At 44.6% G+C, this 46,615-nt stretch carries 44 protein-coding genes, 2 tRNA genes, 1 pseudogene and 1 riboswitch; of the genes and pseudogenes, 23 read left to right on the top strand and 24 right to left on the bottom strand.

Annotated elements, in window-relative coordinates:
* The first annotated feature begins 56 nt into the window (after nucleotides 1-56).
* The 7 genes and pseudogenes from R2Q26_RS11845 to lipA all read left to right on the top strand — a co-directional run bounded on the left by R2Q26_RS11845 (nucleotide 57) and on the right by lipA (nucleotide 7,065).
* Nucleotides 57-1,268, top strand: a complete 1,212-nt coding sequence (locus R2Q26_RS11845) for a hypothetical protein (protein ID WP_317536462.1) — start codon at nucleotides 57-59, stop codon at nucleotides 1,266-1,268.
* A 438-nt stretch (nucleotides 1,269-1,706) separates the two neighbouring features.
* Nucleotides 1,707-2,729: pseudogene (locus tag R2Q26_RS11840) on the top strand (class I SAM-dependent DNA methyltransferase); the annotation flags it as partial.
* Nucleotides 2,730-3,140: 411 nt separating this feature from the next.
* The gene (locus tag R2Q26_RS11835; RefSeq protein ID WP_317536461.1) at nucleotides 3,141-4,259 is read left to right on the top strand and encodes a D-alanyl-D-alanine carboxypeptidase family protein; all 1,119 of its coding nucleotides are present in this window, start codon (nucleotides 3,141-3,143) and stop codon (nucleotides 4,257-4,259) included.
* A gap of 14 nt (nucleotides 4,260-4,273) precedes the next feature.
* The gene (locus R2Q26_RS11830) at nucleotides 4,274-5,146 is read left to right on the top strand and encodes a D-amino acid aminotransferase (protein ID WP_317536460.1); all 873 of its coding nucleotides are present in this window, start codon (nucleotides 4,274-4,276) and stop codon (nucleotides 5,144-5,146) included.
* 34 nt (nucleotides 5,147-5,180) lie between these two features.
* A complete protein-coding gene (locus R2Q26_RS11825; RefSeq protein ID WP_317536467.1) occupies nucleotides 5,181-5,447 on the top strand; it encodes a DUF493 domain-containing protein in 267 nt (88 codons plus the stop codon).
* A 42-nt stretch (nucleotides 5,448-5,489) separates the two neighbouring features.
* On the top strand, nucleotides 5,490-6,116 hold the full coding sequence (gene lipB / locus R2Q26_RS11820; RefSeq protein WP_411182341.1) for a lipoyl(octanoyl) transferase LipB: 627 nt from the start codon (nucleotides 5,490-5,492) through the stop codon (nucleotides 6,114-6,116).
* Nucleotides 6,117-6,120: 4 nt separating this feature from the next.
* Nucleotides 6,121-7,065 (top strand): lipoyl synthase, encoded by a 945-nt coding sequence (gene lipA / locus R2Q26_RS11815; protein ID WP_317536459.1) that lies wholly within the window; start codon nucleotides 6,121-6,123, stop codon nucleotides 7,063-7,065.
* A gap of 79 nt (nucleotides 7,066-7,144) precedes the next feature.
* Here lipA and R2Q26_RS11810 read toward each other — a convergent pair whose 3' ends face one another.
* Nucleotides 7,145-7,342 carry a hypothetical protein gene (locus R2Q26_RS11810; protein ID WP_317536458.1) on the bottom strand — a complete coding sequence of 66 codons (198 nt, stop codon included), beginning with the start codon at nucleotides 7,340-7,342 and terminating at the stop codon, nucleotides 7,145-7,147.
* A 606-nt stretch (nucleotides 7,343-7,948) separates the two neighbouring features.
* Here R2Q26_RS11810 and ald point away from each other — a divergent pair.
* The 4 genes from ald (at nucleotide 7,949) to R2Q26_RS11790 (ending at nucleotide 13,008) form a co-directional block, all read left to right on the top strand.
* The gene (gene ald / locus R2Q26_RS11805; protein ID WP_317536457.1) at nucleotides 7,949-9,070 is read left to right on the top strand and encodes an alanine dehydrogenase; all 1,122 of its coding nucleotides are present in this window, start codon (nucleotides 7,949-7,951) and stop codon (nucleotides 9,068-9,070) included.
* 138 nt (nucleotides 9,071-9,208) lie between these two features.
* Nucleotides 9,209-10,225, top strand: a complete 1,017-nt coding sequence (locus R2Q26_RS11800) for a Fe(3+) ABC transporter substrate-binding protein (protein ID WP_411182340.1) — start codon at nucleotides 9,209-9,211, stop codon at nucleotides 10,223-10,225.
* Between the two features lie 173 nt (nucleotides 10,226-10,398).
* Nucleotides 10,399-11,916: an iron ABC transporter permease gene (locus R2Q26_RS11795; RefSeq protein WP_317536464.1), complete on the top strand. Its 1,518-nt coding sequence runs from the start codon at nucleotides 10,399-10,401 to the stop codon at nucleotides 11,914-11,916.
* A gap of 15 nt (nucleotides 11,917-11,931) precedes the next feature.
* Nucleotides 11,932-13,008 carry an ABC transporter ATP-binding protein gene (locus R2Q26_RS11790; protein ID WP_411182339.1) on the top strand — a complete coding sequence of 359 codons (1,077 nt, stop codon included), beginning with the start codon at nucleotides 11,932-11,934 and terminating at the stop codon, nucleotides 13,006-13,008.
* 173 nt (nucleotides 13,009-13,181) lie between these two features.
* Here the strand turns inward: R2Q26_RS11790 and mltB are convergent, their stop codons facing one another.
* A complete protein-coding gene (gene mltB / locus R2Q26_RS11785; RefSeq protein ID WP_317536455.1) occupies nucleotides 13,182-14,198 on the bottom strand; it encodes a lytic murein transglycosylase B in 1,017 nt (338 codons plus the stop codon).
* Between the two features lie 345 nt (nucleotides 14,199-14,543).
* Between mltB and trxA the strand changes: the two genes are divergently transcribed.
* The 3 genes from trxA (at nucleotide 14,544) to rpmE (ending at nucleotide 16,658) form a co-directional block, all read left to right on the top strand.
* Nucleotides 14,544-14,870: a thioredoxin TrxA gene (gene trxA / locus R2Q26_RS11780; RefSeq protein WP_090571782.1), complete on the top strand. Its 327-nt coding sequence runs from the start codon at nucleotides 14,544-14,546 to the stop codon at nucleotides 14,868-14,870.
* A gap of 149 nt (nucleotides 14,871-15,019) precedes the next feature.
* Complete coding sequence (gene rho, locus R2Q26_RS11775) at nucleotides 15,020-16,279, top strand: transcription termination factor Rho (protein ID WP_317536454.1); 1,260 nt, start codon at nucleotides 15,020-15,022, stop codon at nucleotides 16,277-16,279.
* Between the two features lie 166 nt (nucleotides 16,280-16,445).
* Entirely contained in the window at nucleotides 16,446-16,658 is a 213-nt protein-coding gene (rpmE, locus tag R2Q26_RS11770) for a 50S ribosomal protein L31 (RefSeq protein ID WP_090571786.1), read from the top strand.
* Nucleotides 16,659-16,870: 212 nt separating this feature from the next.
* Here rpmE and R2Q26_RS11765 read toward each other — a convergent pair whose 3' ends face one another.
* The 5 genes from R2Q26_RS11765 to ycaC form a co-directional block, all read right to left on the bottom strand.
* Complete coding sequence (locus R2Q26_RS11765; protein ID WP_317536453.1) at nucleotides 16,871-17,737, bottom strand: YicC/YloC family endoribonuclease; 867 nt, start codon at nucleotides 17,735-17,737, stop codon at nucleotides 16,871-16,873.
* Nucleotides 17,738-17,990: 253 nt separating this feature from the next.
* Nucleotides 17,991-18,368, bottom strand: a complete 378-nt coding sequence (locus R2Q26_RS11760) for an alginate export family protein (RefSeq protein ID WP_411182342.1) — start codon at nucleotides 18,366-18,368, stop codon at nucleotides 17,991-17,993.
* Nucleotides 18,290-18,697 carry a hypothetical protein gene (locus tag R2Q26_RS11755; RefSeq protein WP_317536452.1) on the bottom strand — a complete coding sequence of 136 codons (408 nt, stop codon included), beginning with the start codon at nucleotides 18,695-18,697 and terminating at the stop codon, nucleotides 18,290-18,292. The genes R2Q26_RS11760 and R2Q26_RS11755 overlap by 79 nt, the downstream gene beginning before the upstream one ends.
* 34 nt (nucleotides 18,698-18,731) lie before the next feature.
* Nucleotides 18,732-20,606, bottom strand: a complete 1,875-nt coding sequence (locus R2Q26_RS11750) for an amidohydrolase (RefSeq protein WP_317536451.1) — start codon at nucleotides 20,604-20,606, stop codon at nucleotides 18,732-18,734.
* Between the two features lie 141 nt (nucleotides 20,607-20,747).
* A complete protein-coding gene (gene ycaC, locus R2Q26_RS11745) occupies nucleotides 20,748-21,377 on the bottom strand; it encodes an isochorismate family cysteine hydrolase YcaC (RefSeq protein ID WP_317536450.1) in 630 nt (209 codons plus the stop codon).
* 202 nt (nucleotides 21,378-21,579) lie between these two features.
* On the opposite strand from ycaC, the gene R2Q26_RS11740 reads away from it, so the two are divergent.
* Nucleotides 21,580-21,729: a hypothetical protein gene (locus R2Q26_RS11740; RefSeq protein ID WP_317536449.1), complete on the top strand. Its 150-nt coding sequence runs from the start codon at nucleotides 21,580-21,582 to the stop codon at nucleotides 21,727-21,729.
* Between the two features lie 34 nt (nucleotides 21,730-21,763).
* Here R2Q26_RS11740 and R2Q26_RS11735 read toward each other — a convergent pair whose 3' ends face one another.
* Nucleotides 21,764-22,657, bottom strand: a complete 894-nt coding sequence (locus R2Q26_RS11735) for a pirin family protein (RefSeq protein ID WP_317536448.1) — start codon at nucleotides 22,655-22,657, stop codon at nucleotides 21,764-21,766.
* Nucleotides 22,658-22,764: 107 nt separating this feature from the next.
* Here R2Q26_RS11735 and R2Q26_RS11730 point away from each other — a divergent pair, with 107 nt between their 5' ends.
* Both R2Q26_RS11730 and R2Q26_RS11725 read left to right on the top strand, forming a co-directional pair.
* The gene (locus R2Q26_RS11730; RefSeq protein WP_317536447.1) at nucleotides 22,765-23,019 is read left to right on the top strand and encodes a helix-turn-helix domain-containing protein; all 255 of its coding nucleotides are present in this window, start codon (nucleotides 22,765-22,767) and stop codon (nucleotides 23,017-23,019) included.
* A 113-nt stretch (nucleotides 23,020-23,132) separates the two neighbouring features.
* Entirely contained in the window at nucleotides 23,133-23,702 is a 570-nt protein-coding gene (locus tag R2Q26_RS11725) for an NADPH-dependent FMN reductase (RefSeq protein WP_317536446.1), read from the top strand.
* Between the two features lie 345 nt (nucleotides 23,703-24,047).
* Here R2Q26_RS11725 and atzF read toward each other — a convergent pair whose 3' ends face one another.
* The 6 genes from atzF to pyrE form a co-directional block, all read right to left on the bottom strand.
* Nucleotides 24,048-25,865, bottom strand: a complete 1,818-nt coding sequence (atzF, locus tag R2Q26_RS11720) for an allophanate hydrolase (protein ID WP_317536445.1) — start codon at nucleotides 25,863-25,865, stop codon at nucleotides 24,048-24,050.
* Nucleotides 25,866-25,867: 2 nt separating this feature from the next.
* Nucleotides 25,868-29,494: an urea carboxylase gene (uca, locus tag R2Q26_RS11715; RefSeq protein WP_317536444.1), complete on the bottom strand. Its 3,627-nt coding sequence runs from the start codon at nucleotides 29,492-29,494 to the stop codon at nucleotides 25,868-25,870.
* 25 nt (nucleotides 29,495-29,519) lie between these two features.
* The gene (locus R2Q26_RS11710) at nucleotides 29,520-30,188 is read right to left on the bottom strand and encodes an urea amidolyase associated protein UAAP2 (protein WP_317536443.1); all 669 of its coding nucleotides are present in this window, start codon (nucleotides 30,186-30,188) and stop codon (nucleotides 29,520-29,522) included.
* Nucleotides 30,185-30,916: an urea amidolyase associated protein UAAP1 gene (locus R2Q26_RS11705; RefSeq protein ID WP_317536442.1), complete on the bottom strand. Its 732-nt coding sequence runs from the start codon at nucleotides 30,914-30,916 to the stop codon at nucleotides 30,185-30,187. Before R2Q26_RS11705 ends, R2Q26_RS11710 begins: the two co-directional genes overlap by 4 nt.
* Nucleotides 30,913-32,343, bottom strand: coding sequence for an APC family permease (locus R2Q26_RS11700; RefSeq protein ID WP_317536441.1), 1,431 nt, complete (start codon nucleotides 32,341-32,343; stop codon nucleotides 30,913-30,915). The genes R2Q26_RS11705 and R2Q26_RS11700 overlap by 4 nt, the downstream gene beginning before the upstream one ends.
* Before the next feature lie 350 nt (nucleotides 32,344-32,693).
* Nucleotides 32,694-32,801, bottom strand: a riboswitch (guanidine-I (ykkC/yxkD leader).
* A 358-nt stretch (nucleotides 32,802-33,159) separates the two neighbouring features.
* Nucleotides 33,160-33,801: an orotate phosphoribosyltransferase gene (gene pyrE, locus R2Q26_RS11695; protein WP_317536440.1), complete on the bottom strand. Its 642-nt coding sequence runs from the start codon at nucleotides 33,799-33,801 to the stop codon at nucleotides 33,160-33,162.
* Nucleotides 33,802-33,821: 20 nt separating this feature from the next.
* On the opposite strand from pyrE, the gene R2Q26_RS11690 reads away from it, so the two are divergent.
* On the top strand, nucleotides 33,822-34,595 hold the full coding sequence (locus R2Q26_RS11690; RefSeq protein WP_090571363.1) for an exodeoxyribonuclease III: 774 nt from the start codon (nucleotides 33,822-33,824) through the stop codon (nucleotides 34,593-34,595).
* The gene (locus R2Q26_RS11685) at nucleotides 34,592-35,992 is read left to right on the top strand and encodes an AmpG family muropeptide MFS transporter (protein ID WP_317536439.1); all 1,401 of its coding nucleotides are present in this window, start codon (nucleotides 34,592-34,594) and stop codon (nucleotides 35,990-35,992) included. The genes R2Q26_RS11690 and R2Q26_RS11685 overlap by 4 nt, the downstream gene beginning before the upstream one ends.
* Nucleotides 35,993-35,997: 5 nt before the next feature.
* Here the strand turns inward: R2Q26_RS11685 and metW are convergent, their stop codons facing one another.
* From metW to R2Q26_RS11660, 5 genes are all read right to left on the bottom strand, one after another.
* Nucleotides 35,998-36,609: a methionine biosynthesis protein MetW gene (gene metW / locus R2Q26_RS11680; RefSeq protein ID WP_317536438.1), complete on the bottom strand. Its 612-nt coding sequence runs from the start codon at nucleotides 36,607-36,609 to the stop codon at nucleotides 35,998-36,000.
* An 18-nt stretch (nucleotides 36,610-36,627) separates the two neighbouring features.
* A complete protein-coding gene (locus R2Q26_RS11675) occupies nucleotides 36,628-37,755 on the bottom strand; it encodes a homoserine O-succinyltransferase MetX (protein WP_317536437.1) in 1,128 nt (375 codons plus the stop codon).
* Between the two features lie 134 nt (nucleotides 37,756-37,889).
* A complete protein-coding gene (gene ptsP / locus R2Q26_RS11670) occupies nucleotides 37,890-39,617 on the bottom strand; it encodes a phosphoenolpyruvate--protein phosphotransferase (protein ID WP_317536436.1) in 1,728 nt (575 codons plus the stop codon).
* Nucleotides 39,614-39,883 carry an HPr family phosphocarrier protein gene (locus R2Q26_RS11665; RefSeq protein WP_090571382.1) on the bottom strand — a complete coding sequence of 90 codons (270 nt, stop codon included), beginning with the start codon at nucleotides 39,881-39,883 and terminating at the stop codon, nucleotides 39,614-39,616. The genes ptsP and R2Q26_RS11665 overlap by 4 nt, the downstream gene beginning before the upstream one ends.
* A 1-nt stretch (nucleotide 39,884) precedes the next feature.
* On the bottom strand, nucleotides 39,885-40,277 hold the full coding sequence (locus R2Q26_RS11660; protein ID WP_090571372.1) for a PTS sugar transporter subunit IIA: 393 nt from the start codon (nucleotides 40,275-40,277) through the stop codon (nucleotides 39,885-39,887).
* 452 nt (nucleotides 40,278-40,729) lie between these two features.
* Here R2Q26_RS11660 and R2Q26_RS11655 point away from each other — a divergent pair.
* From R2Q26_RS11655 to R2Q26_RS11640, 4 genes are all read left to right on the top strand, one after another.
* Nucleotides 40,730-40,806, top strand: a tRNA-Arg gene (locus R2Q26_RS11655).
* 86 nt (nucleotides 40,807-40,892) lie between these two features.
* Nucleotides 40,893-40,968, top strand: a tRNA-Phe gene (locus tag R2Q26_RS11650).
* A gap of 104 nt (nucleotides 40,969-41,072) precedes the next feature.
* Complete coding sequence (locus R2Q26_RS11645) at nucleotides 41,073-41,477, top strand: hypothetical protein (protein WP_317536435.1); 405 nt, start codon at nucleotides 41,073-41,075, stop codon at nucleotides 41,475-41,477.
* A gap of 10 nt (nucleotides 41,478-41,487) precedes the next feature.
* Nucleotides 41,488-41,730 (top strand): hypothetical protein, encoded by a 243-nt coding sequence (locus R2Q26_RS11640; RefSeq protein ID WP_317536434.1) that lies wholly within the window; start codon nucleotides 41,488-41,490, stop codon nucleotides 41,728-41,730.
* Nucleotides 41,731-42,721: 991 nt separating this feature from the next.
* On the opposite strand, the gene R2Q26_RS11635 is transcribed toward R2Q26_RS11640, so the two are convergent.
* The 5 genes from R2Q26_RS11635 to R2Q26_RS11615 form a co-directional block, all read right to left on the bottom strand.
* Nucleotides 42,722-44,044 (bottom strand): YfjI family protein, encoded by a 1,323-nt coding sequence (locus R2Q26_RS11635; protein WP_317536433.1) that lies wholly within the window; start codon nucleotides 44,042-44,044, stop codon nucleotides 42,722-42,724.
* The gene (locus R2Q26_RS11630; protein ID WP_317536432.1) at nucleotides 43,998-45,179 is read right to left on the bottom strand and encodes a toprim domain-containing protein; all 1,182 of its coding nucleotides are present in this window, start codon (nucleotides 45,177-45,179) and stop codon (nucleotides 43,998-44,000) included. The genes R2Q26_RS11635 and R2Q26_RS11630 overlap by 47 nt, the downstream gene beginning before the upstream one ends.
* Before the next feature lie 3 nt (nucleotides 45,180-45,182).
* Nucleotides 45,183-45,533 (bottom strand): hypothetical protein, encoded by a 351-nt coding sequence (locus R2Q26_RS11625; RefSeq protein WP_317536431.1) that lies wholly within the window; start codon nucleotides 45,531-45,533, stop codon nucleotides 45,183-45,185.
* Nucleotides 45,526-45,750: a hypothetical protein gene (locus R2Q26_RS11620; protein ID WP_317536430.1), complete on the bottom strand. Its 225-nt coding sequence runs from the start codon at nucleotides 45,748-45,750 to the stop codon at nucleotides 45,526-45,528. The genes R2Q26_RS11625 and R2Q26_RS11620 overlap by 8 nt, the downstream gene beginning before the upstream one ends.
* Nucleotides 45,751-45,812: 62 nt before the next feature.
* On the bottom strand, nucleotides 45,813-46,052 hold the full coding sequence (locus tag R2Q26_RS11615; RefSeq protein ID WP_317536429.1) for a DNA-binding protein: 240 nt from the start codon (nucleotides 46,050-46,052) through the stop codon (nucleotides 45,813-45,815).
* Between the last annotated feature and the right edge of the window lie 563 nt (nucleotides 46,053-46,615).

Below are 46,615 nucleotides of genomic sequence, written 5' to 3'. Positions count from 1 at the left end.
AAGAGAAATTATGAAAGTATGGTTGCCATGGCATGCGGGTATCTGTGGCTACCCGTGTGAAATGTCAACAGACCCTAACTTCTCGAATCGAAATTGGTAGCTTAAACAATAACTATCTTGTTCGCGCCTTCGAATTCCTGGAAAAGCACGGCGACAAGCTCTCCCAACTAGGTGCCATTGAAGTTGGTTTGCGCATTCTTCCTTATCGGCCTGATCTTGAATCGCATGTTATTCGTCTCATTGAACAAGTTTGTGACGACGACGTCGATGGCTCTGTTAAGGGATTGAAGCTTTTCTCGGCATTATTCATTCTTGTTGAGGGGGAGCTATCCAGAACCCGATTGATGGCCACGGTACCACCTTTCTACAGAAGATTGGCATCTCTAGCCCAAGCAGCACTTATTCATCGTCAGTTTGTAGACACCGGTGTTGATGGCACGTTTTGTGAGTGGGCTCTCAATAATCGTGGTGAACGGTTTTACTGGCAATCGCTTGCAGATATGCGTTTGGAGCCCAGATGGAATCCTGACTTCGCTGCCGCGCTCCAGATGAAAGCTGATTTTCTCGGCCGAATTATGATCGCGGCAGCAAACTACGTGAAGAATCTCGAGGATCACGAACTTCATACTCTTACCCTAGGAACTGAGTCCAATAGCCTTCTCTCACTATGTCAATTACCGCAAGCCTACTTGCCGGGACCACTCGAAGGAGCAGAAGGTAGTGCGCATGCTTTACCGGATGATTTATCCAAGGCAATAGAGGAACAGCTTAAAACCGATGAGATCAGCCCGTTTTCGTTTATCGCTCTTGTAAATTCCGCGCCAATCTTCCGCGTCGACTCAAAACAAGTGGAGTTGGCGATTAAGAATCTGAAGCTGGGAAACCACCGACTCTCAAGAGTTGAAGACAAGTTGCAGTTGTTAAGTATATTGAATGGATTAGCTACTGTTGCCGCCGCTACCAGAAGTACCGCGCTCGCCGATGAATTGCGAATTCTTATACGAAGATATAGACACGATACTCAATATGTTTTTTCAATCGAAATGGCTATGAAAATATGCCTCATTGCTTCGGCAAGTCGAAAAGATCTTATGCAATGGTGTGAATTTACAGGAGAATGGTTGACTGAACTTGCATTTGATGAATTGAAAGGTGATGACGGAAAGATTCTCCTTTCGCACCTAAATTGTCTGCTTCATGCAGTTCCGGAGTTATGGGTTTATTGCGGAAAAGCCGATGCTGCACTAAAGGCGTTTTGTTTTCGTTGACTACTACTGTATCGTGGATATGAATACTGCAGTTAGAGTCCAATAGCTCTTGAACTACTCCATGCTTTTTTCCAAAATACTCGGTGAGTACATCAAGGCGCCATATCTTCAGTCGAGTTCAGTCCCAATGGAGCATAGTTGTGGTATTTTGCTTGATAAAGATTGCAACAATTTGTTCGATCGCTACCTCCACAACTTTGCAATAGTATGTAGTCAGAAGGATTTATTTGGGTAGATTTTCAATAAGCCGTAAAATAACTTTGACTCTGTTCATTGATTAGGTTTTGGCACCACTTTCCAACAGGTTTCAATTGATCGCATAAAAGATTCAATTAATTGATTTGCAAGTGTTTTCATAGATGCTGCGATCAAAGCAATTTAGAGAACAACGAGGCTTAATTAAACACTGGTGCAGCAAAACCTAGTTGGGGCGACTGCTTTGATTTGGTACTGACCAATCCGCCCTTCGGCAAGAAAAGCAGCACCACAATTATAGGCGAGGAGGGCAAAGCCAGCCGTGAGCGCGACATCGTCGAGCGCGGTGATTTCTGGACCACCACCTCGAACAAACAGCTCAACTTCGTCCAGCACGTCAAAACCCTGCTCAAGCAAAACGGCCGCGCCGCCGTGGTGGTGCCCGATAACGTGTTGTTTGAGGGTAGTGCGGGTGAAACCATCCGCCGTAAACTGCTGCATGAGTGCGATGTGCATACCTTGTTGCGTTTGCCGACCGGTTTGTTCTACGCGCAGGGGGTGAAGGCAAATGTGCTGTTCTTCGATAAGAAGCCTGCTTCTGAGACGCCATGGACTAAGAAACTGTGGATTTACGATTTGCGTACCAACATGCACTTTACCCTGAAGACAAATCCTCTGAAACGGGAAGATCTGGATGAGTTTGTGAAATGCTATAACCCCGAGAACAGGCACGATCGGCAGCCCACTTGGAGTGAAGATACTGTTCACCCTTCGACAGGCTCAGGGCGAACGGGAAATGCTGTTGCCTCAGGGCGAACGTGGGATGCTGCTGGCTCAGGGCGAACGGAGGAAGCTACTTGCTCAGAACCAACGGTGGAAGCTGTTTGCTCAGAACGAGCGGAGGAGGTTGCTGGCTCAGGACGAACGGAGGAAGCTACTTGCTCAGAGCAAACGAAGGAAGCTGCTTGCTCAGGGCGAACGGGAGAAAATGCTTCCCTCACCCCGGCTACCTCCCTCAGAGAGAGGGAGGTATATGGCCGTTGGCGTGCCTATGATTATGAGGAATTGATCAAGCGCGACAAGATCAGTCTGGATATTTTTTGGTTGAAGGATGAATCTTTATCAGATTCCGATAATCTGCCAGCGCCAGATGTGATCGCGCAGGAGATCGTGGATGATCTGGAAGCAGCATTGGCGCAGTTTCGTGAGATTCTCAGTGATGTCGAAGGTTTTTCGGAAAGTATTTCGAAGAGCAAAGTGCAATGAAGTAGTTGCCACGTATGCCGTTGCCTGGTTTTAACCAGTGGGAAAGATTAGGAAACAGTTAAGGATGTTCGTGCTGCTTGCTGTTTACACCATTCAGGTCTTGTTAATCTTCGTTGCTTTATAATTCGTACATCGGCATCATAGGATTTGAAATGGCAGCCAACTTAATTTCTTATTTGCTATCATACACGTTTTGTATTTCAATACTGCAATCATGGATAATGGAATCCAAGCCACGTTTGCTAATGGTTTTCAGGCTATTTTAAGCAAGTTGCCCCGACTCTCTAATTATTTATATCAAGAAATTTTACCTCTTTCCTTATCGGATAAATTAAATGAAGATCATTTATATGATGTGGTTAGTTTATGAATTTTGATGAGTGAGCTATAATGAGATTTTTCTGTTTTTTTATGAGAAGCTTTCTTTGGTTAGCGTTATGCTTGGCAGTACTTCCTGTTTTTGCACAACAGCCTACTTTGTCTGTAGCAGCAAAATCTTACACACTCGTTGATTTTCACACTGGTAAGACACTGATCAATCAAAATGAGCATGAGCGTCTTGAGCCAGCATCGCTTACTAAGTTGATGACTGCTTATGTTGTTTTTAATGCGATAAAGCAGAACAAAATCAAGCTGGATCAAGTTGTTCCCGTCTCTAAAACAGCCTGGAAAATGGTTGGCTCTCGCATGTTTATCGAACCGAATAAACCGGTGACAGTGGGTGAATTGATTCGTGGCATGATCGTGCAATCCGGGAATGATGCCTGTGTTGCGCTGGCTGAGCTGGTTGCCGGTTCGGAAGATATGTTTGCCCATAAGATGAATGAGGAAGCGGCGCGTTTGAAAATGACCAATACGAATTTCACCAATTCGACTGGACTATCCCACCCAAAGCATTACAGCTCTGCACACGATCTTGCACTTTTGGCATCTGCCATTATTCGTGAATTCCCAGAGTATTATCCTCTCTATTCATTGCGTGAGTATACTTACAATGGCATTACTCAACCCAATCGTAATCGATTGCTATGGTTGGATCCCCATGTAGATGGCATGAAAACAGGGTGGACTGTGGCTGCTGGTTATTGTTTAATTACTTCCTCTAAGCGCGATGATCGCAGATTGATTTCGGTCGTCATGGGGACTGCATCACCTAATGCACGTTCTAAGGAAAGTCAACGTTTATTGAATTACGGTTATCAGTTCTTTGATACGGCGCATCCATATAAAAAGAATCAGGAAATTACTACTCTCCAAATTTGGAAAGGCGCACAAAATACCCTCAAGGTAGGATTTGATCAGGATATCTATTTTACCCTTCCGAAAGGGCAGGCTGAAAAATTAAAGGCTAAAATGGAATACAGGCTGCCAGTAATTGCCCCAATCAATCCAGGGCAAGAAGTGGGTACTGTTAAATTTAGCCTTGGTGATCAGGAAATCGCGACTTATCCACTCGTTTCCCTGGAAACAGTAGATGAAGCTAGTATTTTTGGGCGCGCGTGGGATAGTATTCATTTGCTCTTTAATTAATTCTTGAGAAAAATATGATTTACCTCAATGGTAAGTTTATGCCGATTGAAGAGGCATATGTGCCAGTACTGGATCGTGGGTTTATTTTTGGTGATGGCGTCTATGAAGTCATACCGGTTTATTCCCGCAAGCCATTTCGTCTCACAGAGCACTTACGCCGCTTGCAATATAGCCTGAATGGCATTCGACTTAAAAACCCTCACACTGATGAACAATGGCGTGCTCTGCTAGAGCAGATCATTTCCCATAATGCAGCTGATGATCAATATCTCTACTTACACATAACGCGCGGTGTAGCCAAGCGTGATCACGCATTCCCAATAAATATTCCTCCCACTGTGTTCATTATGAGCAATCCATTGCTCATTCCACCACAAGAGCTGTTGCTGACTGGCATTCCGGCCATTACTGCATCAGATAATCGGTGGGGGCGATGTGATATCAAGGCTATATCATTGCTGCCGAATGTCTTGCTACGTCAGCTGGCGATTGATTCAGGGGCTATGGAAACGGTTTTACTGCGCGACGGCTTCTTGACCGAAGGTGCAGCCAGTAATATTTTTATCGCAAAAAACAATGTATTGTTAACACCACCCAAAAGCCATTTGATGTTGCCAGGGATTACTTATGATGTCGTTCTGGAATTAGCGCAAGCTCACGCTATTCCCTATGAAGTAAGAGAAATAACTGAAGAGGAACTCCGTACAGCAGATGAAGTGCTGCTTACTTCTTCCACCAAGGAAGTCATGCCAATTGTATCGCTTGATGGGAAATCTATTGGGGGTGGTAAACCAGGGCCTATGTTCAAGCAACTCAACCAGCTTTATCAGCAATATAAGGCAGTTACTATGCGTGCTGGGAATTCTGCTCTATTATCAGCAGAATAATTAGTTTTGGAGGATAAGTGATTTGTCACAGATTATGACAGAGCAACCTTCACTTATTGAATATCCTTGCGAGTTTCCAATCAAGATTATGGGTCGAGCACAGAAGGGGTTTATTCAAACAGTACTGAATATTGTCAGAAATCATGCACCAGATTTTGAGGAGACTGCACTTGAAGTCAAAACTAGCAAGAACGGTAACTATTTAAGTGTGACCTGTACTATTTGTGCGATTTCACGTGCGCAACTGGATGCACTCTATCAGGAGCTTCATGATCACCCGATGATAATGCTGGTGTTTTGAAGTTTCAATAAGGTGGAAAATTTACGGCTTAGGCCAGAAAGCGTGCCTCTGGTCACTAAAACGAGGTATCTGGGTATGGTAGATTATCTCGTAACCTGGCAAGCCATGAAGGATTTTACCGCTCATCGTACCAACCATACACCTGACGAAATCTGGCTGCTGCAGCATCCGTCCGTCTATACTCAAGGTATTGCCGGTAAACCGGAGCATTTGCTCTATCGGAATGATATTCCGGTTATCAAAACAGACCGCGGCGGGCAAATTACTTTCCATGGTCCAGGACAGCTGATCGCTTATTTATTACTCGATCTGCGCCGTTTGAAGTTTAATGTACGGGAATTGGTCAGGAAGATGGAAGGTGCTGTGATAGACTTACTAGGAGAATATCGAGTAGATGCAGAAAGGCGCATAGATGCGCCGGGTGTGTATGTGAGCAATGCAAAGATTGCCTCATTGGGATTAAAAATTAAAAATGGTTGTTGCTACCATGGTATTGCACTGAATGTAGACATGGATTTAACATCTTTTTCTGCGATCAATCCATGTGGTTATGCAGGTCTGCGGGTTACACAAACAAAAGATCTGGGCATTGACGATGAAATTGAAGTGCTAGGCCAGAAAATGATAGAAAAACTACAAATAAAATTTGCTGAAGGGAGAAACATTTAACGTCATGACCACTGATAGGCACGAAAGAGGGATCGCTAAAACAGCGCGCAATCCAATCAAAATAGATGTTCAACAGCCCGGCGAGATATTGCGCAAGCCGTCATGGATACGGGTACGCTCGCCTAACAGTCAGACTTACAACGAAGTCAAGCGCTTGCTGCGGGAGCATAAGCTACATACGGTTTGTGAAGAAGCTTCCTGTCCCAATATTGGCGAATGTTTTGGTAAAGGAACTGCCACTTTCATGATTTTGGGAGATCTTTGCACCCGACGCTGCCCCTTCTGTGATGTGGCGCATGGCAGACCCTTACCGCCTGATCCTGAGGAGCCGTTACATCTGGCAAAATCGATTGCTGCCTTGAAACTTAAGTATGTCGTGATCACGAGCGTGGATCGCGATGATTTGCGCGATGGTGGTGCACAACACTTTGTTGATTGCATTCGTGAGATCCGTGCTCATTCTCCACTAACTAAAATTGAAATTCTGGTGCCGGATTTTCGTGGAAGATTGTCTGTTGCTTTGGAAAGATTATCTGCCTGTACACCCGATGTGCTTAATCATAATCTTGAAACAGTGCCACGTTTATATAAGCAATGCCGACCGGGTGCAGATTATGCGCATTCTCTGAAATTGCTGAAAGACTTTAAAGCTGCTTTTCCAGCTATTCCTACTAAATCTGGCTTAATGCTCGGGCTTGGAGAAACCGATGATGAAATTATCGAAGTGTTACGAGATTTGCGTGAACACAATGTCGATATGCTCACTATCGGTCAATACCTCCAACCCAGTATCGGACACTTACCGGTTATGCGGTATGTATCACCAGATGGCTTTAAAGAGTTTGAGCGTATTGCAATTGAAATGGGTTTCAGCAACGCTGCATGTGGTCCAATGGTACGTTCCAGTTACCATGCTGATCAACAAGCTCATGAAGCAGGAGTGAAATAGCTTTTAACCTGGATCCTTTAGGCCAGCTATTTCGCCAGGCTGGCTATCTACTTGATATGATGGCGCCGCACATCATCGATCATCCTAAAAACCGTAGTTGGACGAGGTGGAGCGTGTGGTGATCCAGGTGCGAGGCAAGGCGCGATGAGGCCGCAGGGCCGCCCCCTGCAACGAAGAGCAACGCCGCATTCGCGCCTGGAGCGGCATACGATACACCTCGTAGCGGCTTCACCATTCTGGTGAATGAAAAAATTTCGGAAATGCTTCTATATGTCATGCGCTTAGCTTTCCAATTAAGCGGTCAACTACGGTTTTTAGGATCATGCTAATTTCCTGAAGCAGCGTCCAGAATTTACTAGGAAACTGCAGTTTCAGCCATAGTCAACTATTTTGTTCAGTTATGATATGACGTTGAGGAATGAGAGGTATTCAGTGAGTTACCTCTTTTTTCGAATTAGGCAAAAAAATGCTAACCAGGGACTTTCTGGTTAGCAAGATGTTATGGCTATAAAGTTTTCTAATTTTTATATCTGATATCTAATTCTTTTTCTATTGAATTAGTTTACGCTGACTATCCGATATTCCTGCGCTCCATTATCAGCTGATTGGAGAACTTGCTGGCGATATGAGAGTGTAATGACTACCACTCTTTCTGGTACTAAAGTTCATCTCTAAATACGATTATAGTGGATTATATTTATTTTGTCGGGAAAATGCGACAACTTATTGCATATAAAATATGTATTTTTTAATGATGTAAAAAAAATACCGACAAATAAAAATTTTTAAAGTGCATCATTCGATAATTAAACAATAACGCTATGAAAGAGGACAAAAAAAGAGTAAAAGAATCATCCTGACTAACAAAACCAGGATTCAACTGATGATTATCGGATTACCCAAGGAAACTAAAGATAATGAATATCGAGTCGGGATGTCGCCCGGTACTGTACATACGTTAGTAGAACACGGACATCAGGTTCGGGTACAAAGTGGGGCAGGGGAAGGAAGTTTTTTTACTGATGGGGATTACCAGTCGGCTGGAGCTGATATTGTTCCTTATGCCGAAGATGCTTGGTCTGCTCAAATGGTGGTCAAGGTAAAAGAACCAACTGAGCAGGAATATCGCTATTTGCGACAAGATTTAATTCTTTTCACTTACCTGCATCTGGCTTCGAATAAAGTGCTGACTGATACATTGCTGGCTGTAGGAACGACTGGAATCGCCTATGAAACTGTGCAAACTGAATTAGGTGAGTTACCTTTGTTAGCACCAATGAGCGAAGTAGCCGGAAGAATGGCTGTGCAAATTGGAGCCACTTACTTGCTTAAAACATTAGGTGGCCGGGGAATCCTGATGGGAGGGGTTCCTGGGGTGGCACCTGCCAATATTACTATTCTGGGAGCAGGTATTGTAGGTGCCAATGCTGCCAGGGTTGCGGTTGGTATGGGAGCTCAGGTGACCGTGCTGGACGTGAATCATACGCGGTTGAAATACCTGGATGATATTTTCCGTGGTCAATTATTGACGCGTATGAGTGATCGACTCAATATCAAAGAACTTGTTTATCAAGCCGATCTTGTTATTGGTGCAGTGCTCATCCCGGGTGGACGTGCACCTTGGCTGATTACGAAGGAGATGGTGTCAAATATGCGCCGAGGGTCAGTCATTATTGATGTGGCGGTTGATCAGGGTGGGTGCGTTGAAACCACTCATCCTACTACCCATAGCCATCCAGTTTATGAAGTCGAGGGTGTCTTGCATTATTGCGTTACCAATATGCCGGGTGCTGTTCCTCGTACGAGTACCTTTGCACTGAATAATCAAACGGCAGCTTATGTAGTGCGCTTGGCAAATGATGGTTTAGATGCTGTGCGTCATAATCGCACTTTGCAACATGGTCTCAATGTACATCGTGGTTTCGTGACACATCCAGCCGTAGCAGAAGCATATGGACTGACATATACCGCGCCATTGGAGGCAATTAATACTGTATCTTGCTGATTCGGATAAGTATTATTCTTTGAAGAAGGTATAACTGATAACAATTCTTACTTATATTTTTACTCATAGTATAATCGTTCATAATTTTGTAAGATTCAGAGCTAACTTCCTGTCATTTTCATGCTTCATATTTAAATAATGTTCAAACTATTTTCTATTAAGCGCTTTTATATAATTACATGTTGTTTTATTTCCCTGCTGACTGTCAATGTAGTCCAGGCGGAACAGGTCGTAGTGTACTCAGCAAGAATTGAAGAGCTTATCAAGCCGATGTTCGATGCTTTTACCCGCGAAACAGGTATTCAAGTTAAATTTACGACAGACAAGGAAGGTGCTCTTTTAGCCAGACTCAAAGCTGAAGGAAAAAAAACACCGGCTGATGTTCTCATTACTGCAGATGCGGGTAATTTATGGGAAGCCGCGCGGGAGGGACTATTAAAATCTGTTTCTTCCCCTATACTGGAAGCGAATATTCCTGCTCATTTACGAGATCCGCAAGGACAGTGGTTTGGTCTCTCGGTTCGGGCGCGCACTATCATTTACAACACGCAAAAAGTAAAACCATCAGAGCTTTCTACCTATGAGGATCTGGCTGATCCGAAATGGAAAGGAAGATTATGCTTGCGCACATCGAAAAAAGTTTACAATCAATCGCTTGTTGCCATGATGATTGCCGAGCATGGTGAAGCTGAAGCTGAAAGAATAGTGAAAGGTTGGGTCGACAACCTTGCAACTGAGCCTTTGTCTGATGATACGAGAGCCTTGGAATTTGTGGCAGCAGGGCGGTGCGATGTGACCCTGGTCAATACTTATTATTATGGTAGATTGATAGTAAGTAATCCCAATTTGCCTTTAGCTGTCTTCTGGCCAAATCAGAATAATAGTGGCGTACACGTCAATATTTCCGGAGCTGGCGTTACCCAATTCAGCAAAAATGAGCATTCAGCTATCAAATTACTGGAATTTCTATCTTCACAGAAAGCACAAAATTTGTTTGCTGATGTCAATATGGAATATCCAGCCAATCCTCAGATTAAACCCAGTAATGTTGTCGCAGCTTGGGGAGAGTTTAAACAAAATCCAATGAACTTAGTCAAAGCTGGGGAGTTGCAAACAGCAGCAATAAAGTTAATGGATCGAGCTGGCTATCGATAAACCAGTAGATGCATGTGAATAATGAAAAGTATGCTGCAGTAGAAGAGAAAAATACAAAAATTAGCCGCTCTCTGCTTTTCTTAAACCGCAAAGCAAATTTTTGGCGGCTAACTCCTTTTCTTGTTGCAGCACTGATACTCATTCCAGTCGTCGTCCTATTTTCTTCATTTTTAATGCCAGCAGACGATGTCTGGCGGCATCTCGTTGAAACTACGCTTTCCAGTTTACTAATTAATACATTCTGGCTCTCAGTGGGAGTTGTTGCTGGGACGTCATTATTTGGTGTCAGCCTTGCGTGGCTTACCGCAATATATGAGTTTCCAGGCAGCAGATTTTTTTCCTGGGCTTTATTGCTGCCATTAGCCATTCCAGCCTATGTGACGGCATTTGTTGTGCTCGGTTTATTTGATTATACCGGCCCAGTTCAGACGGCTCTGCGCGCTTGGCTAGGATCAGAATTAACCTGGTTTCCCGATTTATATGGAAGAGGGGGTGTGACGATTGTCATGATCCTGGCTTTCTATCCTTATGTCTATTTAATGGCACGCAATGCCTTTCTAACACAAGGAAAGCGTTTGCTGGAAGTGGCTCAATCACTGGGCCTTAACCGTAAACAGGGATTCTTCAAAGTAGCACTGCCGATGGCGCGTCCATGGATTGCAGGGGGTATCATGCTGACGCTCATGGAAACCCTTGCAGATTTTGGAACAGTCGTTGTATTTAATTACGATACATTTACCACGGCGATCTATAAAGCTTGGTTTGGTATGTTTTCTTTACCTGCAGCTTCTCAACTTGCATCGTTACTGATCATCTTGGTTTTTGCGCTCATTATTATTGAACAACAATTCCGAGCGCGGATGCGTTTTGCTGAAATGAAGAGAAGTTCGCGCGCTGATCGTATTGTACTTACAGGCTGGAAAGCCAGAGCGGCTACCTGCTTCCCTGCAAGTGTTTTATTTTTTGCATTTGTGCTGCCCGTCTTCCAACTGAGTAGCTGGGCTGCTAATTCTTTAATGCAGAGCCTGGATCAACGCTATCTTGAATTCCTTTTGCATTCAGTTCTGCTATCAGCCATAGCTACATTGATTACCTGTTTTGTTGCAATATTATTGGTTTATGCAGTTCGCCTTTATTCGGATACTTTCACACGAATTGCAGTACGTATTGCAACTATAGGTTATGCTCTGCCAGGTGCTGTATTAGCAGTGGGTATTTTTATTCCACTTGCCTGGTTAGATAATCAGTTGAATGAATGGATGTTAATGCTGTTTCAAATTGAAACTGGTTTATTGATTCAAGGCACAATCGGTGTGATGCTGATTGCTTATATGATACGCTTTCTTGCTGTCGGTCACTATCCTGTAGACAGTTCTATGCAACGCATTACACGAAGTATAGATGAGGCGGCGCTGGGTTTTGGTTTGACTGGCTGGGCCATGCTTCGAAGTATTCATTTACCGATGTTGAAAACGGGTATATTTACTGCTGCTACGCTGGTTTTCGTGGATGTAATGAAGGAAATGCCAATCACTTTGATGACTCGGCCTTTTGGTTGGGATACATTGGCTGTGCGTATTTTTTCACTGACTTCAGAAGGTGAATGGCAGCAGGCTGCCTTACCAGCAGTGACGTTAGTTTTGGCAGGATTAATACCCATTATTTTACTTATGCGACAAACAGACAAGTAGCTTGTGGACACCTTATTGAAATTAGATCAAATTCAACATGCTTACGGTAAGCAGACAATCATTAGCCATTTATCGTTTGATTTAAAAAAAGGGGAAATCGGTTGCTTGTTAGGGCCTAGCGGTTGTGGGAAAACAACTGTATTACGCTGTATTGCAGGTTTTGAACCATTGGTGGGGGGGGAAATATTACTTAACGGCGTGGTTGTGAGTCGTGGTAACTTTAGTCTGCCGCCTGGGCAAAGACATATTGGGATGGTATTTCAGGATTATGCATTGTTTCCTCATCTGACAGTAGCAGCAAATATAGGATTTGGATTGCATCACAGTCGTATGGCTGAGCGCACGCAACGTGTAGCTGATATGTTACAAATTGTGGGTCTTGCAGAAGTGGCCAACAAGTATCCTCATGAACTTTCTGGAGGGCAGCAACAACGGGTAGCCTTAGCTCGCGCGCTAGCACCTCATCCTGATTTATTGCTACTAGACGAACCTTTTTCTAATCTGGATATCAGCTTACGGGAGCGTTTAAGTTTAGAAATACGCGATATTCTAAAGAATCTGCATATTACTGCCATATTAGTGACGCATGATCAAGACGAAGCATTCTCGGTGGCAGATGTAATAGGTGTCATGCATCAAGGGAAAATTATGCAATGGGATACAGCCTACAATTTGTATCATCGCCCTGCCAATCGTTTTGTTGCCAATTTTATCGGGCAAGGTGTTTTTCTCCCTGGAAGAGTGCTTTCTCCAGGAAAGATTGAAACAGAACTAGGGATTTTAACGGAAGACATTTATCATCAGTGCGAATTGAATGATGCAATTTATCATCCCGGAAGTGAAGTAGAGGTATTAATTCGACCAGATGATATTGTGTACGATAAAGAGAGTACTTTACAGGCCATGGTCACACATAAAGCATTTCGGGGCGCCGAAATTCTTTATACGTTAAAGTTAGCTAGTGGAAAGATCATATTATCACTCATATCGAGTCGCTATAATCATACGATTGGTGAGAAAATCGGTATCAGACTAGAAGCTGATCATCTTGTAGGATTTAAAAAAGAAAATTATACAGATATTCAAAAATAGCGAACATTTCATCCGTGATTAGGGTAGATAAAGATTAAAACTCACAGGTAGTAATAAAATACATTAATTACCTAAGAGCTCATTTGCTTTCTGAAAATCATCTCCGTAGCCAGTGCGCTAGCCGGGCACAGATGTCATCTTCAAGTTAAACAATTCATAGTTAGATTATTAACTTACCGCAAACCTGAATTTCGTGCTGCACGGATTGCTTCAGCAAGTTGCAGCACTGACATTGCGTAAAAAGTACTGCGATTATATCGTGTAATGACATAGAAATTCTGGAAACCAAGCCAATATTGAAGAGTGTCATTATCCTTTAACTCTATAAGTGCTGCTAACCTTTCATCGCCTGTTTCCCCCAACGGCATAATATTTGCTGCGCGAAGTTTTTTTACTGAATGAATGGGTTCAATGCCTGCAAGCAAGATTTCCTGATAATGATCACTGTCAATAGGTATGTGTGCGCGTGTTACGATTGGTCCTCCTGCTTCCCACCCATATTCCTTGAGATAGTTGGCGACACTACCAATTGCATCAGCGGCATTGCCGGCTAAATCAGTTTTCCCGTCACCGTCAAAATCAATGGCATAACGCCTATAACTTCCCGGCATAAATTGTGGAAAACCAATTGCCCCTGCGTAAGAGCCTTTGATACTGAATAAATCAAAATTCTGCTCTTGCGCAAGTAACAGATATTGCTCTAGCTCACTTTTAAAAAATTCAGCTCGTCTTGGAAAATCAAATGCTAGAGTAGTAAGCGCATCTATAACGCGATGTTTGCCTGTCGTTGCACCATAAGCAGTTTCGACGCCAATGATTGCAACAATAATTTCTTCAGGAACGCCAAACGCTTGACTAGCTTGCTCTAGTTTTTGTGCGTGTTCATTCCAGAAATTGACGCCGCTTTTTATGCGTTGAGGGTTGATAAAACGGGCGCGATATTTATTCCAAGGTATTGACGAAGCTGGTACTGAAATCAAATCTATGATAGAAGGCTGGAATTGCACCTTTTTAAATGCATCCTCAAGTTCGGATTGATTGAATCCATGTTGTGCAACCATTTCATTAATAAAGTGTCGTATTTCTTGACGTAAAGGAGATGCAATAAGCGCCATACTCCAGAAAATCAAGAATAAACCAGTAAGCATGGTAAATACTTGACGTATATAATTACGCTTAATTAAATGCATGATTATTCGCCTTTTGTTCGAGTAGTTAGACGTATAAGTTGGTTTTGCTTCATCTTTCTGTATGTAAAATAAATTTCATTGATAAACTGACTAAAAAGCTAGCATATGATTTAATGTCAGCTTCTTAAGGTATTTTTAGCCTTACGTAGGTGTTTATAGAAGTTTAATTGTAGTGTACGACAACACTTCCCATTTGCAGGAATTTTCTATAGTATAACAATCACAAGCTAGGCATTTCTATTTCAGCTTTGATTCGATTTGCTGTCAGACATGACAGATCTATTCATTAGTGTATTGCACTATTAATCAATAATAATTTAAAAATTAAATTTGAATGAGGATTTCATGAGCCAACACGTTCACTATATTACAGATGCCACTTTTGAAGCAGAAGTACTACAATCAACTATGCCAGTATTAGTCGATTATTGGGCAGAATGGTGTGGGCCATGCAAGATGATTGCCCCAATTCTTGATGAAGTTGCGAATGAGTATAGTGGGCGACTTAAAGTTGCAAAGCTTAATATTGATGAAAATCAAGTTACTCCCCCAAAATATGGAATTCGTGGCATCCCCACCCTTATGTTATTCAAAAATGGTAATATTGAAGCAACCAAGGTTGGCGCTCTTTCAAAGTCTCAATTGACGGCATTTATTGACAGTCATCTGTAAAATCTTAGACTTACCTAATAAAAGCACTCTTTAAGCTTTAAGCTTTAAGAGTTACCACTCCAACTTGACTTTTTCCTTATTAGCGTTACTCCTCTTCCTAATTATTTTAGCTTCTTTTTCTATTCCAATCATTTTTTACGAGTTTCTTCATGCGTTTATCTGATCTTAAAACCCTTCATGTTTCCGAATTGATAAAAATGGCTGTTGCCAATGAAATTGAGGGAGCCAATCGTTTGCGAAAACAGGATCTGATTTTTGCTCTATTAAAAAATCAGGCGCGTAAAAATGAAAGTATCTTTGGAGAAGGAACCCTGGAAATTTTGCAGGATGGATTTGGATTTTTACGCTCACCTGACACTTCCTACCTGGCAGGACCAGATGATATTTATATTTCACCCAGTCAGATTAGGCGCTTTAATTTACATACTGGTGATTCAGTTGACGGTGAAATCCGTCCTCCCAAAGATGGAGAGCGCTATTTTGCCTTAGTTAAAGTTGACAAGGTTAATAATGAGCCACCAGAAAACTCCAAACGAAAAATTCTGTTTGAAAACTTGACTCCATTGTTTCCCACCGAGCGTTTGGTATTAGAACGTGATATCAAATCTGAGGAGAACATTACAGGTCGGATTATTGATCTTATTGCTCCGATCGGGAAGGGGCAGCGTGGCCTATTAGTTGCGAGTCCAAAATCTGGAAAAACAGTGATGTTGCAACATATTGCGCATTCAATTGCAGCTAATCATCCTGATGTCATCTTAATGGTGTTATTAATAGATGAGCGCCCTGAAGAGGTTACAGAAATGATTCGCTCAGTCAGAGGCGAAGTTATTTCATCTACTTTTGATGAGTCTGCCATGCGGCATGTTCAAGTAGCCGATATGGTGATAGAGAGAGCTAAACGTCTTGTGGAGCATAAAAAAGATGTGGTGATATTACTCGACTCTATCACTCGTTTAGCACGCGCTTATAACACGGTTGTACCTGCTTCCGGCAAAGTTTTAACAGGGGGAGTGGACGCCAATGCGTTGCAACGCCCAAAACGCTTCTTTGGTGCTGCACGGAATATAGAGGAAGGAGGTTCTCTTACCATTATTGCTACCGCTCTAGTAGATACTGGTTCGCGCATGGATGATGTCATTTACGAAGAGTTCAAAGGTACTGGCAACATGGAAATTCATCTTGATCGGCGTATGGCAGAGAAACGTATTTATCCTGCCATTAATGTTAACCGTTCGGGTACTCGCCGAGAAGAGCTACTGCTTCCGCAGGATATATTGCAGAAGATATGGATATTGCGAAAACTACTTTACCCAATGGATGATATGGACGCAATGTCATTTCTACTTGACAAAATTAAAGCTACAAAAAGTAATGCTGATTTTTTTGATTCAATGCGGCGTGTATGATTTATTTAGTGCTATTAAACCTTTAAATCAGCTTTACGATGCATTGAGTGATGGTGATATGGGTTTTGCAAAGCTGGACCCCTTCCTTTAATAAAGGATAATATTCAATTTTTTTAATATATTATATAATTTAAAGATTTAGTGTGAGAATTAAGGACTTAAGAATATGAAAGCAGAAATTCATCCGAATTATCAAGAAATAACAGTTACATGTAGTTGTGGTAATGTCTTTAAAACATGTTCTACTTTAAATAAACCTTTACATGTAGAGGTATGCTCGGCTTGTCATCCTTTTTATACAGGAAAACAGAAGATTGTTGATACTGCCGGAAGAGTTGAGAAATTTAATCGTAAGTATGGAAAATCATTGCAAAAATAAACCTCAATCTGGCAATATTTTGATTGGATGATTTGCTCATTTCTTAACTTCCAAAGGATAAAAACTTAGCTTAGAAGCAGCATCAAATATTGAATTTGGGCTGATTTGTTGATGATTAGTGTTGATTTTGGATAAATCGTGTTGCTTAGAATGTAAGGATATAGATAATAGCTTTCTGCTTATATGTTGAAATTAACGTATATCAAAAAATGCTATTCAATATTCTGAACTTGCTCGCGCATTTGTTCGATCAACACTTTTAGTTCTATAGAAATTTTTGAGACTCCCACGTCTACAGATTTTGAGCCAAGAGTATTGGCCTCTCGATTAAGTTCCTGCATCAAAAAGTCGAGTCGCTTGCCAACACATCCTCCCTTTAGCAGCGTGTGTTCCACCTCATCTAGATGAGTTTGCAAGCGTGATAATTCCTCGTCTATATCAATCTTGCTTGCAAATAATGTTAACTCTTGTCGAATACGTTCATCGTTATAATCTATTTTTGCTTCTTGCAAACGTACTATTAATTTTTCCTGGAAATTTGCTAGCAATATTGGAATACGCGGTGAGAGCTCCGTTGTTAATTGGCGTAATTGACGCAAGCGTTCCAGCAATGCATTCTTAAGTTTTTCTCCTTCACGAACACGCGTAGCAGTAAACTCATTCAAAGTGGCTTGAAGTAACTCCATGCAAGCTTCATGCAGTTCTGGAGTAGATAAGATATCGCTTTGCAATATGCCGGGCCAACGCAAAATATCTGCTACACTTAGGCTTTTTGCATCCAAAAGAGTTGATCTAACAGCGTTGTTCAGCTCGAGCAATTTATTGAATAATTGCGCATTGAGCTGTTGGGGTAGATCTATTCTTGCGCGCGGCATGAAGGTTAAACGGCAATCGATCTTTCCTCGTTTTAACTGGGTATTCAAGAGTTCCCGCATTGCGGGTTCCAGCGAGCGGAATTCATCTGGTAAACGGAACTGAATATCGAGATAGCGATTATTGACTGAACGTAGTTCTAGCGTTAGGGAGCCTTGAGCAATCTCCTTAGATATAACGGCATAACCTGTCATACTGGCTATCATGAGTATTTCCTTACCTTAAAAATAATTTTAATATTAGTAAGGAGTATAGAGGGTTGGTCAATTGAAAGCCATGGTTCTTTTGAGGCGTTTTTCAAGTACCTCAGTTATAACTTGACGGAGAATTCGGAAGCCTGCAAGAACGACGGCTGCTGCATAGTCGGGTAGATTCATGAAATTGGCGTAGTAGCCTAGGTTGGTATTGAGACGGATAAGATCTTGCTCAAAGTCAAAGCGCCATCGTCAATAGGCTTATTCACCAGCGGAATGCCAGGCTTGTCATAAAAAAATTTACGCTCTTACCGCCAGCCTGCGTCAAGGCTTCCCCGGTCAGCGATTGCGACTTACTAGTCGCATCATCAAAGGCTTCCGGCTTATTGAGAACCGGACGGAAGGTAAAAACATCAATGCGATGCGGTTCCCGATTCCAACTGGCACGTACACCGTCGAAAGCGAGGCGAATGTTGGGACCTTCTCGCACTGCGATTAGACGTGAGGTACCAAGCGTCATTTCCTGCCGACCCGCACGCACGGAAAACATATTGCCATTCCATGCTAGGAAGCCTTGCTGCAGGTCGGGATCGCTTTGATCGGTGCTGATGGGTCCGCCCCCTGGCGTCCGGCTTCGTCGTATACTCCGAATTGCACAAATGCTTGCACGTGCTTGCCAACGCGCAAATCGCCATGGGCGAGACCTCGAAACAGGATGTAACCATCTTTACCGCTGTCAATACCAAAATTATCAGGCCCATAATACTGAGCACGTATACGCGCATCCGCCCCCAAGGTTAGTGTGGCGGTCTTGCCGATATGCCAGCATTTGGGCGCGATTTTGCTGCAACTTGCTCCCCAGTTCTCCTCGAATCGCAGTGGCAGATATTCAGATGCGGCTGCTGGCAATGATGTGGTGAGCATCACAGCGGCAACCAGGCTGGCCTGGCGATTTTTTGTTGTCTGTTGCATGCAGGTTTGCCGGGTAAGAGAAGCGCTGTATGCCTCATACTGCCCAGCACGAACAGCCGAGCGCACCCCAGAAGCCGCGCTGATCAGCAGCATCTACAGCATCCTGATACGCGCGTCCATGGGCATGGCCATGCACAGAACAACTGATTCCGCAGCCGCAGGCCGCCTGAGCAAATGAGTGTATCGTTGCTGCACCTGCCGCAGGTTTAAAATAGCCGCCAAAGTGCTTCACAGGCGACCAGTCCGGCATAGTTGGCGGCAAAGGCGGAGCAAGCGCGCTGAATTCATCGTCACCGTAAACAATGCGCCCGCCAACGATCGTCAGTACTGAAACAAGATTGCGAATTTCGTCTTCCGGAATGCTGAAGTAATCAGCGGACAGCACGGCGAGATCGGCATATTGACCGGGTTTGATCTGACCTTTGACGCCTTCTTCGTTCGAGAACCAGGTATTCGCCTGCGTGTAGAGGCGTAGGGCGGTCTCGCGATCGACGAGATTTGTCGCCGGATATAGCGAGAGACCACCCAAAGTCTTGCCGGTCGTGAGCCAGTAGAGCGCAGTCCAGGGGTCATAGCTGGCTACACGGGTGGCATCGGTACCCGCGCCGACATTGACACCCATTGCCAGCATGCGTTGATAAGGCGGTGTGCGCTCGGCGGCCTTGCGGCCGTAACGCTGCACGAAAAACTCGCCCTGGTAGGCCATGCGGTGCTGAATGGCGATGCCGCCGCCAAGTTTGGCGATGCGCTCAAGGTTAGCGTCAGTCACGGTTTCGGCGTGATCAAAAAACCAGTGTATACCGTCAAAGGGAATATCCCGATTCACCTTCTCGAATACATCCAGCGCACGCGAGATAGTTTCATTGTAAGTGGCATGCAGGCGGAATGGCCAGTGATTGCTGGCGAGGATACGTACCACGGCTTCCAGATCTTTTTCCATGTGCGGCGCCATATCCGGGCGTGGCATGCGGAAATCCTCAAAATCCGCTGCAGAAAAGACCAGCATTTCACCCGCGCCGTTATGGCGGTAGTAGTCATCGCCGTCGCCAGGTTTCAGCATCTTGGTCCATTTGGAAAAATCTGCAATCTCTTCCCCGGCTTTCTGCGTAAACAGGTTGTAGGCAATGCGCAGGGTCAGTTCGCCGGCTTTATGCAGATCCTCAATGATTTTGTAGTCATCCGGGTAGTTCTGAAAACCGCCGCCGGCATCGATGACGCTAGTGATACCCAGGCGGTTCATTTCCCGCATGAAATGGCGCGTGGAATTGAGTTGATACTCGTAAGGCAGCTTGGGACCTTTGGCTAGAGCGGAATAAAGGATCAGCGCATTGGGCTCCGCCAATAGCAGGCCTGTCGGTTCTCCGTTGCTATCCTTGACAATCAGGCCGCCCGGCGGGTTGGGTGTGTCGCGGTCGTAGCCACAGGCACGCAGTGCTGCACGGTTAAGCAGGGCACGATCGTAGAGGTGCAAAATGAAGACAGGTGTATCCGGTGCTGCTGCGTTGATTTCGTCGAGTGTCGGCAAGCGTTTCTCAGCGAACTGCATTTCAGTAAATCCACCGACGATACGAACCCATTGCGGCACGGGCGTGCGCGCCACCTGCTCCTTCAGGCGATGCATGGCATCAGCCAGCGAGGGGATGCCGTCCCAGCGCAGTTCCATGTTGTAATTGAGTCCGCCGCGGATAAAATGCAAGTGCGAATCGATCAGACCAGGAATGACGCAGCGGCGATTGAGGTCTATCACCTGCTTATTGCTATCGGCCAAGCGCATGACCTCACTGTCATCTCCGACGGCGGTGAAGCGGCCATCGGAGATAGCGACAGCCGTGGCTTGCGGATGCTGGCGATCAAGTGTCGTGAATTGGCCGTTGCGGAGGATCAGTTGGGTTTTAGGGTTGTTCATCATTTTCTCCTTAAGACGACGTGATTAGTGCGACTGTTTGCGGAAAGCCTCACGCTGCTGAAGCCGAGTTCCTCCTCAGTGACGAGACAATAAAATGCCGGACGGAACGCGGTAGCTATCCGCTTTCTCGCATTCCGTACTGTCTTATTTCTTGGTGATGGCGAAGTAACTGGTCATCAGATTCCGGTAGTTAGGAATGTAACTGGAGAATAGGGCGCCCAGACCTTCGACATCGTTACGCCAGTCGCGGTGCAATTCGCAGGCCACACCAAACCAGCTCATCAACTGTACACCGGCTGATTGCATGCGTGCCCAAGCAGCATCGCGAGTTACTTCATTGAAGGTGCCGGAAGCGTCAGTGACTACGAATACTTCATAACCTTCCTCGATTGCAGATAATGCCGGAAAGGCTACGCAGACTTCGGTGACTACGCCGGCGATGATAAGCTGTTTGCGGCCGGTCTTTTTGATCGCCTTGACGAAATCTTCGTTGTCCCAGGCGTTGATATTGCCGGGACGTGCAATGTAGGGCGCATCAGGGAACATTTCTTTGATTTCCGGTACCAACGGCCCATTCGGACCATCTTCGAAACTGGTTGTCAGAATGGTTGGCAGCTTAAAATATTTGCCACAAGCTGTCAGGGCCAGCACGTTGTTCTTAAACTCATTCGGTGAAAAATCCTGCACCAGCGAGATTAGGCCTGCCTGGTGATCTACCAGGAGTAAAACTGCATCTTCCTTGGAAAGCCGGTTGTATTTAAAAGTCTTGCTCATTTCTTTACTCCTTATGGTTATTAATAATGAGACATCTAAAAAATAGATTCAGCTAACTCCTAAGCAAAATATTTGAATCGTTGAATTTCTCTTGCAGATTCTGTTAAGAGTTGCAAGCAAAGCCAAACTCAATTCTTCGCTTTCTGGATTGCCTGTGCCTTGTCATAGTTCTCGATCAGCAACCGGTAATGCAGCATCTCGGATGATCCGCATAAAGATTGGCAAATATGTCCTTGACCAATTGGAACAGGCCGCTCTGGTGATCGATAAGAAGCATGAGGGTTTCGTCGGGATTGATGTGACTTATGGTGTCTTCCTATGGTTTGGATGCGATAAAAGGATCGCGGCTTAACAACAAGATTGACTGATTGCCAATCACTATGTTGTCAATGTGCTTGTATTTTTCCCATTTTGCCGCTCTGATAATCTGCCATCGCCTGGCGTATTTCCTCCGCCGTGTTCATCACAAATGGACCGCTTCCTGCGATGGGTTCATCGATCGGTTCACCGCAAAGCAGCAGTGCCGTTGTATTGTGTGCGCTGTCGATACGAATATAATCACCTGCCCGATCAAACAGACCAACTTCTGCTGCACTAATGGTTTCAGATCCATTGACGTGCGCCGACCCCTTGAGTACTGCCAGCAATGTGTTGTAGCCATCGGGTACGGCGAGGTTGATGGGCTGTTTGCTTGTTAAGTACAAATCCCATACGTTAATGGGGGTAAAAGTGTGTGCTGGTCCTGCAATTCCTTCGAATTCACCCGCAATGACGCGCACCCTTCCTTGACTCTCCGGCAGATTGACGGCGGGAATCTGACTATCCAGAATACTTTGATAATGGGGTGGTGACATCTTATCCTTGGCAGGCAAGTTTACCCATAGTTGCACCATCTCAAGCACACCACCATGTCGAGCAAAATCCCGGCCATGAAACTCTTCGTGAACCAGACCGGAAGCTGCTGTCATCCATTGCACATCGCCTGGGCCAATTTTGCCGCCGCCTGAGCTATCACGATGCTCCACTTCACCGCTATACACAATGGTGACTGTTTCGAAACCGCGATGTGGATGTTCACCCACGCCATGGCGTTGTTCAGTCGGTGAGAATTCCATGGGTCCTGCATAATCAAACAGCAAAAAAGGACTGATCATGGGGCTCAGTGCTGAATAGGAAAACAGTGTGCGCACAGGAAAACCATCACCAATCCAGTGCTGATCTGGATTTCGCTGGATGCGTAACAACTTCTTAACGGATGCATCAGATTTTATTATCTGCATGGCTTATTATCCTCCAACAAGATTTTGTATTTACGTGGTAGATTAATGCCATCAGGATAAATTGCAAGTACGCACAAAAAGGATACTGTCAGAGATAGGAAAGCCAAATGCCAAAAAAAGAAGTTTGCTGTCCCGTAGAAGTGACGCTGAAAGTGATTGGAGGACGCTGGAAGGTTTTGATTATCTACTATCTATTAAACGGTACGATGCGGTTTAACGAGCTCCAAAGGCACTTAACAGGAATTACTCACCGTACCCTAAGCAGGCAATTAAATATAGTATTGAGGACAAATAAAAGTGAGTACTTTATTGTATCCGACATAAGCTTTCACCTTAAACATGAGCCGCTTATCCATAGATAATTTTAAATCTATACGTATTACGAAACACATCGGCTACACTCAGCACACTTGCGCTATACAGTGACATTGCAAATAGCCTATTTTCAGGTTTATCAACATCACAGAAAGGCATTATGATAAAAATCATCGGAATTACAGGAAGTCTGCGTAGTGGTTCGTACAATACGGCACTGCTGCGTATGGCTGCAGGACTAATGCCGAACGGAGCCATGCTGGAGATCGCGACACTCAAAGGCATTCCGCTCTATGATGGAGACATCGAGGTCAACGAAGGTATTCCTCAAACAGTTATTGCGCTGCAAGAACAAATTGCTGCTGCGGATGGATTATTGCTAGCTACTCCAGAGTACAATAATTCTATCCCGGGCGTATTCAAAAATGCGATCGACTGGCTATCGCGGCCACCAAGCAGCATTGTGCGGGTTTTTGGTAATTGTCCGGTTGCGGTGATGGGTGCGACACCTGGCGGATTTGGCACAGTCCTGTCCCAAAATGCCTGGCTCCCTGTGTTGCGGACATTGGGCATGCGCCCATGGTTTGGGGGACGACTACTCGTATCACGGGCGAATCACGTCTTCAACGAATCGGGTGAGATGGTGGATGAAGCAGCGCGTGAGCAACTTCGGGATTTTCTCGCTGGGTTTGCCGAGTTCGTCCAAACTACTAATAAGCTGCGGCGCTGAAATTGTTAATCCCTGATATTGAATAATGCAGGAAGCCGGAGAAGCAGCGGCAAATGCCAGCGATGACTTACTCCGGATGCACTTGGAGCAAATACTCGATCAATACCATGTTCTGTAACGGCTGAAGATTAAACACCAAGCTAATCTTTCATATTAATATAATTCTGGACAGACTATATTAATAAACTCAGTATTTAACTGGATAATTCATAGTCTTAGATGTGCTCATCAGCACCTCTGCAACTAAAGGAGTTACTCCATCGACACTACCTCTTACACCAAAACACCAAATTTGAGAGCATGCGCTACAGTGTCGAATTGGAGGGTAACTTCAATCAGTACTGACTATGGATTATCCAACTGCCGCAAGTAGTTGCGCCATCCACCAAAATGGCTGATATCTTTTGCATTGTCGATGGCGTAACGCTCACAGAGAAAACCTTGTGCTGTTTCACCGCTGGCCAAGGTAAGGGTACCGATTCCCAATGGTGCCGGAATATTGGCGACAAAACTGCCGAATTCGCGTGCCGGCAACTCCCAGATCTCCACTTCGATGGAAGCGCCTTGCTCATTTTTATTGACTCGAATTAACCCGGGGCGTTGCGGTGGCTTACCTGGCAACGCATAGAGCCTGTAGTCGGGTGAAGTGGTGGTGCTGATCACTAATCGACCCTGACGGCTGGTCAATTGCTCATTTAGCGGCAGACCGGATAAATGTGCGCCGCAGACGGCTATGCGCACTTGGCCAGACTGGGATGCGGCAGGGAAGGGCGTATTCTGAGGTAGCGCAATGCCGGTTGCACCCAGAGGAAGTGAATAGGCTTGTTGCAAACGATGCGCCAGATGCAGCAGCGGTTCATCCTGGTGGGCAGGGGCAACCAGCGTGATACCAGAAGGCAGCCCGTCATTCTGAAAGCCAGTAGGAACGGCGACTGCGGCATAGTCGAGCAGATTCATGAAATTGGTGTAGTAACCCAGATGAGTATTGAGGCGGATGGGATCTTGTTGCATGGCCTGGATGGAATAGATCGTGCCGGCAGTTGGTGTCAGAAAACAGTCAACAGTTGTCCAAATCTGGTCCGCTTGTTGTTTGATGCTACGCAGTTGATAGATCCCATTGAAGGCGTCAGCGGCAGAGTATTGTTTCGCAGTCGCGATAACTTCACGTACTGGTGCGACGATCTGATCGCTATGCAGCTCAAAAAATGATTGAATGGCTGCATAACGTTCCGCTACCCAGGGACCTTCGTAAAGAAGGCGGGCAGCTTCGAGAAAGAGTTCAAAATCAATTTCGATTACTTCTCCACCTAGCGCTTGCAGGCGCGCAATCGCTTCATTGAATAACTGTTCACTTTCATAGTTACCAAAAAATTGTAGCTGCTGCTTGCGTGGGATGCCAAAGCGAAAAGGAAGGGCGGTACCAAAATCGAAGCCATGTGCCTCTCTTTGCCTAGAGTAAATATCTTCAACATCATACCCTGCAGAAGCTGCTAGAATGCGCGCTGCATCACCAGCAGTAAGGGTGAAGATCGATACTGTGTCAAGGGAGCGGCACGCTGGAACGACACCGCGTGTCGAGAGCCACCCTTTAGTGGGTTTATAGCCGATCAGGTTATTAAACGCGGCGGGAACCCGGCCCGAACCCGCAGTATCTGTGCCGAGGCTGAAACATACCTGTCCTTTGGCGACAGCAACCGCCGAGCCTGAGCTGGAACCACCGGAAATATAATCAGGATTAAATGCATTCCGACATGCGCCATAAGGCGATCGCGTGCCATTCAGTCCGGTAGCGAACTGATCGAGGTTGGTTTTGCCGATCGGAATAGCACCCGCATCGATCAGTCTTTGTACGACAGTGGCGCTGCGCGGTGGCGTGTAAGCAAAAGCTGGACAAGCTGCCGTGGTCGGTATGTCTGCCAGATCGATATTATCTTTGATGGCGAAGGGTACGCCATACAGCGGCAATGACGTCATGCCTTGTGCTTCCACCTTGCGGGCGTAGCTTCTCAATGACTCCAATGAAAGGGTGGCAATCCAGATATGATCCGGATCATTTTGAATTTCGGCATGGATGATTTCTACCAGCCGGGTAGGGGACAGTTCACCATTCGCATAACGTTGCAGCAGAGAGGGAATGTCACCCAGTGGGCAAAGCTTATCCATGATCACGCCTCCTCCTGAATGATGAGCAACACTTGTCCGGCAGATACGTACCCTCCTTGTTTACAGAATAATTGCCGCACTGTGCCGGTGACAGGCGAATCTACCGGAAATTCCATTTTCATGGATTCAATCAGGATCACCGGTTTGCCTGCTTCCACGCGTTCACCTTCCGTGACGAGTAACTTCCAGACTGTACCGGTTACTTGGGAGCTGACAGCTTGCGTCCCTGCCGGAAGATCGAGTTCGCTCTGGGTGTCCGCTTCATCCAGCGTATCTTCATTAACATAATGAGCTAGATTGTTGGCTTGCCAGCGCTGGCGCTCAGCTTCAAAGGCAGCTTGTTGTTTGATTTTGAATGCATTGATGCTGGCAGCGTATTGTTGCAGGAAAGTGTTGTATTGCCTCAGATTCAGAACTGTTTCTTCCGTGTGTAGCTTGAAACGTCCGGTAATGAAATCCTTGCGCAATCTGAGCAATTCGCTTTCACTGACTGGATAAAAGTAGATTTGATCAAAGAAGCGCAATAACCACGGTTGACCATCTTTGAAATCGGCTGTCTGGCGGTAGCGATTCCACATTTGTACAGTCCGGCCAACGAACTGATAGCCGCCCGGGCCTTCCATGCCATACACGCATAGATAGGCGCCACCGATACCAACCGCATTTTCAGGTGTCCAGGTACGTGCCGGATTGTATTTAGTCGTGACCAGACGATGGCGCGGATCGAGCGGGGTTGCTACGGGCGCACCCAAATAGACATCACCCAGCCCCATGACCAGATAGCTGGCTGCAAATACGATATGCTGAACCTCTTCAATACTTTCCAGCCCGTTAATGCGGCGGATAAATTCAATATTGCTCGGACACCAAGGGGCATCGCTACGCACCGATTGCATGTATTTTTCGATGGCCAATCTTGTGGCCGCATCATCCCAGGATAAAGGCAGATGAATGATGCGACTGGGAACTTCCATGTCATCGATCGCTGGCAACTGGCTTTCACCTGCAATCAAAAGATCCAGTAACGTATCACGCGCCAACCGGCATGAATCAAAATGAATCTGCAGCGAGCGAATGCCGGGCGTCAGATCTAGGATGCCGGAAAGCTCCCCGTCGTCGATGCGCTGCTGCAGCCATGCCATCAATGCATGAGCACGAAACCGCAGATTAAGATCGAGGACGGGCGGCCCATACTCAATCAGCAGGTATTTGTCACCTGCTTGACGGTAGGTCACTTGCACCTGCTCTTTGCTCTCGGGAATATGATGCAAGATAGGATTTTCCAGTCTCTTGCATTGTGAATAGGCCGGTGTGCTCCCATCGGCATGGAGATCCTGGATAAACAGATTTTGCTGCTGTTCCAGTTCAAGCGCCTGATTCATCGAGATCGGATGAAAGCGGACACTATCACCCGGCTTGAGTTGTCCTATTTTCCACAACTCCGCATGTGCAATAGTAGCTGGACAGACGAAGCCGCCCAGACTAGGGCCGTCAGGACCCAGGATGATCGGCATATCCCCGGTAAAATCGATTGTACCGACTGCATAAGCATTATCGTGAATATTGGAGGGATGCAAGCCGGCTTCGCCGCCATCGGTACGCGCCCACTGGGGTTTAGGACCGATCAGGCGCACGCCTGTGCGACTGGAGTTATGATGCACTTTCCATTCAGCGGCAAAAAAATGTTCAATATCAGCTTCGGTAAAGAAATCAGGCGCGCCATGAGGTCCATACAGTACCGCGATTTCCCAACGATCTGTATAATGAGGAATCGACTCCTGCGGTAGATATTGGGATGTTGGGTGCTGGAAAGGCTGCGCAGGCTGAATATGTAATACATCACCAGCGCGCAGTACGCGGCCTGCATGCCCACCGAATTGACCTAATGTAAAAGTGGATTTACTGCCCAAGTAATCCGGTACCTGAAAACCACCGTGCACGGCCAGATAAACTCGGCTGCCGGATTGTTTAACTTTGCCAAACTGCAATAGCGCGCCTGCTTTAACAAAATGGGATTGCCATTGCGGCAACGGCTCACTGTCCAGCAACACCTCGATAGGGGCGCCACAGATTGCAATAATGCTGTCGCAATTAAAACGCAATGTCGGTCCTGCGACAGTGATTTCCAGCCCAGCTTTATCTTCGGTATTGTTCACCAGTCGGTTGGCAAGACGAAAGGCCAGGCTATCCATCGGTCCGGAAGGGGGAACACCTACGTTCCAGTAACCAATTCGCCCGGGATAATCCTGTATCATGGTCTGCACACCCGCGTTCAGGACATCAATACTGTGCGCCTGATAATGAAAGCCATTGAGGAACTGTGTATTCGGTTGCCCACTACGAAATGCGCTGCTTTGCAGAATTTGTTTGAGATAAATCAGGTTAGTTTCAATTCCATGCAGCGAAGTATTATCCAATGCAGTCAGTAGTTTTGTAATGGCTGCTTCCCGATCAGCTGCGTGCACGATGATTTTGGCCAGCATGGGATCATAAAATGCCGAAACCTCGATGCCTCGCTCTACCCAGGTTTCAACGCGGGCTGCCGCAGGAAATTCTGCCGCAGTCAGGATGCCGCTGGAAGGTTGAAAGTCTTTTGCAGGGTTTTCAGCATAAAGGCGTACTTGGATGGAGGCACCCTGTGGTTTGATAGTAAAAGAATCGAGAGGGGGAAGATCGCCTGCCGCCTGCCGCACCATCCATTCCACCAGATCAATACCCGTGACTTCCTCGGTTACCCCATGTTCGACTTGTAGACGGGTATTGACCTCAAGAAAATAAAACTGACCATTAGCGGCATCGAAAATATATTCGACGGTACCAGCTGATTGATAATTGGCCGCTTTGCCAAGGCGCACCGCAGTGTCCAGCAATGCCTGGCGCAGATGGGGAGCAAGGTTGGGGGCGGGTGTTTCCTCGATGACTTTCTGGTTGCGTCGCTGCATGGAGCAGTCGCGTTCGCCCAGTGCGACAACCTGACCTTTACCATCACCGAAAATCTGCACTTCAATATGGCGAGCGCGGTCGACATATTTTTCCAGAAAGAGCCCGGCATCCTTAAAATTGTTTTGTGCAAGCGTTTTGACAGATTCGTAAGCACCGATCAGTTCATCCTGATTCCAGCAGAGACGCATGCCAATACCGCCGCCGCCGGCGGTACTCTTCAACATGACGGGATAACCAATATGCTTGGCCTGATGACAGGCAGCCTCAACATTTTCCAGTAAATCGGTTCCTGGCAGGAGCGGTACCTGATTTTCCAACGCTAACGCCCGTGCCGTATGCTTCAAACCAAAGGCGCGCATTTGCTGTGGAGTAGGGCCGATAAAGCAAATGCCATGCGTAGCGCATTGCTCAGCAAAATCGGCTTTTTCACTGAGAAAACCATAGCCAGGATGAATCGCTTGCGCTCCTGTCTGCTTAGCAATCTCCAGAATTTTGTCGGTGCGGAGATAGCTCTCAGCAGCGAGCCCACTGCCTATACAGTAAGCTTCATCCGCCTCGGTAACATGCCGCGATAAGGCATCAGCTTCAGTGTAAACGGCTACACTCGCTACCTTCAAGCGGCGGAGTGTTCGGATAATACGACAAGCAATTGCGCCACGATTGGCAATGAGAACTTTATTAAACATGGTCTTATCCTTTGTGGATCAGCTATTAACCGGTTTGCGTATCCCAAACCAGTAACCTGATCGGTGTTGGATTGTAGGCATTGCAAGGATTATTCAGTTGCGGGCAATTGGAGATCAATACCAGTACATCCATCTCAGCTTGCATTTCCACATACTTGCCAGGTGCGGAAATGCCATCGATAAATTCCAGATTACCTTCTGCGGTGACAGGAACATTCATAAAGAAATTGATGTTGCTCGGTATATCGCGCTTACTCATACCTAGTTGCTCGCAAGCGGTTTCGTGCGCGAGTGCATGCAGGAAACTATCCCGACAGCTATGCATAGGGTATTTTTCCAGCGCGTAGCGCACTGTGTTGCTTTCTGCTGCACAGGCGCCACCCAGCGTGTCATGGCGGCCACAGGTATCTGCGATAATCGTGAGCATGACATTGCCAAAATTGGAGCAGAGTTTGCTGCCGGTGGTCAGATACAGCTTATTCTGAGCGCGTATCGTATCCGTTACGCTATAGCGTTCTAATGCATCATTTGCATTGAAAAATAACGTATCAACAGCCTGGTTACCTTCCAGATCGACGATACGGAAAATTTGCCCTTGTTTAACAATCTTGACCCAAGGTTCACCCGCTGCGCAAATTTCATTAATGACTGCGAGGTCAGGATCAAGCTTACTTTCTATCAATTGAGTATTCATAACGCACCTCCACAGGGGTGATATAACCGATGAGTATTGTGTAATCCCCGCATATTCTCGGCAATCTGTTTACATGCCGAAGCTGTTGCGCTGGGTGTAGTAAATGCTGCCAGGTGGACAGTGCCAGGTTGATAGGTTGTGCTGGTATCGAGCGGATGAGGAGCAGCGGAGAGGATGACCAAGGTATCCATTTCAAAACTCAGATCAACATAGTCACCCGCTTTACTATGATTATGATGAAACATTAATTCACCCGCGGAGTTTGCAGATATTTTGCTGAAGAAATTAATGTTGGAGACGATATCGCGCATTCCCAACCCCCATTTGCCGAGTTCAATGAGCATGCCATCCAGGCCACTGCGATACATTTGATTGCGATGTTCCTGATAGCGGGCAGTGCCATATTTTTGCTGGATTAATTTGCTGTCGCTCAGGCCGCATACGGTATCATGCCAGCCGACCGTATCAGCTGTAATGCAGCAGAATATCCGCCCCATATCAGAATAACAGGCATGCCCTTTGGTCAAGCGAAAGGTATGCTGCGCCTTCAAGGTATCGGCCATGTTGTAACGCTCCAGTTTTTCTTCCTGGTTGAAAAACAAGACCGCAGCATTAGCGCCACCGCTTACATCAGCTAAGCGTAAGGTTAGGCCACGACGTATGATTCCTGACCAGTGACATCCACCTGGAAGATGTTCTTCCCATAAAAATACATTATTTTGATTCATTTGCTCCTCCTTATCAGAATAATCAATGTAGTGACTCCTAGAATACTTCCCAAAACCAGCGGTACTGCCCAGAGCTGCCACCAGGGGGCATCAGGTGTGACTAAATAGGTACGGGGCCAGGCAATGTTGATCAATTCAAATAATGACCAGAGAAAGGCGAAGATATTGATGATCAGCCCCCATACCCCTAGTCGTAGCTCTCCGAGTGACGGGTCCCATCGACCGGTGAGCCGAGTATATAAACCGACGCCTGTTGTCATGGAAAACATGGCATAGAGCCCTCCGGTGCCAAATGCGATAATGGTCGCGACGGCCTGATCATTGAGTCCAAATAGCAACCCAAGGCTTGCTAGAGATACTGTGCAGAGAATCGCATTTCTCGGCGCTTTGGCAGCAGTTACTTGGCTGAGCGATGCGGGCATGTTGCCTTCGCGCGCCATGGAAAAGACGATGCGAGAGGTATACTTGACGACGGATGCGCCGCAAGCGAGGAAAGCGATGACGACGATCGCCAGAAAGGGTTTCTCAAACCAATCTCCAATATGTGTTGTAATCAGCGGCGTAATGGGATCAAACGTAGCGCTGGTTTTTGCCAGGGTGTCGTGATCAAACGATAACGTTAATGCAGCAGAATTGAAAACGACAACGGCACCTACCGCGCATAACGAGAAAAAAATCGCGCGGGGCACCATGCGCTTGGGTTGATGGGTTTCCTCTGAAGTCGTTGAACAGGCGTCAAATCCGATGAATGCCCAGCCGGCGATGGCGAGTGCAGCTAAAAAGGCAGAGAGTTTGTCAGGTGCTGTACCGCTACCGAGGTGCTGGAATAATTCGGAAAAGGGATGTTCTCTGAAGAATAAGAAAAGTAACAGAGCGATACCGAACGATCCTATGATTTCAGCATATACCCCGAGCGCAATGACCGACTTGAATACATTTGCATGAGCGAGATTGAGCAGCATGCAAATGAGCAGAAAAACCATACCCCAGAATACCATCATAGTGCCGGTTCCGCTTGGAGAATCAAATAGAATAGCGAGCCAGATTCCTCCTGTATAGGCGGTTGTGGTTAGCATAGCAATGGTTGAGCTGACATAAATTGCACCAGCGTACTGGCCTGTAATGGTTCCACCGAGTTGGCGTGCCCATTTGTAAGCGCCGCCAGCAATCGGAAATTGGGAAGATAGTTCGGCATAAACGGTGGCAACCAATAACTGCATGATTAAACAGATCACGAGTGCTGTGAACCAGCCTCCACCAGTCACATTGGTTTGTACGCCTACAATGGCATAAAGCCCAACGACAGGAGAAACCACAGCGAAGCCAAGTGTAAAGCTGTTCCAGATACCCATGCTGCGATTAAGTGTATCGGGGTCAGTTGATTTCATTTCAGATGAAAAGCTTTTGGGACTGCGAACGGTTGACATGGTATGCCTCGTAAAAGTAATGAGAAATTATTCAATCCGAGTCAAAACTCACAATTAATTGAGAATCTGAAGATCGCTAAACGGCTTAGCTTGAGCTACAGCTGTTTTTTAACATGGGAATAGCTGGAAAAAATGATCGGTCAGGCATTGCGTATTTTTGCCTGACCAACTCCAGTTACTCACGTTGGCCTGTATAAATGAATCAGGTGTAGGAAACGTTAGATTTTTTCCAGTGATATCGCTGGAAAAACAGGGATGAAATGAATATAAGATTGGTGTGTACATAACGAAGCCTCCTTTAAGCGATCAGGTCAAATACCGAGAGTCGTAATGTGTCAAAACATTACGTAATCTCCCGGGCTTTTATCCCTCCGTGGAGCTTCGTTACTACCGAAGCCAGAAACTCTTGGACCAGACGCTTCTTAAAACAAGAAGCCGGAACCCTAGTTTACTATTACATCAGTTGTATAAATTTATACAACTCAGTGACGCCTCTCAATAGTTAATGAATACTAAGAAACGATTTCAAATATAAACTAGTGTTTAATTGCATTAATTCATTATAAGCTTTCTGAGGTTTATATCTATAAAAAACAACTGGTTAACTAAGATAATAAAATAACTTATTTTTGCAATTAAACACTAGCATATCTTTTTTAGAAAAACAAATTTATCTTTACGGTAAATTTTTATAGTTAAGAAGGCAGTTTATCTATTTGACTTTGAAGTAGCGATCGCTATTTGTATTAAAACTAACTTCCTTGATAATCATTTAATCATTTCGTGAATTAAATACGCGAACCAGCAGAATCTGGTTTAAGCAATACCATACTGTGCACGATAGCGCTTAATTGCTTGCAAATTTTGCGCCATATCGTTCCTGGTGGCTAAATAATCCATAATATTATCCAGATTGATAATGCTGATGACCGGGATGCCATGCGTCTGTTCAACTTCTTGGATGGCAGATATTTGATGGTGACCTCGCTCCATACGATCAAGTGCAACTACGACACCACAAGGTGTTGCTTCGGCAGTACGGATGAGATTGACGGATTCTCGTATTGATGTGCCAGCAGAGATGACATCATCGATAATCAACACGCGGCCTGCGAGTGGTGCACCCACAATATGGCCGCCTTCGCCATGATCCTTGACTTCCTTACGGTTAAAGCAAAAGGGGAAATTATGGCCAGCTTCAGCTAGCGCAATAGCGGTAGCACTGACGAGTGGAATACCCTTGTAAGCTGAGCCAAACAACATATCGAACGGAAGCTGGGCAGCTAAGATAGCTTTCGCGTAAAATTGTCCCTGTTTATGTAATGAATTGCCATCATTAAATAATCCCGCATTAAAAAAATAAGGTGACAGACGTCCTGCTTTGGTTTTGAATTCACCAAAGCGGAGCACGTTACATTCGATGGCAAATTCAATAAAGGCATGTTTAAAATCTGACATAATTCTAGAAACTTATAAAAATGCGAATTATAACAATTAACTTGAACGGATTACGTTCTGCAACCAATAAGGGCTTTTTCCAATGGATGCCCAGGCAACAGGCTGATATTGTGTGTGTTCAAGAATTGAAAGCACAACTTGATGATATGACGAGTGAAATGAAAATTCCGGACGGCTATCAAGGTTATTTTCATTGTGCAGATAAAAAAGGCTACAGTGGAGTAGGGATGTATTCTCGCCATGCGCCTGACAAAATCATTGAGGGCGTAGGCATTCCGGAAATCGATTCTGAAGGACGATATTTACGTGCAGATTTTGGCAATTTGAGCATCATATCGATTTACCTTCCTTCAGGATCGAGTGGTGAACACCGACAAGCAATCAAGTTCTTTTTTATGGAGCGATTCTTCCCGATTTTACGAGAACTGGCTCACAGTGGTAGAGAATTCATTTTGTGCGGGGACTGGAATATCGCTCATAAGGAAATTGATCTAAAAAACTGGCGCGGTAATCAAAAAAATTCAGGCTTTCTCCCGGAAGAGCGCGCCTGGTTGACAGCAGTTTTTGAGGAATTAAATTTCATTGATGTGTTCCGTAAAATTGAGCCATCACCAGAACAATACACTTGGTGGTCAAATCGGGGGCAGGCGTGGGCTAAAAATGTAGGATGGCGTATCGACTATCAAATTGCGACCCCTGCGATCGCCGATAAAGTGACCAACGTATCCATTTACAAGCAGGAACGCTTCTCGGATCATGCGCCGCTGATCATCGATTACGATCATCACTTATGATCAATACTACCGTTGCTGGCTGGCTGAGTGTTTGTCGTATTTACATGCATCCCAGGGTGATGGGAATGCTGGCGTTGGGTTTTTCAGCTGGCCTGCCTTTGTTACTGATACTGGGTACCTTATCCTTCTGGTTACGAGAAGCGGGAATTGATCGTGCCACCATAGGCTATTTGAGTTGGATTGGTCTTGCATATGGTTTTAAATGGATGTGGTCTCCCTTGGTAGATCGTTTGCCTTTGCCGCTCCTAACGCGGTTACTAGGGCGACGCCGTGCTTGGCTATTGCTTTCACAGATCACGATTACGATCGCTTTGGTAGGTATGGCTAGCACCGATCCACTTGAAAATCTTTCCCATATGATTTTTTTTGCATTGGCAGTGGCCTTCGCTTCAGCTACCCAAGACATTGCACTAGATGCTTATCGAATCGAGGCAGTTGAGTTAAGACTGCAAGGTGCAATGGCAGCTACTTATCAAGCGGGCTATCGCTTAGCAATGATACTGACTTCTGCAGGGGTGCTATGGATTGCAGCATCACTAGATACTTCTCCAACCGATTATAACTATCAGTCATGGCGAATAGCCTATCTGATCATGGCTGCTTGCATGGCGACTGGCATCATCACTACGTTCATTATTCAAGAGCCTAAAGCTTCGATCAATCAGCTAGCTGCACAAAATGAAATACAAGCAAGTCAGATAATTGCAAATTGGAATTTTAATGCTCGCCTTACCCAATTATTGACCTGGCTATACGGTGCCATGATTGCACCTTTCCAGGATTTTATCGTGCGGTATGGCTATCATGCCATCTTGATACTGACCTTGATCGCTATTTACCGGATCTCGGATGTTGTGATGGGCGTGATGAGCAACCCCTTCTACGTTGACATGGGCTATACCAAGGATGAAGTAGCAACTGTTTCAAAAGTATACGGTGTCATCATGACAATTTTAGGTGCGGCAGTAGGGGGACTATTGATAGTCAAATTCGGAGTAATTAGAACTTTATTCCTTGGTGCAGTTTTATCTGCCGCGACTAATTTATTATTTGTCTGGCTATCCGTAAAAGGACACGATATCATTGGATTAATAATCACTATTTCCGCAGATAATCTTTCTGCTGGAATCGCTTCTTCAGCTTTTGTTGCTTATCTTTCAGGATTGACTAATTCTGCCTACTCAGCTACCCAGTACGCATTATTTAGTTCAGTCATGCTGCTGATTCCAAAATTTATTGCCGGATTTAGCGGGCAATTCGTAGATGAGTATGGGTATGCATTATTTTTTATGGGAACTACGCTACTTGGCTTACCTGTTCTCATTTTGGTATGGATGGTCGGGCGAGTCGAATTGAAAACGCTTATCTCTTCAGAAGACCTGGGGCATCGTTCCTAAATAAGTTATTTGCTTCGAGTGAAGCGGTAAAATGCAAGCATCCCGAAAAAATTAGGAGCAAGAGTGATTCGACGGTTACCACTCATGACTCGCCGTTCTAAGATATGCACCTCATGCTGATGGCAAAATTGCTCAAAATCACTGAGTGTACATAAGTGAATATTGGGAGTATTAAACCATTCATAAGGCAAGGTTTGTGATACTGGCATATGACCCAATAAAACTTGCAATCTATTTTTCCAGTAACCAAAATTAGGGAAGGTGACGATACCTTCTTTGCCTGCACGGAGCATTTCTTGAATAATTTTTTCGGTGTGTCTCATCGCTTGCAATGTTTGCGACAGAATGACGTAATCAAACGAATCAGATTCGAAGCCTGATAAACCTGATTCTAAATCACTCTGGACGACGTTGACTCCATTGTTGAGGCAGGCCAGGATATTGGCATCATCAATTTCTACGCCATAACCATGTACGCCGAGCGTATCCTGCAAATACTGCAGCAATGTGCCATCACCGCATCCAAGATCGAGTACCTTCGATTCTGGTCTGATCCAGGCAGCAATGGCAGCAAAATCGGGTCTCAATAAAGTAAGAGAAGAGGGTATTTTAGCCATGAAAACACTGTTGAAAGATTAAGTGTCGATTTTGTTCATATAAGCCCGCACCAATTGGTGATAGTACTCATCTTTCATGAGAAAGGAATCATGGCCATGCCTGGATGGTATTTCTGCATAACTTACATTGAGCTTATTATCCAGTAAAGCTTTGACGATAGCGCGCGAGCGCTCAGGTGAGAAACGCCAATCAGAGCTAAATGAAAGCACAAGAAAATTTGCTTTAGCGCAACGGAAGGCAGTACTCAAATCATCATCATAATCTCGCGCAGGATCAAAATAATCCAGTGCTTTTGTCATAAGTAGATAAGTGTTGGCATCAAACTGATCAGCAAATTTATCTCCTTGATAACGCAAGTAAGACTCGATCTGGAACTCTACATCAAAATTGAAGCTGAGCGATCCTGTCCGCAACTCCCGCCCGAATTTCTCAGCCATGGAATCATTGGATAAATAGGTAATATGCCCCAGCATGCGGGCAAGACGCAAACCTCTACGCGGCAATGTGCCATGAGAATAATAATCACCTCCATGGAAATCCGGATCAGTAATGATGGCCTGGCGCGCAACATCATTGAAAGCGATATTTTGTGCCGTTAATTTGGCTGCAGCAGCAATAATGATAGCATGCTGGACTTTTTCGGGCGCATAAAGTGCCAACTGCATGGCCGACATACCACCAAGACTCCCACCGACAACTGCTGCAAATTGATCAATACCAAGCTTATCAGCTAATCGCACATAAGTTTCGGCCCAATCTATCGTTGTGACCATGGGAAAATCGGCGCCATAATGCTTACCTGTTTTTTTATTGATGCTCGCAGGACCGGTTGAGCCATGGCAACCACCAATATTGTTTATCCCAATCACAAAAAATTTATGTGTATCGATAGGTTTGCCAGGACCAATCATGTTGTTCCACCAACCTACATTTTTAGGATTATCAGCATAAACGCCAGCAACGTGATGATTACCCGAGAGTGCATGGCAAATTAATACCGCATTGGATCTAGTTGCATTTAATTCACCATAAGTTTCATAAACTTGCTCGTAATTGTCTAATACTGCACCACTTTCTAAGCTGAGCGGTGTGTCGAAGTAAATCCTTTGTGGCGCAACGATGCCAATGGAGTCTGAATCATGCATGAATATAAGAAAATTTTAGGAAATTCTATGTAAAATTATCCAATACCTATCTATGTGAAATAAACATTATATAGTCAAAAATACTTATGAGGCTTAAGCGTTTATAAAATCATAATTATTTCGAACTAAAAAGATTAATTATTTAATTTCTCTAATAATCCATGAATTTTCTCAGATTCATCAGTTTTAAGAATCTTCTGGATTATTGGCATGATACTTGGTAAATGACTTTTCAGAATCTTGTGCTTAATAGGCAGGATATGTGCTGGATACATGGAGAATTGTTGTAATCCAAATCCTAACAGTAAACGAGTGTATTGGATGTCACCTGCTATCTCTCCACAAATTGAAATGGGCATATTGGCGCGGTTAGCAGTATAAATGATTCGCGCCAGTAACCAAAGTACAGATGGATGCAGTGGATCATAGAGATGGGCAACCGTGTCATCCGCTCTATCAATAGCTAACGTATATTGAATTAAATCATTAGTACCAATGGACAAAAAATCCAGTTTACGCATGAACATTTCAAGACATAGTGCTGCTGCCGGAATTTCAATCATTCCACCTATCTTGATATCCTCATCGAAAGGTTTTTTTTCATCCTGCAGACTTTGTTTGGCATGCTTAATAAGTTGTAAAGTCTGATTAATTTCGTAATCATTTGAAAGCATTGGGATTAGGATACGAATCTTACCATATGCAGACGCTCTCAAAATGGCACGCAATTGTGTTAGGAACATGGCGTGTTCTACTAAGCTTAGTCTAATGGCGCGTAATCCCAGCGCTGGATTGATTGCAGAACTGTAGCTATTTTTAAGACTTTTGTCAGCACCTAAATCGAAGGTACGTATTGTAACTGGTAAGCCTCGCATGCTCTGGGTGACAGTTGAATAAGCTTCAAACTGTTCATCCTCATTGGGTAAATCATCCCGATTGAGAAAAAGAAATTCACTGCGAAATAAACCAATGCCCGTCGCACCATTTTCTTTGACTTGTTCAACATCTTGGGGTAGCTCAATATTGGCATGTAATTCTATTGATGTACCATCGAGTGTCATCGTGGGAATAGATTTGAGGCGCTTGAGTTTACGTTTTTCCAGATCCAGATGATTCTGTTTCAAACGATATTCAGCAAGCACATATTTGTCAGGGTTGATAATAACTATCCCTTGACCACCATCTACTATTAAATTGTCATTATTGTAAATAAGTTGGCGCGCATGGTGCATCGCTACAATGGAAGGAATATTCAGACTGCGAGCTATAATTGCAGTATGGGAGGTGACACCACCTAAATCAGTAAGAAAAGCGGTAAATTGATGTTGTTTATATTGCATAACATCTGCTGGACTTAGATCATGTGCTACTAGAATACTGTTACCATCATGCTTTAAGGGAGGAGGAATGTAACCTGGATGCCCCAATAAAACTTTCAATACCCGTTCGACGACTTGAATGACATCAGTTTTACGTTCTCGTAGATAAGCATCTTCAATTTCTTCAAACTGGACAAGCAACACTTCCATCTGTTGCGTAACGGCCCATTCTGCATTGCACTGAGTTTGAGCGATACACTCGGCTGCTGCGGAACTAAGCATTGGATCATTCAGAATCATATGATGCAATTCAAGAAAAGCATTGAATTCAGCAAATGTAGGACCTTGATTGGCTGAAGATTGTAATTTCTCAATTTCCTTGCGTACTGTTGCGAAAGCACTGTTTAGGCGTGTTATTTCTTTGTCTATTTGGTTTTTTGGAATCAAATAATGAGCTACATTGAGTGTCGCTGGTGAAGCAAGATGTGCGTGACCAATAGCAACACCTTCGGACGCACCTACACCATGCAAGATGAAACTCATTCCCCTTCTCCAAAGTGATCATTGATCAGAGCAGTCAATGCCTCCATTGCCTCAGCCTCATCAGTCCCGGTTATTTCAATTGCAACTGTCGATCCTTTATTTGCAGCGAGGGTCATTACACCCATAATACTTTTTGCATTGACTCTACGGCCGTTACGTGTGAGCCATACTTCACTTTGGAATTGACTTGCTAAGCGTGTAAGTTTCGCAGAAGCGCGTGCATGTAGACCAAGCTTGTTAATAATAGTTACTTCTTTAAGTAGCATTTCAGCATCCACGTAAAATATGCATAACACCTTCTTTACCTCCAGCAAGTGCTTTTGCTACCACAACTGAAAGTGGTTCATGCCGATAATTTAATGCACGTACTAACATAGGTAAATTCATTCCTGCAAGGCACTCTACTTTTCCAGCTTGGATCAATTGACTAGCGATATTAGAGGGAGTTGCGCCATAAATATCCGTCATCACTAATACACCATCGCCTTGGTCAAGTTTTTTAATTAATTCCTTAGCTTGAGCAACAACTTCATCAGGCTCATCTTGAATAGAAATGGCTTGATATATTAGTTGCTGCGGTTTCTCTCCCAGAATATGGGTTGCACAGCGAGTAAAACTTTCTCCCAGCTTATCATGGGAAATAATTAAAATTCCGATCATTCAATTTTTTTGCTTATTTCTGGATAAGAAATCAAGCTATGAATTTTATTCTCATTGTCGAGATTATCCTAGCTTGTCTTTAACATACCAAAATTTTGTTTATATAGCCGTACAACAATGATGCTCTTATGTATTTAATATGGTTATTAATTCAGTCTTTTATAGTTGTATATTAAAGGTATTCCTTTCAGAATAGTGACTTTTAACGACTTATTTTTTGGTAATAAAACCTTAATGATGTTTATTGGAAGATGTATTGATTCCATTGCATATTGAGAATGAGCGGCTATTTCTTGACAAAAACAATTAAATGTAACATCATGCCCGGCTTGCTACAAAGCATAAAATAATTGATAAAAGCTTTAAAAAAGATAGTTTCAATCTTTTACTAATGGCTTTGATATAATGTTGTTCCTTTAGTTAATAGCTGGTAAGAAGAATAAAAGCTAGGAGCGCCCGTAGCTCAGTTGGATAGAGTACTTGGCTACGAACCAAGGGGTCGTGGGTTCGAATCCTGCCGGGCGCGCCATCTTTTATTCTTATCTAAATAAAGCGGTTTTAAGGAAACAGCATTCTAGTTGTAAAAATATTAAATAACTCTTTCGTTGTGTTAGAGGCCAAGTAGCTCAGTTGGTAGAGCAGAGGACTGAAAATCCTTGTGTCGGTGGTTCGATTCCGCCCTTGGCCACCAATAAAATCAAGCATTTAGCCAGAATCTGACTAAGTGCTTTTTCTTTTTATGCATCCGTGTAGGCTTATTGTAGGAAATTTTTATCAATACCAACGGAGGCGCACATGCAAAACATTACAGCAACACCCACCAGAAACCTATCAAAAGAATTGGTCGTAATAATTCACGATCTTGGCTATGAACCTGGAGGCTCATTCGTACCTAGGGGAGTTATGTTCGAGGGTGAATTGATAGCTCACGTATCAAGCCTGGAGGTGTCCAGGTTGGTTTGCAAATCAATGGGAATGAGCAATGTAACGCATTGGGAAGAACTGAACTTATATCGCACTAAGTCAGGCAAGTTCGTCTGCCAGCGTATCACCCGCACACAGAGCCCGGGTAAGTATGATGTATATGAGGGTGAAATCTGCGAGGATTACAACGCGGTAACTAAGTTTTTTGGTGATGGTTGGCTTGCTAAAGAACTATATGAAGAAGCTGACATTAACGCCTCGATTGATCTTGTTTAAGGGGAATGCAATGGAAAACACAACACCAACCAATGAATCAACCGATAAGCCAATGACACACGATGATGTAAGGGCAGCCTTTGACGATGTTTCGCTTTACGTGGCGCGCGTTAAAACGCTTGTTTGTGCGGCTATCGAGCTTTCAGAACCGAGAGGGCTACCTTACGAACTCATGAGCGAAGCAATGAATGTGCTAAATGATTTTTATAAAGATGTAGGAAGCATGAACGTTAAATCAATGCGGAAGGTATAGCGAGGCAATTTAAAACAACAACCCGTCAGGCTTAAAGGTCTAGCGGGTATTTTTCTGCCCGTGCTCCTAATAGGAGATAGGTTAATGGTAAACCCGGTAACGGTTACCGGATTAAGGAAGGGTGCAACGTTGCGCCCTTATACCGTTGCGCTGCATAACAAAAACATTCCCACCAGAAAATAAACGCTCTGGCGCAATCATAGCGCCTTTCTCGCATCATTAAGCTTTACTCGGTACGTTTCTATTTTGGCTGAGTGAAGGTTTCTATTTTGCAACTGTTTAGCAACTTCTACAGAACAGAATCAGAGGGCATACCTTGAGCAATCAATTTATAAAAATCTGCCTTCATATGTTTAGATCACAAGCTAATTCTGATTTATTCATAGTATAAACCTTGAGAAATTTTTCATCATTTAAATTATGAATCAACTAGTTAACTATGTTTAAGTGTCAGATCCTAGCGTAATGATGAGGTTCTAATTACCCACACGATAAAATATCGCTGGAAGGACCCATTCATCTTTACAAATATATGGTGATGCCTTCTTATCGAAATACCACCCCCCTTATCTATTTCGCGGTTATGTGTGAAAAAGTAGGCAAACGGTCTAGAAGCATAAAGCTCTAGAGATTTAACCTGCCCCCCGGTCATTCATTTAAGATTTTTCCAACATTAACTGCACACCTAGACCCCTGTCGAATAACTCGAATAACTCGAATAACTCGAATAACCGAATAACTAAAAGTTTATTCTTAACTTTTGAAGGCACCATCCACCATTAATTCGGTAACGTTATCGGCTTAAGGAAAGATGCTATGTTGACCATTTTCTGAATTGCTTACACACCTATGCCCCCGTCGAATAACTCGAATAACTGAATAACCCAAATCCTCAATTGACTGTTTATGTTTTTCGGTTATTCGAGTTATTCGATAGGGGTCTATGTCTGTATGGTGTTTTTATATAATAAATAAATACTTAAAATTACATTTATAACGAATTTATAGAATTATCGAATAACTGTGGATTCACTCGATAGTAAGGGGTTGGCCTTGCGCCTTTGTTGCGACGTTGCATTTCTGGTGAGAGTACGTTCCATTCACTCAACCGTTCAGCAGCAACCCTGAGTTTATCAACTGTTCTGAATCTTCCTTCCAGTGCTTTTTGTGCCTGGCTACGGTTAAACTCAATAAACCTATTCGCTTGTATCCATTTCATTACGTGGAGTGCATCTGCTTCTATTTGATCCGCACCAAGTAATTGGAAGGCTGCCTTTGCGTGCTCAATCAGAAGCTCACACAGCGTAACTGCACGGCCTACCGCATCTACATCCACACGGTCTGAATTTCTACCCGTCTTGATCAACTGCATCAAGCCAACAATCCGTGCACAGTTACCGGGCAGCTTTGCTCCCCATTCTGCCATGTGGTGAAGCTTGCCGTTTTCTCCCAGCTCATCTTCAACTTGCTGGGCAAAATCCAGCCAAAGCTCACGGCCTTTATGAGTAAAAGCAAGCATCCGCGGAGCTGGTGTAGGTTTCTCAGCATCAACTAACAAATCAAGCAATTTATCATGCCATACTCGCTTGATATCATCAGGAATAGGGTTACGTTTTCTTACATCGCAGCGGCCTACTGTATTTTGTGGGATCGTAAACAAAAACCGCGCCAATAAGCCGGAATCATGGAATCGTTGGTCACTTGCTGCATTTTGCAGAATACCCGGTTGCAACATCAGGCAAAAGGTCAGTGCAGGCTTTTCCATAAATGCTTGTCGTGACCGGCGGTCAATCCGCACTGACGCTCCTGAATACGCTTGAAGGAATACATCTAGAATGGCAACACCACCGGAATACTGTCCGCTTAAAATCTGGAATATTCCTGCTTCATCAGAAATAAGGGTCATGCGTTCATGCTGCTCAACGAGCATAACTTGTAATTGCTCGGGTGTAACATCGCCAGTCATCAGCCTTGGCGCTTTTAATTCATCAGGCATAGCCTCAATCTCTGAACGGATTTCATCACGAATTCTATTTCGTTCTTGTTCGTCATCAGTTCCACCCGCCTTGGTTTCCAGTTTCTCGATTCGTTTCTTGATCATGCGGCGCGTTGCCTCGACCTCTGCAATCTGTCTACGCATACGATCACCTGCCAGCTTTTCCCAGCGCTTGAGCGGATCAGTTAATTTATCCAGAACAGGTGTTTTCCTACTGCCACTGGGGGCAACAGTCAAGGCCCATATATTCAGCGGCTCAAAATAAGATTGATCACCATAAGGTGCAACTTCGAAACGGCGGCTGAACAGCCGTTGCAATTGAAGCTAGTGCGGTTAATATTGCGGCGCTTTCACTAACCTGTATGTCAGCAGCAAGTGCCCGCGCCATATCACCCGCCCATGTTGGCAAAATATCCGCCTGGATAATAGGTAATTTGACTGATCCGGGCAAGATCAGCGGCGGCCAGTTATCATTCTGTTGTAAATGGCTTGTCAGATTTGCGTCAGGAGCGTTACTCCTAGCTGGGGTATACTTATCCCTTAGCGAATCAATCGCACTCGCGATACATTGCCGTACCGCGTCTAGTCCGCTATACTGGTGCAGGTCGTTAAAGTCCGTTGCTTTCTCTGTGCGGTTCTCACCAAAATCTGGAATGACAAGCACACCACCCACTGCCCGCGTGGCCTCGCGGGCTTGGGTCACTCCTGGATTTCCTTCTGTTTGATAATCATCATCCGCGCAAATCACCAGCCTTGCTTTAGGGTATTTCTTGTGTAAGGCTTGTGCTACAGGTAGAAGGTTGCCCGCATCAAAAGCAATCGTTACAGTGTAACCTGTTGCCTGATGAATGCTTGCACCCGTTGCCCAACCTTCACAAATGCAAATCGTTTCTAGCGATTCTCCCAGCGTTGCAAAGCATGCACGCTTCCTTCCACCTGTCATGAATCGCTTGGAACCATCAGACAAGATGAATTGCATGCTGTGCAAAGTGCCTTCAGCATCGCAAAGCGGAATTATCAATGCACTGCGTAGTTGCTTAATACCTATTGGTTTAACTTTCTTTAAAACCAAATAAGCGTGCTTGCTATCAACATTACCAGCTCGATCCCACAAAGCATTAGCCTTTTTACGTGCAGTCTCACGCAATGCGGTTTCTTCTGTTTCGCGTTGTTGCTTGATTTGAGATAATCGCTGTCGGTTTGCTTCCTGTTCAGCCGGGGAAAGCTCGCTAGATGACTTAGCACACCATGTATGCTGTTCTCCTGTTTTCCAGCTACCGAATACACCAGCTGGTATACCATCCAGATGAAGAACGTACCACCCAGAACGCTTACCGGATTTATCATCCTGATTAGCAAAACGGTGTAGTTTGCCATCAGGTATGATCCCATGACGAGGACTCAATCCAGCGGTGCACATAGCTTCGGTAAATTGATTAATAGCTTCGATCATAAGCTACACCCCCAAAGCTTCACGTATTACTAGCAAATCGCGATGACGTTCTTCTTCGGTTGCGACTGGTCTTAGGCTTGCGTAATTGTTGCGGCATGAATGAAAGATATTTAGCCGAAATTCAATAGGCAGATCGAGTAATAAAAATTCTTTATTAGTGGCACGTTCAATTATTAAGCAGCGCTCCAGTATCCTAGCCGCATAATCCACAGAACCAGCCAGCATGTATTGACCAATAAGTTCAGGATGTTCATACAAGCACTTCTTGCCTAAGCGCCGTTCGATTTCGTCACAAGCACGACCAAAGCGGTCAGAAATAATGTTGTCACTGGTTTTTGCAATTTCATCAATCATTGTAATCTCCCGATTGATTTGCCATAAATCGAATTGCTATTTCAAAATCTTGCACACAAACTTGCATGAAGGCTGCAACCAGTTCAGGATGTTTAGACGCATAACCATCACCAAGCCGGGTGTCGATAGCTCTTGCCGCGTAATTTAAATATGTTTCTGCTGCATCACCTGCTTGACGCACCAGTTCTGATGCACTCATCATTTGTAATAAATTCATAGATTATTCACCTCTTTGAATTCTTTAGAAGTAAAGAAGAAAGCACCGTCAACGTGACGGTGTTAGCTTACGCCCATGATTTTTTTGATTTCTGAAACTGGCCAGGCTAAACGGCCATTGACACGGATAGGGCGGATTAAACCATTTTCTGTACATGCCCATATCCGCATAGTCTGCGGTTTACGGTTGCAATAATAGGCTGCTTCTTCTGTAGTTACAGTAGGGCGGGTTACTTCTTCTATTGGGGGGGATTTTTTTCTTTCGAGTGAGATAGAACTTTGTTTATTTTCTGTCGTTCGCATTTTGAACCATCCTTTTGTGTAGAAAGGTTCATTAGAGCAATTTATATTAAAGAAAAGAATGCGTAAGCTAGCTGAAGGGGTAATCAGCTAGCTGAGGGGTAATTTAGTTTTTTTGTTTCTTCTGAATTTGACTAATACGCCCGTTTTCTTTCAATTCCTTTAGACGTTTTAAAATAGCTTTGTCGTCTTTTAATTCAGGATGCTTTTTCATCATTCTAGAAACGAAATCTGCTTGATGACCAAATATTCTAAATTTATTAGCTTCTTTAAGTGCCTCGCCTTCTATTTCATCAAGAATTTTAGTTCGTGGGTCGTTTTCTGCGCGCGCCTTACCTCCTGAACTAGAATTTTCTGTTTTGCCTTCTTCCTTAATAGGATCAAAAAAAATTTCACTCGCGTAGCCAAACCACGGTTTTGCTTCTCCTATAAGAGAGAGAATTTTGTTAGGGTCTGTTGACGTTTTGAGATAAGTATTTCATAAATAGAAAGCAAACTCGTAATATTGAGAGGTTCTCACACCACCAATAAAACGAGTTTGCGATGCCCCGATTGATGCTCAACGA

The organism is Nitrosomonas sp. Is37 (assembly GCF_033063275.1).
GTDB lineage: Bacteria > Pseudomonadota > Gammaproteobacteria > Burkholderiales > Nitrosomonadaceae > Nitrosomonas.
Note: the sequence above shows the minus strand (reverse complement) of the source record. Positions and strands in the feature narration are given on the sequence as shown.

What these genes read in the sequence shown, in the direction of transcription:
- R2Q26_RS11835 (WP_317536461.1), top strand. Translation starts at nt 3,141, where the DNA reads ATGAGAAGCTTTCTTTGGTTAGCGTTATGCTTGGCAGTACTTCCTGTT.
- R2Q26_RS11830 (WP_317536460.1), top strand. Translation starts at nt 4,274, where the DNA reads ATGATTTACCTCAATGGTAAGTTTATGCCGATTGAAGAGGCATATGTG.
- R2Q26_RS11825 (WP_317536467.1), top strand. Translation starts at nt 5,181, where the DNA reads ATGACAGAGCAACCTTCACTTATTGAATATCCTTGCGAGTTTCCAATC.
- lipA (WP_317536459.1), top strand. Translation starts at nt 6,121, where the DNA reads ATGACCACTGATAGGCACGAAAGAGGGATCGCTAAAACAGCGCGCAAT.
- R2Q26_RS11810 (WP_317536458.1), bottom strand. Translation starts at nt 7,342, where the DNA reads ATGACATATAGAAGCATTTCCGAAATTTTTTCATTCACCAGAATGGTG.
- ald (WP_317536457.1), top strand. Translation starts at nt 7,949, where the DNA reads ATGATTATCGGATTACCCAAGGAAACTAAAGATAATGAATATCGAGTC.
- R2Q26_RS11800 (WP_411182340.1), top strand. Translation starts at nt 9,209, where the DNA reads ATGTTCAAACTATTTTCTATTAAGCGCTTTTATATAATTACATGTTGT.
- R2Q26_RS11795 (WP_317536464.1), top strand. Translation starts at nt 10,399, where the DNA reads ATGCCAGCAGACGATGTCTGGCGGCATCTCGTTGAAACTACGCTTTCC.
- mltB (WP_317536455.1), bottom strand. Translation starts at nt 14,198, where the DNA reads ATGCATTTAATTAAGCGTAATTATATACGTCAAGTATTTACCATGCTT.
- trxA (WP_090571782.1), top strand. Translation starts at nt 14,544, where the DNA reads ATGAGCCAACACGTTCACTATATTACAGATGCCACTTTTGAAGCAGAA.
- rho (WP_317536454.1), top strand. Translation starts at nt 15,020, where the DNA reads ATGCGTTTATCTGATCTTAAAACCCTTCATGTTTCCGAATTGATAAAA.
- rpmE (WP_090571786.1), top strand. Translation starts at nt 16,446, where the DNA reads ATGAAAGCAGAAATTCATCCGAATTATCAAGAAATAACAGTTACATGT.
- R2Q26_RS11765 (WP_317536453.1), bottom strand. Translation starts at nt 17,737, where the DNA reads ATGATAGCCAGTATGACAGGTTATGCCGTTATATCTAAGGAGATTGCT.
- R2Q26_RS11755 (WP_317536452.1), bottom strand. Translation starts at nt 18,697, where the DNA reads ATGCAACAGACAACAAAAAATCGCCAGGCCAGCCTGGTTGCCGCTGTG.
- R2Q26_RS11750 (WP_317536451.1), bottom strand. Translation starts at nt 20,606, where the DNA reads ATGATGAACAACCCTAAAACCCAACTGATCCTCCGCAACGGCCAATTC.
- ycaC (WP_317536450.1), bottom strand. Translation starts at nt 21,377, where the DNA reads ATGAGCAAGACTTTTAAATACAACCGGCTTTCCAAGGAAGATGCAGTT.
- R2Q26_RS11740 (WP_317536449.1), top strand. Translation starts at nt 21,580, where the DNA reads ATGATCCGCATAAAGATTGGCAAATATGTCCTTGACCAATTGGAACAG.
- R2Q26_RS11735 (WP_317536448.1), bottom strand. Translation starts at nt 22,657, where the DNA reads ATGCAGATAATAAAATCTGATGCATCCGTTAAGAAGTTGTTACGCATC.
- R2Q26_RS11730 (WP_317536447.1), top strand. Translation starts at nt 22,765, where the DNA reads ATGCCAAAAAAAGAAGTTTGCTGTCCCGTAGAAGTGACGCTGAAAGTG.
- R2Q26_RS11725 (WP_317536446.1), top strand. Translation starts at nt 23,133, where the DNA reads ATGATAAAAATCATCGGAATTACAGGAAGTCTGCGTAGTGGTTCGTAC.
- atzF (WP_317536445.1), bottom strand. Translation starts at nt 25,865, where the DNA reads ATGGATAAGCTTTGCCCACTGGGTGACATTCCCTCTCTGCTGCAACGT.
- uca (WP_317536444.1), bottom strand. Translation starts at nt 29,494, where the DNA reads ATGTTTAATAAAGTTCTCATTGCCAATCGTGGCGCAATTGCTTGTCGT.
- R2Q26_RS11710 (WP_317536443.1), bottom strand. Translation starts at nt 30,188, where the DNA reads ATGAATACTCAATTGATAGAAAGTAAGCTTGATCCTGACCTCGCAGTC.
- R2Q26_RS11705 (WP_317536442.1), bottom strand. Translation starts at nt 30,916, where the DNA reads ATGAATCAAAATAATGTATTTTTATGGGAAGAACATCTTCCAGGTGGA.
- R2Q26_RS11700 (WP_317536441.1), bottom strand. Translation starts at nt 32,343, where the DNA reads ATGTCAACCGTTCGCAGTCCCAAAAGCTTTTCATCTGAAATGAAATCA.
- pyrE (WP_317536440.1), bottom strand. Translation starts at nt 33,801, where the DNA reads ATGTCAGATTTTAAACATGCCTTTATTGAATTTGCCATCGAATGTAAC.
- R2Q26_RS11690 (WP_090571363.1), top strand. Translation starts at nt 33,822, where the DNA reads ATGCGAATTATAACAATTAACTTGAACGGATTACGTTCTGCAACCAAT.
- R2Q26_RS11685 (WP_317536439.1), top strand. Translation starts at nt 34,592, where the DNA reads ATGATCAATACTACCGTTGCTGGCTGGCTGAGTGTTTGTCGTATTTAC.
- metW (WP_317536438.1), bottom strand. Translation starts at nt 36,609, where the DNA reads ATGGCTAAAATACCCTCTTCTCTTACTTTATTGAGACCCGATTTTGCT.
- R2Q26_RS11675 (WP_317536437.1), bottom strand. Translation starts at nt 37,755, where the DNA reads ATGCATGATTCAGACTCCATTGGCATCGTTGCGCCACAAAGGATTTAC.
- ptsP (WP_317536436.1), bottom strand. Translation starts at nt 39,617, where the DNA reads ATGAGTTTCATCTTGCATGGTGTAGGTGCGTCCGAAGGTGTTGCTATT.
- R2Q26_RS11665 (WP_090571382.1), bottom strand. Translation starts at nt 39,883, where the DNA reads ATGCTACTTAAAGAAGTAACTATTATTAACAAGCTTGGTCTACATGCA.
- R2Q26_RS11660 (WP_090571372.1), bottom strand. Translation starts at nt 40,277, where the DNA reads ATGATCGGAATTTTAATTATTTCCCATGATAAGCTGGGAGAAAGTTTT.
- R2Q26_RS11645 (WP_317536435.1), top strand. Translation starts at nt 41,073, where the DNA reads ATGCAAAACATTACAGCAACACCCACCAGAAACCTATCAAAAGAATTG.
- R2Q26_RS11640 (WP_317536434.1), top strand. Translation starts at nt 41,488, where the DNA reads ATGGAAAACACAACACCAACCAATGAATCAACCGATAAGCCAATGACA.
- R2Q26_RS11630 (WP_317536432.1), bottom strand. Translation starts at nt 45,179, where the DNA reads ATGATCGAAGCTATTAATCAATTTACCGAAGCTATGTGCACCGCTGGA.
- R2Q26_RS11625 (WP_317536431.1), bottom strand. Translation starts at nt 45,533, where the DNA reads ATGATTGATGAAATTGCAAAAACCAGTGACAACATTATTTCTGACCGC.
- R2Q26_RS11620 (WP_317536430.1), bottom strand. Translation starts at nt 45,750, where the DNA reads ATGAATTTATTACAAATGATGAGTGCATCAGAACTGGTGCGTCAAGCA.
- R2Q26_RS11615 (WP_317536429.1), bottom strand. Translation starts at nt 46,052, where the DNA reads ATGCGAACGACAGAAAATAAACAAAGTTCTATCTCACTCGAAAGAAAA.